This is a genomic window from Kitasatospora sp. NPDC051853 (assembly GCF_044452665.1).
GTDB lineage: Bacteria > Actinomycetota > Actinomycetes > Streptomycetales > Streptomycetaceae > Kitasatospora.
This window is the reverse complement of record NZ_JBITBY010000016.1, coordinates 54,751-110,551: the sequence shown is the minus strand read 5'-3', so window position 1 is coordinate 110,551 and position 55,801 is coordinate 54,751. Positions and strand designations below refer to the sequence as shown.

The 55,801-nt window shown below is 74.5% G+C and carries 52 protein-coding genes (2 of these 52 running past the window's edge); 27 read left to right on the top strand and 25 right to left on the bottom strand.

Going from position 1 to position 55,801, the window contains the following annotated elements:
* On the top strand, window positions 1-2,835 hold the 3' portion of the coding sequence (locus tag ACIA8O_RS35705) for an ATP-binding protein (RefSeq protein ID WP_396298202.1). 3 nt of this gene lie to the left of the window's left edge; only the last 2,835 of its 2,838 coding nucleotides appear in the window; its start codon lies off the left edge, out of view; it ends in the stop codon at window positions 2,833-2,835.
* Between the two features lie 7 nt (window positions 2,836-2,842).
* Here ACIA8O_RS35705 and ACIA8O_RS35700 read toward each other — a convergent pair whose 3' ends face one another.
* The 5 genes from ACIA8O_RS35700 to ACIA8O_RS35680 all read right to left on the bottom strand — a co-directional run bounded on the left by ACIA8O_RS35700 (window position 2,843) and on the right by ACIA8O_RS35680 (window position 6,736).
* Window positions 2,843-3,451 (bottom strand): NeuD/PglB/VioB family sugar acetyltransferase, encoded by a 609-nt coding sequence (locus ACIA8O_RS35700; RefSeq protein WP_396298201.1) that lies wholly within the window; start codon window positions 3,449-3,451, stop codon window positions 2,843-2,845.
* 127 nt (window positions 3,452-3,578) lie between these two features.
* Window positions 3,579-4,226 carry a sugar transferase gene (locus tag ACIA8O_RS35695; protein ID WP_396298200.1) on the bottom strand — a complete coding sequence of 216 codons (648 nt, stop codon included), beginning with the start codon at window positions 4,224-4,226 and terminating at the stop codon, window positions 3,579-3,581.
* Window positions 4,227-4,263: 37 nt separating this feature from the next.
* Window positions 4,264-5,436 carry a glycosyltransferase family 4 protein gene (locus ACIA8O_RS35690; RefSeq protein ID WP_396298199.1) on the bottom strand — a complete coding sequence of 391 codons (1,173 nt, stop codon included), beginning with the start codon at window positions 5,434-5,436 and terminating at the stop codon, window positions 4,264-4,266.
* Window positions 5,429-6,214 carry a polysaccharide deacetylase family protein gene (locus ACIA8O_RS35685; RefSeq protein ID WP_396298198.1) on the bottom strand — a complete coding sequence of 262 codons (786 nt, stop codon included), beginning with the start codon at window positions 6,212-6,214 and terminating at the stop codon, window positions 5,429-5,431. Before ACIA8O_RS35685 ends, ACIA8O_RS35690 begins: the two co-directional genes overlap by 8 nt.
* 261 nt (window positions 6,215-6,475) lie before the next feature.
* Entirely contained in the window at window positions 6,476-6,736 is a 261-nt protein-coding gene (locus ACIA8O_RS35680; RefSeq protein WP_396298197.1) for a hypothetical protein, read from the bottom strand.
* A 445-nt stretch (window positions 6,737-7,181) separates the two neighbouring features.
* Between ACIA8O_RS35680 and ACIA8O_RS35675 the strand changes: the two genes are divergently transcribed.
* Together ACIA8O_RS35675 and ACIA8O_RS35670 are read left to right on the top strand one after the other, a co-directional pair.
* Window positions 7,182-8,195, top strand: a complete 1,014-nt coding sequence (locus tag ACIA8O_RS35675) for a polysaccharide deacetylase family protein (protein ID WP_396298196.1) — start codon at window positions 7,182-7,184, stop codon at window positions 8,193-8,195.
* A gap of 218 nt (window positions 8,196-8,413) precedes the next feature.
* Complete coding sequence (locus ACIA8O_RS35670) at window positions 8,414-9,253, top strand: pentapeptide repeat-containing protein (protein ID WP_396298266.1); 840 nt, start codon at window positions 8,414-8,416, stop codon at window positions 9,251-9,253.
* Window positions 9,254-9,275: 22 nt separating this feature from the next.
* Here ACIA8O_RS35670 and aspS read toward each other — a convergent pair whose 3' ends face one another.
* A complete protein-coding gene (aspS, locus tag ACIA8O_RS35665) occupies window positions 9,276-10,604 on the bottom strand; it encodes an aspartate--tRNA(Asn) ligase (RefSeq protein WP_396298195.1) in 1,329 nt (442 codons plus the stop codon).
* A 330-nt stretch (window positions 10,605-10,934) separates the two neighbouring features.
* Window positions 10,935-11,708: a glutamate racemase gene (locus tag ACIA8O_RS35660; RefSeq protein WP_396298194.1), complete on the bottom strand. Its 774-nt coding sequence runs from the start codon at window positions 11,706-11,708 to the stop codon at window positions 10,935-10,937.
* A gap of 130 nt (window positions 11,709-11,838) precedes the next feature.
* Here ACIA8O_RS35660 and ACIA8O_RS35655 point away from each other — a divergent pair, with 130 nt between their 5' ends.
* The 4 genes from ACIA8O_RS35655 (at window position 11,839) to ACIA8O_RS35640 (ending at window position 15,675) form a co-directional block, all read left to right on the top strand.
* On the top strand, window positions 11,839-12,714 hold the full coding sequence (locus ACIA8O_RS35655) for an alpha/beta fold hydrolase (RefSeq protein ID WP_396298193.1): 876 nt from the start codon (window positions 11,839-11,841) through the stop codon (window positions 12,712-12,714).
* A gap of 399 nt (window positions 12,715-13,113) precedes the next feature.
* Window positions 13,114-14,289, top strand: coding sequence for a glycosyltransferase (locus ACIA8O_RS35650; RefSeq protein ID WP_396298192.1), 1,176 nt, complete (start codon window positions 13,114-13,116; stop codon window positions 14,287-14,289).
* 4 nt (window positions 14,290-14,293) lie between these two features.
* Window positions 14,294-15,040: an SAM-dependent methyltransferase gene (locus ACIA8O_RS35645; protein WP_396298191.1), complete on the top strand. Its 747-nt coding sequence runs from the start codon at window positions 14,294-14,296 to the stop codon at window positions 15,038-15,040.
* 50 nt (window positions 15,041-15,090) lie between these two features.
* On the top strand, window positions 15,091-15,675 hold the full coding sequence (locus ACIA8O_RS35640) for a DinB family protein (RefSeq protein WP_396298190.1): 585 nt from the start codon (window positions 15,091-15,093) through the stop codon (window positions 15,673-15,675).
* Between the two features lie 9 nt (window positions 15,676-15,684).
* On the opposite strand, the gene ACIA8O_RS35635 is transcribed toward ACIA8O_RS35640, so the two are convergent.
* The 6 genes from ACIA8O_RS35635 to ACIA8O_RS35610 all read right to left on the bottom strand — a co-directional run bounded on the left by ACIA8O_RS35635 (window position 15,685) and on the right by ACIA8O_RS35610 (window position 22,218).
* Window positions 15,685-16,575: an aminoglycoside phosphotransferase family protein gene (locus ACIA8O_RS35635; RefSeq protein ID WP_396298189.1), complete on the bottom strand. Its 891-nt coding sequence runs from the start codon at window positions 16,573-16,575 to the stop codon at window positions 15,685-15,687.
* A gap of 44 nt (window positions 16,576-16,619) precedes the next feature.
* The gene (locus ACIA8O_RS35630) at window positions 16,620-17,819 is read right to left on the bottom strand and encodes a glycosyltransferase family 4 protein (RefSeq protein WP_396298188.1); all 1,200 of its coding nucleotides are present in this window, start codon (window positions 17,817-17,819) and stop codon (window positions 16,620-16,622) included.
* Window positions 17,820-17,823: 4 nt separating this feature from the next.
* On the bottom strand, window positions 17,824-19,032 hold the full coding sequence (locus ACIA8O_RS35625) for an ABC transporter ATP-binding protein (protein ID WP_396298187.1): 1,209 nt from the start codon (window positions 19,030-19,032) through the stop codon (window positions 17,824-17,826).
* On the bottom strand, window positions 19,022-19,918 hold the full coding sequence (locus ACIA8O_RS35620) for an ABC transporter permease (RefSeq protein WP_396298186.1): 897 nt from the start codon (window positions 19,916-19,918) through the stop codon (window positions 19,022-19,024). Before ACIA8O_RS35620 ends, ACIA8O_RS35625 begins: the two co-directional genes overlap by 11 nt.
* A 169-nt stretch (window positions 19,919-20,087) precedes the next feature.
* On the bottom strand, window positions 20,088-20,735 hold the full coding sequence (locus tag ACIA8O_RS35615; RefSeq protein WP_396298185.1) for a thiol:disulfide interchange protein DsbA/DsbL: 648 nt from the start codon (window positions 20,733-20,735) through the stop codon (window positions 20,088-20,090).
* Window positions 20,736-21,153: 418 nt separating this feature from the next.
* Window positions 21,154-22,218 carry a glycosyltransferase family 4 protein gene (locus ACIA8O_RS35610; RefSeq protein ID WP_396298184.1) on the bottom strand — a complete coding sequence of 355 codons (1,065 nt, stop codon included), beginning with the start codon at window positions 22,216-22,218 and terminating at the stop codon, window positions 21,154-21,156.
* A gap of 315 nt (window positions 22,219-22,533) precedes the next feature.
* On the opposite strand from ACIA8O_RS35610, the gene ACIA8O_RS35605 reads away from it, so the two are divergent.
* From ACIA8O_RS35605 to ACIA8O_RS35555, 11 genes are all read left to right on the top strand, one after another.
* Window positions 22,534-23,646, top strand: a complete 1,113-nt coding sequence (locus ACIA8O_RS35605; RefSeq protein WP_396298183.1) for a glycosyltransferase family 4 protein — start codon at window positions 22,534-22,536, stop codon at window positions 23,644-23,646.
* 238 nt (window positions 23,647-23,884) lie between these two features.
* A complete protein-coding gene (locus tag ACIA8O_RS35600) occupies window positions 23,885-25,612 on the top strand; it encodes a tyrosine-protein kinase family protein (protein ID WP_396298182.1) in 1,728 nt (575 codons plus the stop codon).
* The gene (locus ACIA8O_RS35595; protein ID WP_396298181.1) at window positions 25,609-26,709 is read left to right on the top strand and encodes a glycosyltransferase; all 1,101 of its coding nucleotides are present in this window, start codon (window positions 25,609-25,611) and stop codon (window positions 26,707-26,709) included. Before ACIA8O_RS35600 ends, ACIA8O_RS35595 begins: the two co-directional genes overlap by 4 nt.
* 46 nt (window positions 26,710-26,755) lie before the next feature.
* Window positions 26,756-27,826: a GNAT family N-acetyltransferase gene (locus ACIA8O_RS35590; protein WP_396298180.1), complete on the top strand. Its 1,071-nt coding sequence runs from the start codon at window positions 26,756-26,758 to the stop codon at window positions 27,824-27,826.
* Window positions 27,826-29,322: a hypothetical protein gene (locus ACIA8O_RS35585; RefSeq protein WP_396298179.1), complete on the top strand. Its 1,497-nt coding sequence runs from the start codon at window positions 27,826-27,828 to the stop codon at window positions 29,320-29,322. Before ACIA8O_RS35590 ends, ACIA8O_RS35585 begins: the two co-directional genes overlap by 1 nt.
* Entirely contained in the window at window positions 29,309-30,508 is a 1,200-nt protein-coding gene (locus ACIA8O_RS35580; protein WP_396298178.1) for a DegT/DnrJ/EryC1/StrS family aminotransferase, read from the top strand. The genes ACIA8O_RS35585 and ACIA8O_RS35580 overlap by 14 nt, the downstream gene beginning before the upstream one ends.
* A 208-nt stretch (window positions 30,509-30,716) precedes the next feature.
* The gene (mscL, locus tag ACIA8O_RS35575) at window positions 30,717-31,160 is read left to right on the top strand and encodes a large conductance mechanosensitive channel protein MscL (protein ID WP_396298177.1); all 444 of its coding nucleotides are present in this window, start codon (window positions 30,717-30,719) and stop codon (window positions 31,158-31,160) included.
* Window positions 31,161-31,429: 269 nt separating this feature from the next.
* Window positions 31,430-32,041 carry a DUF6643 family protein gene (locus ACIA8O_RS35570; protein ID WP_396298176.1) on the top strand — a complete coding sequence of 204 codons (612 nt, stop codon included), beginning with the start codon at window positions 31,430-31,432 and terminating at the stop codon, window positions 32,039-32,041.
* A 298-nt stretch (window positions 32,042-32,339) separates the two neighbouring features.
* On the top strand, window positions 32,340-33,191 hold the full coding sequence (locus ACIA8O_RS35565; RefSeq protein ID WP_396298175.1) for an MOSC domain-containing protein: 852 nt from the start codon (window positions 32,340-32,342) through the stop codon (window positions 33,189-33,191).
* 131 nt (window positions 33,192-33,322) lie between these two features.
* Window positions 33,323-35,737 (top strand): right-handed parallel beta-helix repeat-containing protein, encoded by a 2,415-nt coding sequence (locus ACIA8O_RS35560; protein ID WP_396298174.1) that lies wholly within the window; start codon window positions 33,323-33,325, stop codon window positions 35,735-35,737.
* A gap of 37 nt (window positions 35,738-35,774) precedes the next feature.
* The gene (locus ACIA8O_RS35555) at window positions 35,775-36,572 is read left to right on the top strand and encodes a DeoR/GlpR family DNA-binding transcription regulator (protein WP_396298173.1); all 798 of its coding nucleotides are present in this window, start codon (window positions 35,775-35,777) and stop codon (window positions 36,570-36,572) included.
* A 7-nt stretch (window positions 36,573-36,579) separates the two neighbouring features.
* Here ACIA8O_RS35555 and ACIA8O_RS35550 read toward each other — a convergent pair whose 3' ends face one another.
* The 3 genes from ACIA8O_RS35550 to ACIA8O_RS35540 form a co-directional block, all read right to left on the bottom strand.
* Complete coding sequence (locus ACIA8O_RS35550) at window positions 36,580-37,575, bottom strand: GNAT family N-acetyltransferase (protein WP_396298172.1); 996 nt, start codon at window positions 37,573-37,575, stop codon at window positions 36,580-36,582.
* Between the two features lie 48 nt (window positions 37,576-37,623).
* Window positions 37,624-38,727 carry a PLP-dependent cysteine synthase family protein gene (locus ACIA8O_RS35545; protein WP_396298171.1) on the bottom strand — a complete coding sequence of 368 codons (1,104 nt, stop codon included), beginning with the start codon at window positions 38,725-38,727 and terminating at the stop codon, window positions 37,624-37,626.
* Between the two features lie 177 nt (window positions 38,728-38,904).
* Entirely contained in the window at window positions 38,905-42,105 is a 3,201-nt protein-coding gene (locus tag ACIA8O_RS35540; protein ID WP_396298170.1) for a M28 family peptidase, read from the bottom strand.
* Window positions 42,106-42,435: 330 nt separating this feature from the next.
* On the opposite strand from ACIA8O_RS35540, the gene ACIA8O_RS35535 reads away from it, so the two are divergent.
* Window positions 42,436-44,055, top strand: coding sequence for a helix-turn-helix domain-containing protein (locus ACIA8O_RS35535; RefSeq protein ID WP_396298169.1), 1,620 nt, complete (start codon window positions 42,436-42,438; stop codon window positions 44,053-44,055).
* Between the two features lie 7 nt (window positions 44,056-44,062).
* On the opposite strand, the gene ACIA8O_RS35530 is transcribed toward ACIA8O_RS35535, so the two are convergent.
* Window positions 44,063-44,335 carry a helix-turn-helix domain-containing protein gene (locus tag ACIA8O_RS35530; RefSeq protein ID WP_396298168.1) on the bottom strand — a complete coding sequence of 91 codons (273 nt, stop codon included), beginning with the start codon at window positions 44,333-44,335 and terminating at the stop codon, window positions 44,063-44,065.
* A gap of 58 nt (window positions 44,336-44,393) precedes the next feature.
* Here ACIA8O_RS35530 and map point away from each other — a divergent pair, with 58 nt between their 5' ends.
* A complete protein-coding gene (map, locus tag ACIA8O_RS35525; RefSeq protein WP_396298167.1) occupies window positions 44,394-45,161 on the top strand; it encodes a type I methionyl aminopeptidase in 768 nt (255 codons plus the stop codon).
* Window positions 45,162-45,193: 32 nt separating this feature from the next.
* Here map and ACIA8O_RS35520 read toward each other — a convergent pair whose 3' ends face one another.
* The 3 genes from ACIA8O_RS35520 to ACIA8O_RS35510 form a co-directional block, all read right to left on the bottom strand.
* A complete protein-coding gene (locus ACIA8O_RS35520; RefSeq protein WP_396298166.1) occupies window positions 45,194-45,889 on the bottom strand; it encodes a hypothetical protein in 696 nt (231 codons plus the stop codon).
* A gap of 40 nt (window positions 45,890-45,929) precedes the next feature.
* Window positions 45,930-46,853: an AEC family transporter gene (locus tag ACIA8O_RS35515; protein WP_396298165.1), complete on the bottom strand. Its 924-nt coding sequence runs from the start codon at window positions 46,851-46,853 to the stop codon at window positions 45,930-45,932.
* A 103-nt stretch (window positions 46,854-46,956) separates the two neighbouring features.
* Window positions 46,957-47,817, bottom strand: a complete 861-nt coding sequence (locus ACIA8O_RS35510; RefSeq protein WP_396298164.1) for a PhzF family phenazine biosynthesis protein — start codon at window positions 47,815-47,817, stop codon at window positions 46,957-46,959.
* Window positions 47,818-47,986: 169 nt separating this feature from the next.
* Between ACIA8O_RS35510 and ACIA8O_RS35505 the strand changes: the two genes are divergently transcribed.
* From ACIA8O_RS35505 to ACIA8O_RS35495, 3 genes are all read left to right on the top strand, one after another.
* Entirely contained in the window at window positions 47,987-48,313 is a 327-nt protein-coding gene (locus ACIA8O_RS35505) for a hypothetical protein (protein WP_396298163.1), read from the top strand.
* Window positions 48,314-48,479: 166 nt separating this feature from the next.
* Window positions 48,480-48,665, top strand: a complete 186-nt coding sequence (locus tag ACIA8O_RS35500) for a hypothetical protein (protein ID WP_396298162.1) — start codon at window positions 48,480-48,482, stop codon at window positions 48,663-48,665.
* Between the two features lie 102 nt (window positions 48,666-48,767).
* A complete protein-coding gene (locus ACIA8O_RS35495) occupies window positions 48,768-49,598 on the top strand; it encodes a hypothetical protein (protein WP_396298161.1) in 831 nt (276 codons plus the stop codon).
* Here ACIA8O_RS35495 and ACIA8O_RS35490 read toward each other — a convergent pair.
* Complete coding sequence (locus ACIA8O_RS35490; protein WP_396298160.1) at window positions 49,568-49,777, bottom strand: hypothetical protein; 210 nt, start codon at window positions 49,775-49,777, stop codon at window positions 49,568-49,570. The two genes, ACIA8O_RS35495 and ACIA8O_RS35490, sit on opposite strands and share 31 nt — an antisense overlap.
* Window positions 49,778-49,836: 59 nt before the next feature.
* Between ACIA8O_RS35490 and ACIA8O_RS35485 the strand changes: the two genes are divergently transcribed.
* From ACIA8O_RS35485 to ACIA8O_RS35470, 4 genes are all read left to right on the top strand, one after another.
* Window positions 49,837-50,331, top strand: coding sequence for a tetratricopeptide repeat protein (locus ACIA8O_RS35485; protein WP_396298159.1), 495 nt, complete (start codon window positions 49,837-49,839; stop codon window positions 50,329-50,331).
* 93 nt (window positions 50,332-50,424) lie between these two features.
* Window positions 50,425-51,204 (top strand): NPP1 family protein, encoded by a 780-nt coding sequence (locus ACIA8O_RS35480; RefSeq protein WP_396298158.1) that lies wholly within the window; start codon window positions 50,425-50,427, stop codon window positions 51,202-51,204.
* 72 nt (window positions 51,205-51,276) lie between these two features.
* Window positions 51,277-51,657 carry a VOC family protein gene (locus ACIA8O_RS35475; protein WP_396298157.1) on the top strand — a complete coding sequence of 127 codons (381 nt, stop codon included), beginning with the start codon at window positions 51,277-51,279 and terminating at the stop codon, window positions 51,655-51,657.
* A gap of 95 nt (window positions 51,658-51,752) precedes the next feature.
* Entirely contained in the window at window positions 51,753-52,478 is a 726-nt protein-coding gene (locus ACIA8O_RS35470) for an SDR family oxidoreductase (protein ID WP_396298156.1), read from the top strand.
* An 8-nt stretch (window positions 52,479-52,486) separates the two neighbouring features.
* Here ACIA8O_RS35470 and ACIA8O_RS35465 read toward each other — a convergent pair whose 3' ends face one another.
* The 4 genes from ACIA8O_RS35465 to ACIA8O_RS35450 form a co-directional block, all read right to left on the bottom strand.
* A complete protein-coding gene (locus tag ACIA8O_RS35465) occupies window positions 52,487-53,896 on the bottom strand; it encodes an aminotransferase class V-fold PLP-dependent enzyme (protein WP_396298155.1) in 1,410 nt (469 codons plus the stop codon).
* A 157-nt stretch (window positions 53,897-54,053) separates the two neighbouring features.
* Entirely contained in the window at window positions 54,054-54,950 is an 897-nt protein-coding gene (locus ACIA8O_RS35460) for a hypothetical protein (RefSeq protein ID WP_396298154.1), read from the bottom strand.
* A 32-nt stretch (window positions 54,951-54,982) separates the two neighbouring features.
* Window positions 54,983-55,495, bottom strand: coding sequence for a DUF2199 domain-containing protein (locus ACIA8O_RS35455; protein ID WP_396298153.1), 513 nt, complete (start codon window positions 55,493-55,495; stop codon window positions 54,983-54,985).
* Window positions 55,496-55,506: 11 nt separating this feature from the next.
* Window positions 55,507-55,801, bottom strand: partial view of an ROK family protein gene (locus ACIA8O_RS35450; RefSeq protein ID WP_396298265.1) — the end only. The gene runs 944 nt beyond the window's last position; the window shows 295 of its 1,239 coding nt (coding positions 945-1,239); its start codon lies off the right edge, out of view; it ends in the stop codon at window positions 55,507-55,509.

Sequence of the window (55,801 nt, the reverse complement as noted above, 5' to 3'; positions counted from 1 at the left end):
GACTCCCACCCGTCCCCGGAGGGCGTGCGGAACCTGATCGGCGGTCAGGCCTCGATCGGGACGGTGATCCAGTCCGGCACGATCGAGCAGGTCACCCTGGCGGCCCGGGCCGAGCCGCGGACCGCTCTGAACGGGCTGCCGCGGCGCGGGCGGGTGTTCGTCGGGCGGGAGGCGGAGCTCGGCCGGCTGATGGAGCTGCTCCGTCCGGAGCCGTCCATCCCGGCAGAGCCCGGGGCCGCGGTGGGCTCACCGGTCAGCCCTTCCGCCGGATCGGGTCCGGGTCCGGGGTCGGATGCGCTGGAGGAGCTCGCCGCCCGGCACGGGCTGTCGGCCTGGGCCCCGCCCGCCCCGGGGCCGGACGGCCGCCGGACCGAGTGGCGGATCACCCGGGCCGACGGCACCTTCGGTCCGGTCCCCGGGAACCTGCGGCTGCTCGCGCGCCGGAGCCCCTCCGGGCAGATGCTGCCGCTGCCCTACGCCTACCTGGAGGAGCCACGGCCCGTGGAGCCGGGGCCGGACCTGCCCGAGGCGGAACCGGGCCCGGCCACCGTGGTGGTGATCAGCGGTCCGGGCGGGGTGGGCACCACCGAACTCGCCCTGCAGGCCGCTCACCTGGCCCAGGAGCGGGGCGACTTTCCCGGCGGCGTGCTGCACGTCGACCTCCGGGGCCACCGGCCGGACGGCCGGGTGGAGCCCGGCACGGCGCTCGGCACGCTGTTGGAGGCGCTCGGCGTCCCCGAGGCCGAGCAGCCCGCCGGGCTGCCGGAGCGCGCGCAGCTCTACCGCTCGCTGCTGGCCGCGCGGGAGGGCGCGGTGCTGGTGGTGCTCGACGACGCGGCCGCCGTGCCCCAGGTGCTCCCGCTGCTGCCGGGCGATCCGCGGACCCGCGTCCTGGTCACCTCCCGGCACTCGCTCGGTCTGCCCGGCGCCGAGGTGGTCGAGCTGGCCGCCCTCGGCCGCACCGCCGCGCTGGAGGCGCTGCGGCTGCACGTCCGGACCTCCGGTCCGCGCGAGGGCCACCGGCAGCGGGGCCGCCGGGACGGCCGCTTCGGGCGGGAGCCGGAGGCGGCCGAGGCGCTCGCCGTCCAGTGCGGGCGGCTGCCGTTGGCCCTGCGGATGGTCGGGGCGCTGCTCGCGGAGGACCCGGAGCTGACGCTCGCCGAGCTGGCCGGGGAGCTGGCCGACCGGCGGACGGCGTTGGACGGCATCGCCGACCAGGAGCGGACCCTGCGGGCGGTCATCGACCTGTCGTACCGTCACCTGCCGGCCGACCAGGCCCGGCTGCTGCGGCTGATGGCGCTGGCGCCGTTCCCGCTCACCACCGACGCCGCCACCGCGCTGGGCGGCGGGTCCGAGCGGACCACCCGCCGCCTGCTGCGCGGCCTGGTCCGGGCCCATCTGGTGACCGGCAGCGGCGGCGGGCAGGGGCACTGGGAACTGCCCGAGCTGATCCGGCTGTTCCTGGAGGGGCTGCCCGCCGAGCCCGCCGAGCCCGCGGACGACGAACCCGCCGGGCCTGCGGACGGGGAGGCCGCCCAGGCCCGGATTCGGCTGCTGCTGTTGTACGAGGGCCGCACCCGGGCCGCCGTCGAGGACCTGTTCGCGACCGGTCCCCGGGGCGCCCGGTCGGTGGCGGTCCGGCAGGCCCAGGCGCTGAACTGGTTGGACCAGGTCCTCCCCGAGGCCGTCCTGCTGGCCGCCGACGAGGGCCCGGCGGACCTGCGGATGCTGCTCTGCCACCACCTGGAGCGGTACCTGGAGCGCCGTCACCTGCCGGACACCGGGCTGCTGGTGGCCGAGACCCTGGTGGCGCTGACCCTGGAGCTGGCGGGGACCGGGCCGAGGCCGGAGCTGGCGGAGCAGCTGCCCCGGATGGTCCGGGACGCGTACTGCTCGCTGGGCTCGGCCCTGCTGGCGGTCCGTCAGCCCCGGGCCGCGGCGGCCTGTTTCGAGGAGGCCGCGGAGCGGGCCCGCTCCGACGGGGACGTCCGGGACGAGGCGCTGGCGCTCTCCGGGGTGAGCCGGGCCCTGGCCGGTCAGGACCGCGGGGAGGAGGCGGTGACCGCACTGCGGCGGGCTCTCGCCCTGCTGGACGGCCCGCCGGAGTGGGCTCCGGAGCGGGACGCCCTCCGGCTGGCGCTCGGCCGGGCCCTGCTGCGGGAGGGCGACGCCGAGGGCGCGCTCGCCGAGTGGCGGCGGGTGGCGGAGCCCGGGGCCTCGGCCGAGGTGGACCGGGAAGTGGCGCGGGCGCTGCTCGCGCTCGACCGGGCGCCCGAGGCGGTCGCGCTGCTGCGCGGGGTGCTCCGGCTCGACACCGAGGCGGAGCAGGTGTTCCGGGCCACCTCGACCCGGCTCGCACTGGGCGAGGCCCTGCTGGCGGCCGGGGAGGCGGCCGAGGCCGTCTCGGTGCTGCGGGTCGTCGAACTGGCGGGTGCCATGAACGAGGACCACTGGCTGGTCGCCCGTTCCTGGCGGTGGCTGGCCGCGGCCCACCGGGAGCTCGGCGAACCGGACCGGGCCCGTGAACTCCTCCGGCACGCGGTCGCGCTGGCCCGGCGGACCGACGACGCCGAGCTGCTGGTGGAGATCGGCAACGCCCGGCAGGTCGCGGAGGAGCCGGCGGAGGCGGCGGAGGCCTGGCGGCTGGCGGTGGACTGCCTGGTGCGCGCGGGCGACCTGCCCGGGGCCCGCTCGGTGCTCGGCCAGGCGGCCGACGCGCTGGAGCGGCTGGACGGCCGCCCCGAGCTGCGGGAGCTGGTGTCGGAGCTGCGGGCCCGGGCGGCGGAGTTGGCCGAGCTGGAGCGCGGGCTCGCGGCGGAGGCCGGGGAGGCCTGACCGTCCGTCAGGCCCGGGGCGCCATCGGGCGGGCCGGGGAGCCGATCACGGTGGTGCGGTCCGGGACGTCCCGGGTGACCACGGCGGCGGCGCCGACGAAGGCCAGCCGGCCGAGCTTGCGGCCCTGGAGCACGACGGCGTTGCTGCCGACGGTGGCGCCCGGCTCGGCGTGCACGGAGCCGGAGACGTTGCCGCCCGGATAGACCGTCACCAGCTCGGTCAGCACGGTGTCGTGACCGACCGTCACGTTGTAGTGCACCTGGCTGTGCGGGCCGATCCGGACGTTGCTGGAGACGTACGCCCCGCCCATCACCAGGCAGCCCGGCCCGAGGGTGGTCTCCGGGCCGACGATCGCCCGCGGGTGCACCAGCGTGGCGGCCCGGCCGCCGAGGCCGTCCAGCACCGCGGCCAGCCGCTCCCGCACCCCGGGGTCGGCGATCCCGATCAGGTACGGCGCGCCGGCGGGCAGCTGACCGGGCGCCAGCACCGGCAGCCCGCGCACCGTACCGCCCTGCGCCCGGTCGTCCAGGAATCCGGCCACCGGCACTCCGGCGGCGAGGGCGGTGTCCAGCGCCTCGCGGCCGACGCCGCCGGCTCCGGCGATCCACAGGGTCATGAGGGTCCTCTCGGGGACGGGGCCGCCCGCGGCGGGGCGGTACGGGAGGGAAGCTACCGCCTGCGGCGGCGGAAAAGGAGCGTGCCCCGGTGCGCTGAGGGCACCGGGGCACGGGTGTGGCGGTGGGTCAGGAGGCTTCCTCGACCGGGATGCGCGGGGCGGTGGCCTGGCGGGGAAGGACGATGCGGGTCGTGGTGGTGACCGGGACGGGGAAGCCCGGGTTGACGCCGCCGGCGGCGGTGATGCCGGTGGGGCGCAGCAGCATGCGGGCGGTCATGGCGAGGATCCGGACGTCCAGCGCGAGGGAGCGCTCGGCGATGTACTCCAGGTCCAGCTCGATCCGCTCGGGCCAGGTGATGGAGTTGCGGCCCTTGACCTGGGCCCAGCCGGTGAGGCCGGGCCGGATGGCGAGACGGCCGCGCTGCCGCTCGGAGTAGTGGACGACCTGCTCGGGCAGGGTGGGCCGGGGCCCGATCACGCCCATGTCGCCGCGCACCACGTTCCACAGCTGCGGCAGCTCGTCGAGACTGGTCTTGCGGAGCAGGGCGCCGAGCCGGGTGATCCGGGGTGCGTCCGGCTCGTCGGGGTAGCGCATGTCGCGCATGGTGCGGAACTTGAGGATGCTGAACTCCCGGCCGGCCCGGCCGGTCCGGGTCTGGCGGAAGATCACCGGGCCGCCCATGGTGCAGCGGATCAGGATCGCGATCACCAGCCCCAGCGGGAGCGCGATGCTCCCGGCCAGCACGGTGACCACGAGGTCCCCCCCTCGTTTCATCTTCTTCTCCCCCAGCGGGTGTGGTGGTGAGGTGGCGTCAGCCGACCGGCCAGGCCAACCGCTTGGCTCTGGCCACCGCGGCGTAGGTCTCCAGCGAGACCCGCGCGACGGCGCGTTGGTCGAACGTGGCCAGGGCGCGGCGACGGGCGGCCGCGCCCAGCTGCTCACGCAGGTCCGGTTCGGTGAGGAGCCGGTCCAGCGCGGTGGTGAGGGCCCGGGCGTCGCCGGGCGGGGTGAGCAGCAGGTGCTCGCCGTGGGTGCCGATCTCGCGGCAGCCGCGGATGTCGCTCAGCACCATCGGCAAGCCGCTGGCGGCGGCCTCCATGGCGGAGCGGGAGAACCCCTCCCGGTAGGAGGGGAGTACGAAGACGTCGAGCGCGGCGTAGACCTGCGGCATGTCGGAGCGGCTGCCGAGGTACTCGACGCCCTTCTCCTCCTCGGCCAGCGCGTCCGGCTTGTCCGCGTCCTGCGGGCCGACCCAGACGAACCGGGCCTTCCCGGCCAGCGCGCGGGCCGCCTCGGCGTACTCGACGATGCCCTTCTCGGCCACCCGGCGGCCCACGCCGCCGACCAGCAGCTCGTCGTCCGCGACGCCGAGCGCGGCCCGGATCCGGGCCCGGGCCTCCGGGTCCTCGCCGAACCGGGAGAGGTCGACGCCGTTGCCCACCACCCGGGACCGGCGGGCCGGGACGGCGCGCGCCAGGGTCTCGCGGTCCTCGCCGTTCTGGTAGAGCTCGGCGTGCGAGAAGCGGGCCGCGAAGGCCTCGGCGCCGAGCACGAAGGCCCGCTTGGCGATCGGGTCGTGGGCCTGGGCCCAGAGGCCGTGGCAGGTGTTGACCACCACCGGGACCCCGGCCAGGCGGCCGAGGATCCGGCCCATCACGCCGGTCTTGGGGTTGTGGGTATGCAGCACGTCGGGCTCGATCCGGCGCAGCACCGCGAGCAGTTCGCGGGCGGCGGCCAGGTCGGCCTTCGGCTCCCAGGCGCGGGTCAGCGCGTGCAGCGGCTCGTGCCGGACGCCGATCGCGGTGAGCTGCTCGACGTAGGGGCCGGGGGCGCTGATGCCGTAGGTCTCGAAGCCGGCCTCCAGGTCCACCTTGAGCTCGGTGGCCAGCAGCAGCTGGAGGCTCATGTCGACGGTGGTGAGGTGGGCGACCCTCAGCGGGCGGCCGTGCGGGCCGCGCAGACGGGGTGACAGGGCGTCAGGCACGGGCGCCGACCGCCTTCGCGGTGGCCACGATCCGGGCGTAGGCCCGTTCGGGTATCAGCCGGCCGTAGAGCTTGGCCCGGTAGAAGTCGATCGGGTCGGTGCGGCGGACCGGCACCCGGCAGAACCGGGCCGGGTCGAAGCCGGGCAGGTTGCGGCCGACCTGGCCGGTGGCCGAGGTGCGGAAGCGGGCCCGCAGGGCGGCGTCCAGGTGCGGGACGGGCACGCCCCAGGTGTAGGCGAAGTGCTTCGGCCGGACGCCGAGGCGCTCCTCGATGTCGTCGTTGCACCCGTCCAGCTCGGCGGTGGAGAGCAGCTCGGGCCGGACGTGGGTGCGGGTGTGGTTGGCCACCGTGCACAGGCCGGAGGCGGTCAGCTCGCGCAGCTGGTCCCAGCTCAGCCCGGGCGCCCCGGTGTCCTTGGCGGTGGCGCCCTCCCACTTCATCGGGCCGCCGACCTGGCCGCTGGCCAGGTAGATGGTGAAGGGCAGCCCGCGCTCCTTCAGCAGCGGCCAGGCGTTCTCGTACACGTCGGCGAAGCCGTCGTCGAAGGTGATCACCGTGCTGGGGGTGCGGCGGCCGGCGGCGAGCCGGTCGGCGGCCTCGTCCAGCCCGACCACCCGGCCGGGCGGCAGCTCGGCCAGCAGGTCCACCTGGGCGGTGAAGTCGGCCGTTGTGACGTCGAGTTCGTCGCTGGAGCCGCCACCCACCCGGTGGTAGATCAGCACCGTGGCGCCCTCGCCGGGGACGGCCCCGGCCGCCCGGGCCAACTGCTGTTTCACCCTGCCCCGGATGCCTCCGGGCGCAGCCTTGCCCACCATCGTTCCCCCCTCGGCGCCACCCTCCCCGGCGGCGCAAGTGGCCTTGCGCCCGGCAGCGGTCGGCGGCCGGGCGAGCCCAGACTAGGGGGATGCGTGGGGCTGGTGCCGGGAACTTGTGAAAGAAAAGCGTAGATAGGCCGAAAATCGGCCGGTCCGATCAGAAGGCGGCACGGGCCGGCGCCGGAGGTGTCACGGTGTGGTGCCCGGGTGTCGCGTGTGGTGTCAGAGCGCGGTGTGACCGTGCGGGCACAGCCGGGCGACGGCGACCCGGGCCAGCAGCAGCACGCCGGTGGCCAGGCAGCCCGCCACCGCCATCACCCAGGCGGCGGGGCCGTCGCTCTCCGGGACCAGCACGGCGGTGACGATGCCCATGGCGATGCAGGCCGCGCCGACGGCGGTCAGCGCGAACTGGTGACGGTGCAGGGCGGCACCGCCGAACAGCCGGGCCACCGTGCCGCCATGATCACGTTCCGTCTCGCTCATGGCACCCAAGGTATACCCGTGGGACCGCGGACGGGAGCCGACGGAAGTCCCGGAACACGCTCCCGGCGCACTCCCGCACGCCCCCGGGAGCCCTCCGCGCGCTGCCGCGAAAACTTGCCGAAGGCCGTACAACCATCGGTGCCCGTCGGCCGTCTCCACTACATTGAACGATCCAGTAGAGCAGCACGCCGGGCAGTCCGGCACCCGGCGGGGCGCGCGTACGAGCAGCGTCCGAGACGTCACCGCCGGTTGCAGGTCCGTCCGGACAGCGATGCAGGCCGTCCGTGGCTCGGGTCGGGAGTCCCCACCACGGCCGGCCGGGCCGAGGGCGGCGCCGCCGCACCACGGCAGCCGGGGCACGCTCAGGGCGCCCCGGTGGTACCGCCACGCCGCACCGGCGACCGAGGGGGGCCCAGTGCCGCAGTCCGACACCACCGTCACCACCATGACCAGCCGTCCCATCGACCGCACACCGTCCGTGAGCGTCCCCGCCGTTCCCGCCACCACCACCGGCACCGACGGCCCCGAGGGCCCGGCCGACCGCGACCGCGGCGGCTGGCTGCGTTTCTCGCCCGCCCAACCGCTCTTCCGCGCCCGGGCCGCCCAGCGGCTCGCCGTGCTCGCCTACCACGGGGTCACCGACCCCGGCTCCTTCGGCGCCCAGCTCGACCGGCTGCGCCGGCTGGCCACCCCGGTCTCGCTCCAGGACGTCGAGCGCTCCATCGCCGAGGGGCGCCCGCTGCCGCCCCGCTCGGTGCTCATCACCTTCGACGACGCCGACCGCACCGTGCTCACCCACGCCCTGCCCGAGCTGAAGGCCCGTCGGATCCCCGCCGCCGCCTTCGTGATCGCCGAGCTGATCGGCACCGAGCGCCCGTTCTGGTGGCACGAGGCCGCCTTCCTGGCCCGCAACGGCGGCCAGGCCCGCTCCCTGCGCAGCCTGGCCCGGCCCGACCAGCTGCTCGCCCGGCTGAAGACCCTGCCCGACCCCGACCGGCGGCGCAGCCTGGCCGAGCTGCGGGTCAGCGCGCACCGGCGGCCGCCGGGGCAGCAGCAGCTCTCCCCCGCGGACCTGCGCGAGCTGAGGGACGGTCAGGTGGCGATCGGCAACCACACCCTGGGGCACCCCTGCCTCAGCCAGTGCGACGACGCCACCGTGGACGCCGAGATCACCGGCGCCCACCGGGCCCTCAGCGGTTGGCTCGGCGAGGCGCCCACCGCCTTCGCCTACCCCAACGGCGGCTACGACCCGCGCGCCGACACCCTGCTCCGCCAGCTCGGCTACCGCCTCGGTTTCCTCTCCGACCACCGCCTGGGGCCCCGGCTCCCCGAGCACCCGCTCCGGATCAGCCGCCTCCAGGTCGACTGCACCACCAGCGCCCGGCGCTTCGACACCATCCTCTCGGGGCTGGAGCCGGCGGTGCAGCGCCTCCGCGGCAGACCTGCGGTCGCCGAGTAACGGTAGGAGCTGCGCCTTCGGGGCGTACGTGGTTGCCCCGGGGGGCGCGAGGAACTGCGCGAGTCGGAAGGCAGCTCACCTGCAACTGAGGGCACGTCAGCCAGTTGCAGGTGCTGCCGTTCCCCCGCGCGCAGTTCCTCGCGCCCCCGGGGCAACCACGTACGTTCCCCGCGCCCCCAGAGGCATCCTCTCGGACCTGGGAGAATGGGGCGGTTGTCCTGTCCTCATTTCTTGCTGGGAGCACGTCCGTGGTGGCCGAGGGTCTTGAGCTGGTGTCCGACTGTGCGAGCTGTTTCGGGCTGTGCTGCGTGGCCCTGCCGTTCGCGAAGTCGGCGGACTTCGCGGTGAACAAGAGCGCCGGGACGCCGTGCCGGAACCTCCAGGAGGACTTCCGGTGCGGCATCCACACCAAGCTGCGCGGGTCGGGGTTCACCGGCTGCACCGTCTTCGACTGCCTCGGGGCGGGCCAGAAGGTCTCCCAGCTGACCTACGGCGGCCGCAGCTGGCGGGAGGACCCGTCGAGCGCCGCCGAGATGTTCGAGGTCTTCCCGGTGGTGCGGCAGCTGCACGAGCTGCTGCGGTACCTGACCGAGGCCGCCGCCCTCCCCCGGCTGGGCTCCGTCCGGGCCGAGCTGGAGGCGGAGCTGGCGGAGGTCGGCCGGCTGACCCGGGGGACGCCGGCCGAGGTGCTGGCGGTGGACGTGCCGACGGTCCGTCAGCGGGTGAGCGAGAAGCTGCTGCGCGCCAGTGAGCTGTACCGGGCCGCCGTACCCGGCAAGAAGCGCAACCACCGGGGGGCCGACCTGATCGGGGCCCGCCTGGCCGGGGCCGGGCTCCGGGGGGCCAACCTCCGCGGCGCGTACCTGATCGCGGCGGACCTGCGGAAGGCGGACCTGCGCGAGGCGGACCTGATCGGCGCCGACCTGCGGGACGCCAACCTGGCCGGGGCGGACCTGACGGGTGCACTCTTCCTGCTCCAGGCCCAGCTGAACGCGGCCCGGGGCGACGCCGCCACCACCCTGCCGGCCGGCCTGGAGCGCCCGGCCCACTGGGGCTGAGCGCTCCGGGCCGGGCGGCGGCTCAGGGGGTCAGCCGGTTCGGCCCGCGGAAGAGGAAGACCGCCTCGCGGATCGACTCCAGCCCCAGCATCACCATCAGCAGCCGGGCCAGCCCGGCGCCGAAGCCGCCGTGCGGCGGGCAGCCGAAGCGGAAGACGTCCAGGTACTCCCGCATGGGGCCGGTCTCCATCCCCTTCTCCGCCGCCTGCGCCAGCAGCACCTCGGAGCGGTGCTCGCGCTGGGCGCCGGTGGTGACCTCCAGCCCCTTCCAGAGCAGGTCGAAGCTGAGGGTGAGGTCGGGCCGCCCCTCGGGGCGCCGGTGGTAGAAGGGCCGGATCGCCGCCGGGTAGTGGGTGACGAAGAGGAACTCGTGGCCGAAGCGCTCGCGCGCGTACGCGGCGATCCGCCGCTCGCCGTCCGGGTCGAGGTCCTGCTTCTGGCCCTCCGGGTCCCAACCGCCGGCCCGCAGCACCTCCTGGGCCTCGGCCATGGTCAGCCGGGGGAACGGGACCTGAGGGACCACCACCTCCACGCCGAACACCTCCCGCACGGCCTCCCCGTGGGCCTCGGCGACCCGGCCGACCGCGTGGGCCAGCATCGCCTCCTCGAAGGCCATCACGTCCTCGACGCCGTCGGTCCAGGCCAGCTCGACGTCCAGGCCGGTGAACTCGGTGGCGTGCCGGGAGGTGTACGAGGGCTCGGCCCGGAAGACCGGGCCGATCTCCAGCACCCGGTCGATCCCGGCGGCCACCGCCATCTGCTTGTAGAACTGCGGCGACTGGGCCAGGTACGCGGAGCGGTCGAAGTACCCGAGGCGGAACACCTCGGCGCCGGACTCGGAGGCCGCGCCCATCAGCTTGGGGGTGTGCATCTCGGTGCAGCCCTCGGCCACCGCGTACTCGCGCACGGCCTGTTCGAAGGTGGTCTGCACGGCGAACAGCAGCTGGGCGGCGGCCCGGCGGCGGACGTCCAGGAAGCGCCAGTCGAGCCGCTGCTCGGGGCCGGTCCGGTCGTCCACGGGCAGCGGGGTCTCGGCCCGGTTGAGGACCTCGACGCGTTCGGGGACGATCTCCAGGCCGCCCAGCTTCACCTGGGGCGCCGTCACCACCCGGCCGGTGATCCGCACGGCGGACTCGGGGGTGAGGGAGTCGAGCAGGGCCTCCAGCTCGCCGCCGTCGCGGCGGTGGGTGACCTGGACCTGGCCGGTGTGGTCGCGCAGCACCAGGAACTGCATGGCGCGCTGGAGCCGGAGGGCGTGCACCCAGCCGGCGACCGTGACCCGGCCTTCGAGGCGGGTGGGGAGGTCCGTACAGAGGGTCCGGCCCGTGGTGGGGCTCGTGGGGTGGATCATCGCAGCCTCCGTGGCTGTCGTCATGATCCCTTGGGAGTGCGGGCGAGAAGGGTGCTCGCGGTACCACCGCACTTTCACCGCCCCGCGCGGGGGCGGCCTCGGATCGCCCGGTGACGGGGGCGGGCCGGCGGGGCATGGGGCCCTGACGGGCCGTTCCTCCCCGCACTCGGGAGGGTCTTCACCTCGGACGCGAGTCCGCCTTCACAGCTTCCGGCGGCTCTCTCTGCTCGCGTGGGGTCCTCGGCTACTCGTCTCCTTCGACGCGTTGCGACGAGGATAGGCACCGCCCCCGGCCCGTGCAAGGGAGTTCCCGAGGCATCTGACGCCAGGTCAGAGCGCCTGGGCCACCGCCGCCAGCAGCCGGCCCTCCGGGTAGGTCAGGGCGGCGGGCGGGAGGGCGGCGGTGCGGCCGGTGTGCAGCACCGTCAGGGTGCCGGAGCCCTCGGGGGTGCCGGCCGCGACCCGGCGCAGCGCCTGGGCGGCGACCGCGTCGGCCGAACCGTGGAAGAGCGGCTGCGAGCCGGCGGCGGCCACCGCGTCCCGGATCTGACCCTCCACCAGCTCGTAGTGGGTGCAGCCGAGCACCAGCACCTCCGTCCCCGCCGGGGTGCGGGAGGCCGCGTCGGCCACGGCGGCGGCGATGTCCGCCGCGTCGGCCCGCTCGACCGCGTCGGCCAGGCCGGGGCAGGCCACCTCGGCGATCTCGGCCGAGCCGCCGAACTCCCGGATCAGACCGCGCTGGTAGGGGCTGCCGGTGGTCGCGGGGGTGGCCCAGATCGCCACCCGGCCGCCCCGCGCGGCGGCCGGCTTGATCGCCGGGACGGTGCCGATCACCGGCAGCCGGGGCTCCAGCTCGGCGCGGATCACCTCCAGCGCGTGCACCGAGGCGGTGTTGCAGGCGACCACCAGGGCGTCCGGCTCCAGCTCGGCGGCGGCCCGCGCGCAGGCCAGCGCGTGCTCGCTGAGGTCCTCGGGCGTCCGGGGGCCCCAGGGCATCCCGTCCGGGTCGGAGGAGAGCACCAGGTCGGCGTCGGGGCGCAGCCGCCGCAGGGCCGCAGCCGCGGCGAGCAGGCCGATTCCGGAGTCCATCAGTGCGATCTTCACAGCTCACGACTCTACTGGACCGGCCGGGCCGTTCACCGGCCCTCCGCGGGCCTTCCCGGGCGCTCCGGGGCCCTTCCACGGTGCGGAACGGTGCTGGTGCGGTCCGGGCCGGTGTGTGAGGGTGCCTGCCATGCCTACGTTCAGCTCGTACGACGGGACCACGCTCCACTACGAACTGCTCGGCGGGGGGCCGCCCTTGCTGGTGCTCCCCGGCGGGCCCGGGACGGACCTGCGCTACCTGGGCGGGCTCGGCGGGCTGACGGACCGTCGGCGGCTGGTCCTGCTGGACCCCCGGGCCACCGGCCGCTCGGCGGTACCGGCCGACCGGGGCACGGTGGCCTTCACCGAGCAGGCCCGGGACGTCGAGGCGCTGCGCGTGCACCTGGGCCTGGAGCGGGTCGACCTGCTGGGGCACTCGGCCGGCTGCCTGATCGCCCAGGAGTACGCGGCCGCCCGTCCGGAGCGGGTGCGGCGGCTGGTGCTGGTCACCCCGGTGGGGCGGGCCGCCCGGGAGCCGGACGAGCGGGAGTTGGAGCGGCTGCGGGACGCGCGGGCGGGCGAGGCCTGGTACCCGGACGCGGCGGAGGCGTACCGGCTGATCGCCGAGGGCGGGCACACCGGTACCGAGGCGGCCGAGCTGGGGCGGCGGACCCACCCCTTCTCCTGGCACCACTGGGACGACTCCCGGCAGGCCGAGCACCGCCCCGAGCACGGCTCCCCGCACGCCTGGCTGCGCGCCGCCTACTACGCGGGCGCGGCCACCCCGGCGGACGAGCGGCAGCGGCTCGCCCGCCTGGCGGCGGTGCGGGTGCCGGTCCTGGTGGTGGCCGGCGCCTCGGACGGTCTGATCGGTACGGCACCGGCCCGCCTCGCCGCCGCCCTCTACCCGGACGCCCGGCTGGAACTGATGGACCGTTCGGGACACCGGCCGTGGGTGGAGGAGCCGGAGCGGTTCACGGAGCTGGTCTCGGACTTCCTCGCCCAGGGCCTGCCGCAGCAGACTTGAACACGTTCAATTCATCTACCAGGCTAGCCGGGCGACGACGGTACGGACCGTCGCGGACCCGGGGGTGGGACTGATGGCCGGCGTGTTCCTGATCGTGGCGGTGCTGTGTGCGGGGGCGTACTTCCTGGCGCCCGCCTACCTGGCGGGGCTGCTCGCGGTGGTGCTGACCCGTCGGGTGCCCTGGTACCTGCGGGTCCTGGCGATGCTGCTCCTTCCGGCCCTCAGCGCACTCCTCTGCCGCCCCCCTGGTCCACGCCCTCGGGGTTCCCCGCACGATGATCGCCACCGTGATCGCCGGTCTGCTGGTCTCCCTGGCCACCCTCCAGTGGGAGGACCGGCGCCGCGGCAGGGCGGTGCGGTGACGGGACCCGGGCGGGGCGCGGTGGCAGACTGGCGAGGGTGACGGTGCTGCTGTGGGTGTCGGTGGTGTCCCTGGCCGCCTGGGTGTGGCTGACGGTCGGTCAGGGGTTCTTCTGGCGGACCGACCAGCGGCTGCCCCCGCGGGTCGAGCCCGGGCACTGGCCCTCGGTGGTGGTGCTGGTGCCGGCCCGGGACGAGGCCGAGGTGCTGCCGGCCTCGCTGCCGAGCGTGCTGGCGCAGCGGTACCCCGGCGCGGCCCGGGTGGTGCTGATCGACGATCACAGTACGGACGGCACGGGCGAACTGGCCCGGCGGCTCGGGGCGGCGGGCGGCCTGCCGCTGACCGTCACCACCCCTCCCCCGCTGCCGCCCGGCTGGACGGGCAAGCTCTGGGCCCTGCGGCACGGCGTCGAGCAGGCCGACGGGGCCGAGTACCTGCTGCTGACGGACGCGGACATCGCGCACGGGCCCGGTTCGCTGGCCGCGCTGGTGGCCGCCGCCGAGGGCCACGGGCTGGACCTGGTCTCGCAGATGGCCAGGCTGCGGGTGGTGACCGGGTGGGAGCGGCTGGTGGTGCCGGCCTTCGTGTACTTCTTCGCCCAGCTGTACCCGTTCCGGTGGAGCAACCGGCCCGGCTCGCGGACCGCCGCCGCCGCGGGCGGCTGCTCGCTGGTGCGGCGGGAGGCGCTGGAGCGGGCGGGCGGCATCGCGGCGATCCGGGGGGCGGTGATCGACGACGTCTCGCTGGCCCGGGCCGTGAAACGCGGCGGGGGCCGGACCTGGCTGGGGCTGGCCGAGGAGGTGGACAGCGTCCGCCCGTACCCCGGGCTGGGGCAGCTGTGGCGGATGGTGTCGCGCAGCGCCTACGCCCAACTGCGGCACTCGGTCTGGCTGTTGGCCGGGACGGTGCTGGGGCTGGCACTGGTGTACCTGGTGCCGCCGGTGGCGCTGCTGGCCGGGCCGGCGAGCGGCGCGTGGGCGGCGGCCGGGTGCGGCGGTCTGGCCTGGGCGTTGATGGCGGGGACGTACCTGCCGATGGTCCGGTACTACGGGCAGCCGGTGTGGGCGGCGCTGCTGCTGCCGTTCACGGCGCTGCTCTACCTGCTGATGACGGTGGACTCGGCGGTGCAGCACTGGCGGGGCCGGGGCGCGGCGTGGAAGGGCCGCACCTACGGCAAACCCCTGGCGGCGGACGAGCAGGCACGGACAGACTGAGCCGATGGACCCTCGACTGCGCTTCCGCATCACCCACTCCCACCACCCGATCGCCGCACCGCTCTCCGACGAGGCCGTCGAACGCCTGCTGGCCCGGGCGCTCCGGGGCCGGGCCGGCCGGCTGCTGGACCTGGGCTGCGGCGAAGGCGCCTGGCTGCTGCGGGCCCTGACGGCCGATCAGGGGCTGCGGGCGGTCGGCGTCGACCTGGACGACGCCGCGCTCGGCCGGGCCCGGGAGCGGGCCGAGGCGCTCGGGGTGTCCCGGCGGATCGGGCTGCACCACCGGGACGTGCGCGAGCACGAGGCGGAGCAGCCGTTCGACGTGGTGCTGAGCGTCGGCACGGAGCACGCCTTCGGCGGGGTCGTGCCGACCCTGGAAGCCGTCCGGGGGATGCTGCGACCGGGAGGGGTCGCGGTGCTCGGCGTCTGCTTCTGGGAGCGCAAGCCCGGGGCCGCCGCCCTGAAGGCACTCGGCGTCCCCGAGAAGGAGTACACCGACCTGCCCGGCCTGGTCACCCGGATCACCGAGGCCGGCTGGGCCCCGGTCGACGCCCACGTCTCCTCGCTCGCCGAGTGGGACGCCTACGAGTGGTCCTGGACCGGCTCCCTGACGGAGTGGGCCCTCGAGCACCCTGACCACCCCGACGCGGCGGAGGCCCTGACCACCGCGACCGAGCACCGCGACGGCTGGCTGAACGGCTACCGGGGGACCCTGGGCTTCGTGACGCTGCTGCTGCGCGCCACCGGGTGAGGGCATCCGGCCCTTGAGGGCGGGGGCGGCCCGTGGCAGGCTCGTGGCGCATGATCGACGAATTCGCCAAGGAGACCCTGCACGGCCGGCTGCGGCGCGACCGCGAGGCGCTGCTCTGGAAGCTCGACGGCCTGGACGAGTACGACGCCCGCCGCCCCCTGACGGCGACCGGGACCAACCTCCTCGGCCTGGTCAAGCACGTGGCCACCGTCGAGGCCCGGTACTTCGGCGAGGTCTTCGGCCGGCCTTCGCCGGAGCCGCTGCCCCGGTGGCAGGACTCCGACGGCAGCGACCAGTGGGCCGCCGAGGGCGAGACCAAGGACGGGATCGTCGCGTTCTACCGGCGCACGTGGGAGCACTCGGACGCGACGATCACCGGGCTTCCCGTCGACGCCCCCGGCCACGTGCCGTGGTGGCCGGAGCCCCACTCCGCCGTCAACCTGTTCGCCGTCCTGGTCCACGTCCTCGGCGAGACCGTCCGGCACGCCGGGCACGCCGACATCCTGCGCGAGGGCCTCGACGGCCGGACCGGGCTTCGCCCCGAACACGAGAAGGGGATCGACGAGCAGGCCCGTGCCGCCCACCGCGCGACGATCGAGCGGGCCGCCAGGGCAGCCGCGTCGGTCAGCCCGTAGGGACCCGGGTCAGGTGAACAGCTCGCGCACGGTCCGCCGGGCGATCGCCGCCAGGGTGGGGTTGGTGGTGCGGTAGTGGTCCCGGGCGGGGAGGGCGAAGGCCAGGGCCCAGCCGCGGGCGCGCAGCCAGGTGGCCCGGTCGGGGGCGGCGGCCTCGCGGAAGAGGGGGCGGGTGCCGGCGTCGAGGACGGCCCAGGCCGGGAGGAGGTCGCAGGCGGGGTCGCCGACGCCGCCGCAGCCGAAGTCGATGACGGCGGTGAGGCGGCCCTGACGGGCCAACAGGTTGCCGGGGAGCAGGTCGCCGTGGGTCCAGACCGGCGGGCCGGGCCAGGCGGGGGCGGCGAGGGCCTGCTCCCAGACCGCGAGCACGGCGGCGGGGTCGGCATCGGGGTCGGGCGGGCCGTCCGGGGAGCGGATCGCCGCGCGGACGGCCTCGTCGTGCGTGCCCAGCGGCCCGGCCCGGTAGCCGGCCGGGCCGCCGGGCAGGGGGACGGAGCGGAGGGCGGCGACGAAGGCGCCCAGGTCGCGGGCGACGGCGGCGAGGTCGGCGACGGGGTGGTCGATGAGGCTGGTGCCGGGGAGCCAGTGCTGGACGGACCAGGGGTGGGGGAAGTCCGGGGCGGGGGCGCCGTGGGCGACGGGGGCGGGGACGGTCAGGGGGAGGTGCGGGGCGAGGAGGGGGAGCCAGTGCTGCTCCTTGGCCACGTCCGGCACCGCGCCGGGGATGCGGGGCAGGCGGACCACCAGCTCCTCGCCGAGCCGGTACATCGCGTTGTCGGTGCCCGCGGAGCGCACGGGGGTGATCGCGAGCCCGGCCCAGTGCGGGAACTGATCGTCGATCAGCTTCCGCACCAGGCCGGGGCCGGTGTCGAACTCGTCCGCGTGCATGCGTGTGGTCATGGGCCCGTCCCAGCCGTACGGAACGGCCCCGGTCCAGCGCATCGTCAGCGGCCGAGCATCCGCAGCGCCGTGGGCTTGCTGTACTCGAACCTGGTCATCTGCTCCAGGTCGCGGAACCAGCTGGACGGCCCGGGCGGGGCCGCCAGGACCTCCCGGTAGAGCTCCTCGAAGGCGTTGGTGATGCTCTCCAGGGAGAACCGGCCGACCACCCACTCGCGGCCCCAACTCCCGAGCGAGGCACGGAGGGAGGGGTCGTCGAGCAGTGGCCGGAGCTGGGCGGCCAGCGCCTCGGGGCGGCGGGTGCCGTCGCCGAAGCCGTACATGCAGCGGGAGGCGTGCGGCTCGACCAGCGGGCCGGGCTCGTGCAGGGCGGTGTAGCCGTCCGCGCCGTGCACCACCACGGGCTTGCCGAAGGCGAGGCCGCGCAGGGCGGAGCCGCCCATCCCGAGGACCACGTCGGCGGCCTGGTAGGCCGGCCTGGGGTCGGCCAGCTGCCCCGGCACCAGCACCGCCCGGCGGCCCAGGTCGCCGTTGACCTCGTCGGCCACCGCGCGCATCCGGTCCAGGCTGGGGCCGGCGCCGACCACGACCAGCCGGACCCGGGGGTCGGCCAGCTCGCGGACGGCGCGGGCGGTGAGCAGCGCGCCCTCGTCCTTCTCCAGGTCGGGCACCATCCGGGTGACGATGGAGAGCAGCAACTCGTCGTCGGAGATGCCGTGTTCCTTGCGGAACTCCTGGCCGTCCACCACGCCGGGGGCGTCGGTGACGGTGTTGACGGGGGGTTCGATCAGCCGGACGTCGCGGTGGCCGAAGGCCCGCCCCTCCCCCATCATCGCGCCGAGGCCGAGCACCAGGGGCTGGTGCCTGGGCAGGCCGCGCAGCATCCGGATGCCGTAGAAGGTGGTGATCACCGGGAGCCGGCCGAGGCGGCCGGGCCCGAAGAAGGAGTTGCGGGCGGCCCGCACCTCCCAGGCGTGCACCAGCTGGCTGCCCCGCTCCTCGGCGACCCGGGTGAGCCGCTGCCGGACCACCCGGTGCGGGGTGTCCGGGCCGCCCTCGACGACCAGTTCGAGGTCGTGCGAGGCGGCCAGCTCGACGAGTGGTGCGGGGCCGTCGATGCCCTGGGCGAACAGCACCGGGTGGTGCCCGCGGTCGCGCATGGTGCGGGCGATGTCCACGGCGTTCAACTGGGCGCCACCCAGCGCCAGGTTGTTGAGGTGGACCAGGACCCGGAGACCGGTCACCGGCTCACTCCTCCCAACGGTGCGGGACGAAGACCGGCGCGGCCAGCACCACGGCGCGCGGCGGGGTGTCGAGCATCGGTCCGAAGACGTCGAACTGGCCCACGGAGTGCCAGCTCATCAGGGTGCCGCCGTCGGTCTTGCCGATGCTGTACACGCCCGCCCAGAGAGTGTAACGGCCGCGCGGGAGGGGCAGGTTGGGGATCACGCAGGCGACGTGGTGGTCCTCGCCGTTCAGCCGGATCTCGTGGCTGATCTGGAAGATCGGGCTGGAGGTGCCCTCGCTGACGCCGAGGTGCAGGGTGGCGTCGCCGCGGTAGTCGCCGCCGAGGGTGAGCTCGACGGTCATCGGCTCGTCGGTGGTGAGGTTCTCCCGGCCCTCGCCGACCAGGGAGTGCTTGAGCAGCTGGAGCGGCTCGCCGACCCGGGCGGTGGCCTCGGACTGGGCCTCGATCGAGTCCCGGTACCCGGCCAGCGCGTCCTTGATCCCGGCGTCCACCCGGACGGTGCCCTGCTCCAGCCAGATGCCCCGGCGGCAGATCGACTCCACCGCGGGGAGGTCGTGCGAGACGAAGACGATCGTGGTGCCCTGCTCGGCCACCTCGCGCATCCGGTCCAGGCAGCGCTGCTGGAAGACCGCGTCGCCGACCGCCAGCACCTCGTCCACCAGCAGCACGTGCGGCTCCAGGTACGCGGCGACCGCGAAGCCCAGGCGCATCTGCATGCCGGAGGAGTAGTACTTCACCTGACGGTCGATCGCCCCGCCGAGCCGGGCGAACTCCACGATGTCGTCGAAGCGTCCGGCCACCTCGCGGCGCTTGAGGCCGAGCAGCGCACCGAACAGGTAGATGTTCTCCCGGCCCGTCAGGTCGGGGTGGATGCCGGCCCGGATCTCGATCAGCGCGCCGATCCGGCCCCGCACGTCGATCACGCCGCCGTACGGGTACATGACCCTGGTCAGCATCTTGAGCAGGGTGGACTTGCCCGAGCCGTTGGAGCCGATCAGGCCGACCGCCTCGCCGGGCTCGATGTGCAGGTTGATGTCCCGCAGCGCCCAGCGCCAGTCCTCGCCCCGGCCGCCGCGCAGCTTCCGGGTGACCTGCTCGACCTTGTCGCGCAGCAGCATCCGCTGCTGGTCGGCCTTGAACCGCTTCCACACGTGCTCGGTGCGGACGGTGCCCAGCGGGAGGTTCTTGGTCATCAGCTCACGCGACATCGGCGATCCCCGTCTCCAGCTTCTTGAACACCAGGTAGCCGCCGCAGAGCACGACCAGCGCGCTGACCGAGGCGATCCCGGTGAGGGTCAGGTCGGGGGCCTGGCCGTGCAGCAGTGCCCGGCGGTAGCCCTCGATCACCGCGCCGAGCGGGTTGAAGGCCACGTAGACCTCCTGGAGCTTCTGCGGGATCTGCGAGAGCGGGTACGCGACCGGGGTCGCGAAGACGCCCATCTGCGTGATGATCGGCAGCAGGTGCCGGACGTCGCGCAGGTAGACCACCGCGACCGAGAGCACCAGGGCCACGCCGTAGGTGAAGGCCAGCTGGATCAGCAGCAGCGGGAACACCCAGAAGAAGGTGGCGGCGGGCGCGGTCCAGAAGGCCAGGAAGAGCAGGCCGAGCACGCCGATGCCGATCAGCATGTCGACGCTGGCGACCAGCATGGTGGCCAGCGGGAAGACCTCGCGCGGGCAGTAGACCTTGTTGAGCAGGCTGAGGTTGTTGGCCAGGCTCAGCGCGCCCTGGTTCATGGTGTTGCTGAAGAACTGCCAGACGATCAGGCCGACGTAGGCGAACAGCGGGTAGGCCACCCCGCCGGTGTCGATCTTGACCGCCCGCTGGAAGACCAGCGTGAAGATGGCGCACAGCGCCAGCGGCGTGAGCACCGCCCAGGCGAAGCCGAGCACCGCCTGCTTGTACCGGGCGCGCAGGTCGCGCTCGGCCAGGGCACGCACCAACTCGCGTGCCCCCAGCAGCTCCCGGGCCACCTGGGCCGGTCGGAGCCGCCGCTTGAAGACCAGCTCGGGCGGGGGACCCTCGGCCCCCGGCCGCCGGGCCTCAGTCTGGTTTTCGCGCTGATCGAGGACCTGCGCGCGTTGTCCCCCCACGGAACCCCGCCTTCTCCGGTGCCGAGTGATACCGGCCGCCGCCAGGGGAGTTCCCCGGTCCGGTTCGGCCGCAGCGCACACTCTGGCACAGAGTGTGCGAGCCAGGGGGCGGATCCGTGAAGAAGAGCCGGGACGGTGACCGTCCCGGCTCCCGAGGGGCTTCTTCCGGTCAGTCGACCAGCTGGTCCAGGGCCTCGGGCATGCCCTCGACGCCGCCGTTCAGGCTGGGCTTCACCCGGGCTCCGTTGACGAAGACGGTGGGGAGTTCGTCGACCTTGTACTTGGCCATCAGGCCGGAGGCGTCCTCGGTGAGTCGGCTCACCTCGGCGGAGCGGTAGGCGGTGCGGAACGCCGCGGTGTCCAGGCCGACCGTACCGGCCCAGGCGGTGGCGGTGTCCTCGGTGGTGACGTCCAGCTCCTCCACGTTCACCGCCTTGAAGGCGGCGATCTGGAACTCGTCCACCTTCCCGAGCTTCTCCAGGGTGTAGTACAGCCGGGCGTGGCCCTTCTGGACCCGCTCCTCCGGCGACCCGGCCCAGACCGCCGGCACCCGGCGCAGCGTCACGTCCGAGGCGTGCTTGGCCGACCAGCGCTCCAGCGGGAGTTCGAGCTGCCGCGAGTGGTAGCAGTCGTACCAGAAGAACTCGACCGCCTCCTGCTTGACGGCCCGGATCGGGCCCGGGTGGTCGATCCGGCCGACGTGCCCGCCCTCGTGCGGCACCTCGGGGGCGGCGGTGGCCTGACCGGCCGTGACGGGGGCGGCGAGCAGTCCGGCGGCGACGGTGGCCAGGACGGCGGTGCGGATGAGCTGCTTCACGTGGGCCGATGCTTCCAGCCCCCGCCGGGCGCGGCGAGCCGACGGGCCGTCCGGGCGGATTCTTCGCCCGGACGGCGCAACGGGCGTTGACGGTGCGTCAGCCCCGCTGCTCCGGGCCGGAGTCCCGGGCCTGCGGGCGGGCGGCGGCCTGCTCGAAGAAGCGCAGCAGCTCGACCGGGAAGGGCAGCACCAGGGTGGAGTTCTTCTCGGCCGGAGAGCGGGTCGTCCGGCGAACCTTGCCGGGCGCGGCACTAGCAGGGCCACCAGGCCCCAGCCCGCCAGGACTGCCATGACGTCCTCCCCGTGTGCGGCCGCCGCGGTGGCGGAACCGCCGGGTCAGTATGCGCGCGGGCCCCGGGCGCGGGCAGGGGTGCGGCGGCGGTCTTGACGGGGTTTTGGCCCCCGCCCCGACGGGGCGTCAGCGGCGGCGCGCCACCTGGTGGACGAGCTGCTGCCAGGCGTCCGTCACCACGTCCAGGTCGAAGCGGCCCAAGGCGTGCGCGCGGGCGGCCGAGCCGAGTGCGGCGCGGTCGCCGCCGAGCACCCGTCCCAGCGCCTCGGCCAGCGCCGCCGGGTCGCCCGGGCGGGCCAGCGCGCCGGTGGTGCCGTCCAGGACCACGTCGCCGACCCAGCCCACGTCCGTGGCCGCGATGGGCAGTTCGGCCAGTGCCGCCTCGATCAGCACCCCGGGGACGCCCTCGCTGTCGCTGCTCAGCAGCAGCGCGTCCGCGGCCCGGTAGAGCGGGGCCGGGTCGGCGAGGCGGCCGAGGAAGTGGGCCCGCGGGTGGGGCCGGTAGGTGCCCTTGAGCGGGCCGTCGCCCGCGACGGCCAGGTGGACGTCGGGGAAGCGGTCGAGGGCGGCGAGGGCGACGTCGAGGCGCTTCTCCGGGGCCAGGGCCCCGATCCACGCGACCAGCGGGCCGTCGGCGGGCAGGCCGAGCTCCTTGCGGGCGGCCGCCCGTTCGGCCGGGTCGGCGGCCGGGCGGTAGCGGTCGGCGGCCCGGCCGTTGGGGATGGTGCGGACCCGCTGCGCGGGCAGCCGGAAACGCTCGACCAGGACGTCCCGCGCGCCGTCCGAGATCGCCGAGACGGCGGCGGCCCGGTGCAGGAACGCACCCACCCGCAGGCGGCGCGCGGGGCTGGCCGTCCAGTGGCGCGGGTCGCCGATGTTGACGTAGACGAACGGGGTCGGGGAGCCGAACAGGCCCACGGCGCAGGCCTGGAGCGTGCTGGAGCCGTGGGCGATCACCACGTCGCTGGTGCGGGCCGCCTCGCGCAGCGCCCGCAGCGTGCTCGGGTGGTAGCGGGACGGACCCAGCGGCGGGGCGTCGTGCGGCGCGGGGGCGTCGACGTGCGGTTGCAGCGAACGCAGCGTGGACGGCACCCCCCTGCGCAGCAACTCCCCGTGCAGGTCCCGCGCCAGGTTCTGGGCCCCCCGGCCCCGCGGGTCAGTGACCAGATGCAACACCCTCGGCTCAGCCATGGCGCCCAACCTGGCACATGCCGCAGGCTTCGCACCGGCGATTGGTAATACCGGGGGCGCGGGGAACTGCGCGAATCGGAAGGCGGACCAGCGTGAGATCGGGGCACGCGAGCCAGTGGCACGTACTGCCGTTCCCCCGCGCGCAGTTCCCCGCGCCCCTGCGGGGCGCAGCCATGTGCCCCCGTGTGCCTCGGCTCCCAGCGTGTTCACAGTATGGGGATTCGGTGGCGGTGGGTGGTCCTGGGCTGGGATGCTGACCGCCTGTCAGTGTTTGGGTGGGGGGCCACTGTGCATGTGCTCTATGTGATCGACAGCGTGAGCAGGATCGGCGGAGCCGAGCAGGGCCTGGTCGCGATGGCGCCGCAACTGGTGCGGGCCGGGGTGAAGCTGGACGTGGCGTACCTGCGGCCGTCGCCGGGCGGGTTCCAGCGGGAGTTGACCGATGTGGGGGCGGGGGTGTTCGGGGTGCACGCCTCGGGCCGGGCCGGCGAGTTCGCCGCGCTGCGCCGCCTGCTCCGCGAGCGCCGCCCCGAGCTGGTGCACACCACGCTCTACGAGTCGGACGTGCTCGGCCGGGCCGCGGCGCTGTCCACCCGTACGCCGGTGGTCTCCAGTCTGGTGAACTCCTCGTACGGGCCGGAGCACCTGCACGCCCGGGGCTTGAGCCCGTGGAAGGTGCGGGCCGCGCAGGCGGTGGACGCCGCGACCGCGCAGGGCACCCGCCGGTTCCACGCGCTGACCCGGCACGTGGCCGAGGTGATGGCCCGTCGGCTGATGGTGAATCCGGAGCGGATCGACGTGGTGCCGCGCGGGCGGGACACCGAGCTGCTGGGTTCGGTGACCCAGGAGCGGCGGGACGCGGTGCGGGCCGGGCTGGAGCTGCCGGACCACACGCCGGTGGTGCTGGCGGCGGCGCGGCAGCAGTACCAGAAGGGTCTTGACGTGCTGTTGGAGGCCTGGCCGGCGGTGCGGGCCGGGCTGCCGGAGGCGGTGCTGCTGCTGGCCGGGAGTGCGGGGTCGGAGACCCCGCGGCTGCGGGAGCTGGCCGAGGTGGCGGGCAACGTGCGCTTCCTGGGGCCGCGGTCGGACGTGTTCGACCTGATGGCGGCGGCGGACGCGTTCGCGGTGCCGTCCCGTTGGGAGGGCCTGGGCAGCGCGGCGATGGAGGCGATGGGCGTCGGGGTGCCGCTGGTCTGCGCGGACGTGGCGGCGCTGCGCGAGACGGTGGGGTCGGAGGACTACGCCCTGCTGGTGCCGCCGGAGCGGCCGGCCGAGCTGGCGGCGGCGCTGCTGGAGACGCTGGAGGACCGCTCCGCGGCGCAGTTGCGGGCGAAGGCGGCCCGGGCCCGGTTCCTGACCAGGTTCACGCTCACTCAGGTCTCCGGGCAGATGGTCGAGTTCTACGAGAGAGCGCTCGCCAAGGGGTGAGGAACGGGCGATTCTCGGCCCCCGGACGAGATCGCGCATCAGATTGGCCAAAGTGCTTGCGCCGCACGTCAGGTGCCGCAAGCATCGTGCCCGGGGAGACGGGTCCGCGCTGGGGGGCGGGACCCGCGCCGCTGCGCGCCACCAGGCGAGCGGCCAGCAGACCGTGCGGAGCCGACCCGTACCCGACCCGGGCCGGTCGGCGCGGCGCATGCACCACGAACGCGAGGGGATCCAACCGGTGGAACCGGCCAACCACTTCACCGTACTGCGACGTTACTGGCGACTGCTGGTCGGCTGTACGGTGGCCGCCTTGATCATCGGGCTGCTGCTCACCCCGACGGGCGACACCGTCGACAACGGGAAATGGCAGTGCAAGGTCGCCATCACCCCGGTGGCCGGGGCCGGCGAGGCGGTCCGGGCGGATCAGGTGCTCTCGTACGCCGCCGGTTCGGACGTGTCGGCGGCCGCCGCGAAGAAGCTCGGCACCACCGACGTGGCGGGCCTGGTGGCCCGCCGGAAGGTGGCCGCGGCCTCCCCGACCATGCTCGAGTTCACCGTCACCGGGCCGACCAGCAAGAGCTGCGTGGACACCGCGGCGGCCTTCGCCGAGGCGACCATCACCGGGTACAGCCAGGAGACCGCGAAGAGCGCGGGCGAGTCGATCAAGCGGCTGGAGGCGCAGCGCGCCACCCAGCAGGACCTGGTCAACAAGCTCCAGCAGGAGTTCTACAGCGCCAAGCCGGCCGACCAGCCCAAGCTGGACCCGCAGCTGACGGCCGCTCGGAACTCGCTGACCAAGACCCTGACCGCGATCAGCGACCTGCAGGCGGTCAGTCAGACCGACGCCGTGCAGCAGTGGGGCTCGATCGACGCCAAGGAGCTCGGCGGAAACCTGCTGACCTCGCCGAGCCGGGGCCTGCGGCTGGCCCTCGCGGTGGTGCTCGGCATGGCCCTCGGCGTGGTGGCCGCGCTGATGCTCAGCCGGATGGACACCCGCCTGCGCACCCGCAACGGCGCGGAGGAGGCGTTCAACCTCCCGGTGATCGGCGAGATCCCGTACCTGTCCACCCGGCTGCGGCGGCTGCGCGACCCGCTGGTGGTGGCCCGGCCGTCCGACCCGGGGGCCGAGGCGTTCCGTTCGCTGCGCTCGACCCTGCTGCTGACCGGCCCGCCGGCGCTGGCGGCCCAGCTGGCCGACGGCAACCTCGACCCGGCCGAGCTGACCAACCGTCGGCTGGCCCAGCCCGCCCCGGTGATCCTGGTGATGTCCGGCCGCAGCGGCGACGGGCGCACCACCACGGTGGCCAACCTGGCGGCCGCGCTGGCCGAGACCGGCCGCGAGGTGCTGGTGCTGGACTGCGACTTCCGGCACCCCAAGGCGCACGAGCACTTCGGGGTCGGCGACGGCCCCGGCATGGCCGAGCTGCTGAGCGGGGAGCAGATCGCCGAGCTGGACGACCTGATCCGGCGGACCAACGTGGACGGCGTGCGGCTGATCACCGGCGGCAACACCACGGCCTACCCGGCCGCGCTGGTGCTGCGGGCCGGCGAGGTGCTGCGCCGGGCCCGGCGGCACGCGGACGTGGTGCTGATCGACAGCTCCCCGCTGCTGCACGCCAACGACGCCTACGACCTGGTGCAGCACGCCGACGCGGTGCTGGTGACCGTCAAGGCGGGCAACGTGACGCCCGAACAGGCGGACCGGGTCAGCGAGTTGCTCTCCCGCACCGGCGTGCCGGTGGCCGGTGTGGCGCTGCTCGGCACGATCGGCCCCTCCGGCCGCCGCAAGCGCGACGGGCTCACCGCCCCGACCGCCCCCGGTGCCGGTCCTGCCTCGCAGCCGACCGCGGTGCCGCCGCAGGAGCAGCGCCCCGAGGGCCCGCGCCACCGGTCCTCGCCGTCCTGGGCCCGGCGCGGCCCGGAGCCCGTGAACGAGAAGGCCTGGCGGGAGGGTGAGGAGCGGTGACCGACCAGGGGGGGAAGGTCCGGGTGCTCTGGCTCGCCAAGGGCCTGGGCCGCGGCGGGGCCGAGCAACTGCTGGTCAACTGCGCCCGGCACGCGGACCGTTCGCGGTACGAGGTCGAGGTGGCCTACGTGCTGCCGTGGAAGGACGCCCTGGTGCCCGCGCTGGAGGCGGCCGGGGTGACGGTGCACCTGCTCGGGCCGGGGCGGCGCTGGCCGCTGCGGCTGCGGGCGCTGCTGCGGGCCCGCCGGTACGACCTGGTGCACTCGCACATGCCGATCCCGGCGGCGGCCGCCCGGCTGCTCACCCTGGGCTCGCGGCGGCCGGTGCTGGTGCACACCGAGCACAACGTCTGGGAGCGGTACCGGCGGGAGACCCGCTGGGCCAACTCCCTGACGTACAAGCGCAACCGCGCGGTGGTGGCGGTCTCGCACGCGGTGGCGGCGAGCATCCCGGCCTCCCGGCGGCGGCCCGGTGACTTCGTCACCGTGGTGCACCACGGGCCCGACCTGGGCGGCGCGGCCGGCGGGCCGGCGGCCCGGCGGGCGGCCCGGGCCGAACTGGGGCTGCCGGAGGGGGCGTTCGTCCTCGGCACGGTGGCCAACATGACGCCGAAGAAGGACCAGGCCACCCTGCTGGCCGCGTTCGAGCGGCTGCGGCAGGAGCGGCCGGAGGCCCGGCTGGTGCTGATCGGCTCCGGGCCGTTGGAGGCGCAGCTGAGGGCGGCGGCGGGCGAGGGCGTGGTCTTCGCCGGGTCCCGGCCGGACGTGCCGGAGCTGCTGCCGGCCTTCGACGCGTTCACCCTGAGCTCCCGTCAGGAGGGGCTGCCGGTGGCGCTGATGGAGGCGATGACCAGCGGGCTGCCCTCGGTGGTGACCAGGGTGGGCGGGATGCCCGAGGTGGTGGACGACGGCGTCGAGGGCTTCCTGGTGGAGCCGGGCGACCCGGCGGCGCTGGCGGCGGCCTTCGGGAAGCTGGCGGCCGACCGGGGGCTGTGCGAGCGGATGGGCGGGGCGGCCCGCGGGCGCTCGGAGTCCTTCGACGTGGCGGGCGCGCAGCGGGCCGTCGAGCGGGTGTACGAGCAGGTGCTGCGGAGCTGACCCTCGCTCCCCCGCCCTGACCCTCCGAGAGGAAGACCGAACCATCGTGAGCGCGAGCCCCGAGCAACCACGGGACGACGCCTTTGAGTTGAGCTACCGTCCGCTGGACGGGGCGGACACCCCCGCGGTGCTGGAGCTGCTGACCGCCTCGCTGGCGGGCGGCCCGACCGGGACCCGCAGCGCCGACTTCTTCGAGTGGAAGCACCACCGCAACCCCTTCGGCACCAGTCCCGGTCTGGTGGCCGTGACGCCCGAGGGGCGGATCGTCGGGGTGCGGCTGTTCCTGCGCTGGGAGTGGCGGGCGGTGGACCGGGTGGTCCGGGCGGTGCGCCCGGTGGACACCGCCACCCACCCGGACTTCCAGGGCCGCGGGATCTTCCGGCGGCTCACCACCCAGCTGCTGGAGCAGGTCTCCTCGGAGGCCGAGCTGGTCTTCAACACGCCCAACGGCAACAGCCTGCCCGGGTACCTGCGGATGGGCTGGCAGGAGCTCGGCCAGGTGCCGGTCTCGCTGCGGATCGCCCGGCCGCTCTCCTTCGCCCGGGGCGCCCGGGCGGCGCTGGCCCGCCGGGCGGCGGCCACCGGCCCGGTGGTCTGCCCGCTGCCGACGGCGGCCGGCTGGTTCGGCTCCGGCGGGTCCGACGGCACGCCGGCCGGCCTGGACGAGCTGCTGCGCGAGCGGGCGGAGGCGGACGCCTCGGACGGCCGCCTCGCGGTGGCCCGCACCGAGCCGTACCTGCGCTGGCGCTACGGCGACGCGCCGGGCCTGGACTACCGGGTGATGACCTGTCACCGCGGCGGCGAGCTGGCCGGGGTGGCCTTCGGCCGCCCGCGGCGGCGGGGCCCGCTGGTGGAGTTCACCCTCGCCGACGTGATCGTCCGGCCGGGCGACCGGCGGGCCGCCGCCGAGCTGCTGCGGGCCGCCGCCCGCTCCGGCGGCGACCACGTGGCCACCCACCTGGCGGCCGGCACCGAGGCGGCCGCGGCCGCGCTGCGCTCCGGCTACCTGCGGGCGCCGCGCACCGGCATGCGGCTGGCCGCCCGCACCCCGGCCGGGGCGGTGCCGCCGGAGCTCGGCGCCTGGCGGTTCAACCTCGGTGACCTGGAGGTCTTCTGATGCTCCGGCAGGCCCTGCGGTCGCCTGCGCTGCCCTGGCCGACCCTGGTGGCCGGCGGTCTGGTCTGCACCTACGTCACGGTCTTCGTGCTGGCCATGGTGCACACCAGCTACGACACCTGGGGGGCGCTGCTGGTGCTGCCCGCCCTGATGGCGATCGGCACCCCGATCCTGGCCCGGGTGGCGGCGAACAACCCGGAGCCCCGGGTGTTCCGGCTGCTGATGCTGGCCATGGCGCTCAAGCTGCTCTGCGCGTTCCCCCGCTACCTGATGGCCTTCGTGCTCTACGGCGGCGCGGCGGACGCCAAGATGTACCACCAGAAGGGCAGTGAGCTCGCCTACTTCCTGGACACCGTGGACTTCTCCGGCGGCATCCACTACGACCTGGGCATGAAGGTGGCCGGCACCGGCTTCATCATCATCGTCACCGGGGTGGTCTACGCGATCACCGGCCCGTCCCTGGTCGGCGGCTTCCTGGTCTTCTCCTGGCTGGGCTTCTGGGGCCTGCTGCTGTTCTGGCGGGCGCTGCAGATCGCCTTCCCGGAGGCGGACACCCGGCGCTACGCCAAGCTGGTCTTCTTCCTGCCCTCACTGCTGTTCTGGCCGTCCAGCATCGGCAAGGACGCCTGGATGATGTTCTGCCTGGGCCTGACCACCTACGGGGTGGCGAAGCTGCTGAGCCGTCAGTTCGGCGCCTTCGTCTTCATCGGGCTGGGCTCGCTGGGCACCGCGATGGTCCGCCCGCACGTCACCGTGCTGGCCGGCGCCGGCCTCACCGTGGCGTACGTGCTGCGCAAGCGGCCCAAGGAGGTCAGCGCGCTGGGCCCGCTGCGGATGGTGGTGACCGTGGCGGTGCTGGGCGCCATGGTGATGCTGATGCTCCAACAGGTGAACACCTTCTTCGGCACCACCGGCCAGGGCGGCGACGCCGTCAACCAGGTGCTCTCGGAGACCTCCAGGCGCACCTCGCAGGGCAACTCGATGATCAACGCGCCGGCGCCCGAGGACGCGGCCCCGGCCTTCAGCCTCAATCCGGCCGGACTGCCGATGGCCGTGGTGAGCGTGCTGTTCCGCCCGTTCCCGTTCGAGGCCTCCAACATCCAGAGCCTGTTCCAGTCGGTGGAGTGCTTCGCCCTGCTGGTGATGTTCATCCGCGGCTGGCCCAGGATGCGCCAGCTGCCCCGGCTGTTCCTGAAACGCTCGTACATCGCGTACGCGCTGGTCTACACCCTGCTGTTCTGCTGGGCCTTCTCCACCATCAACAACCTGGGCATCCTCTCCCGCGAGCGGGTCCAGGTGCTGCCGCTGGTGCTGGTGCTGCTCGCCGTCCCCAAACCGGAGAACGACCGGCCGGTGCTGCGGCGCCGGTCCCGGGCGCCGGTCTGGCGGGTGCAGCCCGGCCAGTGGGGCACCGTCCCCGTCGCCGCCCCGGCCCGTTCCGACGCCGCGTCACCACCTCGACCCTGGGGGGATCGAACCGACCATGACCACCACTGACACCGCTGCGCCCGCGTTCCTCGGCGGCACTCCCGCCTTCCCCGACGGCCTGCCGCTGACCCGCGTCCAGGTGCCGGACCGCGAGGGCCTGCTGGCCCGGCTCGGCTCGGTGCTGGACAGCGGCATGCTGACCAACGGCCGCACCGTGGCCGAGCTGGAGGAGCGGGCCGCCGAACTCCTGGAGGTGCCGCACGTGGTGGCGGTCTCCAACTGCACCGCCGGCCTGATGCTGGTGCTGCAGGCCGCCGGGGTGGGCGGCGGCCGCCCGGTGCTGATGCCGGGCTTCACCTTCTCGGCCACCGCGCACGCCGCGCACTGGGCGGGCGGCACCCCGCTGTTCGCCGAGGCCCGCGAGCAGGACATCACCCTGGACCCGGCGGACGCCGAGGCCCGGCTGAAGGCGGCCGAGAACCCGGCCGCCCTGATGGCCACCCACGTCTACGGCACCCCCTGCCAGACCGAGGAGATCCAGCGGGTCGCCGACGCGGCCGGCATCCCGGTGGTCTACGACGCCGCGCACGGCTTCGGCTCCAAGCGCAAGGGCGTCCCGGTGGGCAACTTCGGCCTGGCCGAGGTGTTCTCGATGAGCCCGACCAAGGTCGCGGTGGCCGGCGAGGGCGGCCTGGTGGCCACCCGGGACGCGGCGCTGGCCAGGACCCTGCGCACCGGCCGGGACTACGGCAACCCCGGGGACTACAACACGCTCTTCCCCGGCCTGAACGCCCGGATGAGCGAGCTGCACGCGGCCGTCGGCCTGACCTGGGTCGCCGGGCTGCCCGAGCGGGTGGCCCACCGCGGCGCGCTGGTGGCCGAGTTCGCCCGCGCCACGGCCGGGCTGCCGGGCCTGCGGCTGGCACTGCCGGAGGAGGGCGACGTCTCCACGTTCAAGGACCTCACCATGATCCTGGACGCCGAGGCCTTCGGCCTGACCGCCCTCCAGTTGGCCGCCGCGCTCAAGGCCGAGGGCATCGACACCCGGCGCTACTTCCACCCGCCGGTGCAGCGCCAGCAGTCCTACGCCCACCTCGGCCAGGCGGACGCGCTGCCGGTCACCGACCGGCTGGCCGACTCGGTGCTGACCGTCCCGCTCTGGACCCACATGGACGCCGCCACCGTCCGCCGCACCGCCGAGGCGGTGGCCCGGATCCAGCCGTATGCGGAGCGCCTGCGCGACGCCGGGATCTGACCCCGCCGCACCCCGCACACCCTCCCGCCCGGGGCCCCACGGCCCCGGGCGGGACGCGTTTACGGGCCCCGCACACCCGTGCCCCGGTTACGCGGATCAGGTGAACTGGCTTGGACCACACGGGGGTTGAAGGGTCACAATGGCCAATCGGGCCCGCCGTGCACGGCGCGTGCGCCCCCTCTCCCCCTTCAACGATTTGGAGTTCCCGGTGTTCAAGGGATTCCGCAGCTTCCTGCTGCGCGGAAACGTGGTGGACCTCGCGGTCGGCATCGTGGTCGGCGCGGCCTTCACCGCCGTGGTCACCGGCTTCGTCACCGCCTTCCTCACCCCGCTGATCGGCGTCGCCACCGGCGCGGTCGGCGACTACAGCAAGCGCTCCTTCGAGGTCGGCGGCACCAGCTTCCCGTACGGCGCCTTTCTGAACGCCCTGATCAGCTTCGTGCTGATCGCCGCGGTGATCTACTTCGCGGTGGTGCTGCCGGTCGGCAAGCTCCAGCAGCGCTTCGAGCCGGTCAAGGACGTGCCGGTCCCCAAGGCCGACTGCCCGGACTGCCTGAGCTCCGTCCCGGCCGCCGCGGTCCGCTGCGCGCACTGCACCTCCGAGCTGGCCGGCCGGCCCGGCTTCCCGGTCCAGGCGCTCTCCACCCGCTGACGAACCATCCGGCACCGGCCCCTGGGGGGCTCGTGCCACCCGACGCGCGCCCCCCGGTTCACCGAGGGGCGCGCGCTGTCGATCGGCCACGGTCCGTTCGTCCCCCGTTCGACGCCCCGTCAGGCCCCGAGGGTGGCCGGAAAGCGGCGTCGAAATGTCCGATCATAACACTTTCGAGTGAGTTGTTCCGGAGAAGAGTGCGTAAACACTGCAACTCCTACGCCTCTCACTCTCCTCAGCAGGCACATTGTGGGCTTACGGTATGCCCCATGACCTCGCCCCGCTCCTACGACGGAGTCGGCTACCCCTCTCCGTCCTTCAGCTCCGGCACGCCCATCTACGACAGCCTGGTCGCAGAGCGCGGTGTCCCGCAGATCGCCCCCATCAACGTGCCGGCCGCCCTGCCGCCGGCCTCGTCGAGCTACGGCTACGGCACCAACTACGGCTCCACGTACGGGAGTACGGGCTTCGACAGCCCGGGCGGCAACCTCCCCGCGCTGCCCCCGGCCCGGCTCGCCCTGGGCCCCGGCCCGAGCAGCAGCGGCCCGGCCACCCAGTACATCCCGGCCCAGCCGACCCCTGCGGTCTACACCTCTCCGCAGCCCCAGTTGCCCGGTTACGGCCAGACCGGCCAGCTGCCGCAGCAGCGCCCGGCCGGCGGTCCGAGCCCGGCCTTCCAGCAGTACCAGCAGCAGGGCTACGCGGCGGCGCCCAACCTGGCCGGCCAGGGGGCGTACGCGGGCGCGCAGCAGGGCTTCGCCGGGGCCGCCGCGGTCCCGCAGCAGGGCTTCCCGGACCAGAGCTTCGGCGGCAACCAGTTCCGCCCGATGGCCCAGCAGACCCAGTACCCCCAGCCCGGCTACCAGGCGAACGCCTACTGACCTTGCCGCGACACCACTGCCCGTGATCTGGGGGGATCCGGGCGGAGCAGGGCACAACGGTCGTCCCGAGGGGCCGCACGGACCACACCGGTCCAGGCGGCCCCTCGGCGTACGCGGGCCGCACGAGGGAGCGCCCCGCAGGGGCGCGAGGAACTGCGCGCTGGGGAACGGCAGCACCTGCAACTGGCTCACCTGCCCCGATCCGGCTCTGGTCCGCCTTCCGCTTCGCGCAGTTCCTCGCGCCCCCGGTGTAACCACCTGCATTCGAGGCGCCGCCGGGCTCTGGCAGGATGGGCGCATGCCTCAGCTGACGGGTCTGCACATCTATCCGATCAAGTCCACCTACCGGCTCAGCCCGGAGAGCGCCCAGGTCGAGCCCTGGGGTCTGACCGGGGACCGGCGGTGGATGCTGGTGGACGAGGGCGGCAAGGCCGTGACCCAGCGGGACGAGCCGACGCTCGGTCAGTTCCGCGCGCTGCCGTCCCCCGACGGCTCGCTGAGCGTGACCGCCCCGGACGGCGGGCGGATCGAGATCGCCGCCCCCGCCGGCGAACCGTCCGTCAAGGCCGAGGTGTTCGGCACCTTCTTCACCACCGCACTGGCCGCCGAGGAGGCCAACGCCTGGTTCGCCGGGTACTTCCCCGGTGTGCGGCTGGTGCACCTGGACGACCCGCTGGCCCGGCCGGTGAAGCCGGAGTACGCGGGGCCGGGCGACACCGTGACGATGGCCGACGGCTTCCCGCTGCTGCTCACCACCACCGGCTCGCTGGACGGGCTGAACGCCCGGATCGCCGAGGACCACCCGGAGGACGAGCGCAAGGCGGCCCCGGTGCCGATGGAGCGCTTCCGCCCCAACCTGGTGGTGGACGTGGCCGAGCCCTGGGACGAGGACGAGTGGCTGCGGGTGCGGATCGGCGAGGTGACCTTCCGGGTGGCCAAGCCCTGCGGCCGCTGCGTGGTGACCACCACCGACCAGGAGACCGGCGAGCGCCGGGGCCCCGAGCCGCTGCGGGCGCTCGGCCGCCACCACCAGCTGGACCAGAAGCTGGTCTTCGGCCAGAACCTGATCCCGGAGCGGCCGGAGGGCTTCACCGGCCTGGTCGGCACCCTGCGCCTGGGCGACGAGTTCACCGTCCTGGAGCGTCGCTGACCGCCCGGTCCACCGGCCCGGAACCCGTGCCGCGCCCGGTCGTTGTACCGGTCGTGGCGGTGCGGCGTCTCCCGTTGCGGCAAGCTCCGATACAGACAGCCCGTTGACAGAGGTGGGGATGGCGGATCGTCATGGCTGAGCACAGGGTCCGGGTCACCCAGGACAGCGCCTCGCGCTGGCGGCGCCGGGCCGGCGAGTACCAGACGCTGGCCGAGGCGGTGGCCGCCGCCGAGCCGGGCGACACGCTGACCGTCCGGGCCGGGACGTTCCGGGAGAACGTCGTGCTGGACAAGCCCCTCACCCTGCGCCCGGCGGACGGGCCGGGCACCGTGCGGCTGGACCCGCCCTCCGGGGTGCCCCTCACCCTGACCGCCGACGCCGTGGTGCAGGGCCTGGTGATCGAGGGCTCGGAGCGCTCCGCCCCCGCCGTGCTGGTCCACGGGCCGGGCGTGGCCGCCGAGTTGGCCGGCTGCCGGGTGGAGGCCACGGCGGACTCCGGGGTGGAGCTGACCGACGGGGCCGCCCTGACCCTGCGCGGCTGCACCGTGCTCAACCCGGCCGGGCTGGGCGTGCGGCTGCGCGCCGGGGCCGCGCTGGTGGCCGAGTCCACCGAGCTGGCCGGCTCGGCCCAGGTCGGCCTGGCGGTGCTGGACGGCTCCACCGCCCGGCTGGACGGCTGCCGGGTGCACCACGCCGGCGGGGCCGGGGTGCTGCTCACCGGGGCGGGCAGCACCGTGGAGCTGACGGGCTGTGAGATCTACGAGATCAAGGGCAGTGGGGTGCTGGCCGAGAAGCAGGCGGTGGGCCGGTTCGCCGACTCCACCGTGCACCGGGTCTCCGACAACGGCCTGACCCTGGACAGCGGCGCCGAGCTGACCCTGACCGGCTGCCGCCTGTACGAGCTGGCCGAGAACGGGGCCGATCTGCGCGGCCGGGCCCGGCTGGCCCTGGAGCACACCACCGTCCGGGAGTTCGGCCGCGGCGCACTGGCGGTCTGGGACCCGGGCACCGAGGTCACCGCGCTCTCCTGCGAGCTGCACTCCAGCACCGGCGACTACCCGGCGGTCTGGGTCAGCGACGGTGCCCGGGCGGTGCTCACCGACTGCTCGGTGCACGACGTGCCCGGCGCCCTCTCGGTGCTGGACCGGGACTCGCTGGTGACGGCCAAGGACTGCTCGTTCAGCGCGGTGCGCAGCTCGGCCGTCTCGGTCAGCGGCGGCGCCACGGTGCAGCTGGCGGACTGCCGGGTGCAGCAGGCGGCCACCGGGCTCTGGTTCCGCGACCACGGCAGCGGCGGACGGCTGACGGGCTGTGAGATCTCCGAGGTGGGCACCGGGGTGATCGTCACCACCGGCGCCGATCCGGAGCTGTACGAGTGCACGGTGCGGGGCAGCGCGGAGGCCGCCGTCTACGTCTCGGCCCAGGGCCGGGGCAGCTTCACCGACTGCCGGGTCACCCAGGGGCAGGGCTTCGGCTTCCACGTGATCGACGGTTGCCGCACGGTGCTGACCCGGTGCCGGGCGGAGCAGAACGCGCGGGCCGGGTTCGAGTTCTCCGAGCCGGGGCCGGTGACGGAGAACTGCGTCTCGGACGACGTCGCCCCGGCGAACACCCCGGCGCCCGCCCCGTCCGCCGCCGCTCCCGCCGCACCGGCCGTACCGGCCCCGCGGGTGGTCCGGCTGACCACCGCCGCCGCCCCGGTGACGGCCTCGATCGCGCCGATCCCGGACTGCCGTCCGGCCGACGAGGCGCTGGCCGAGCTGGACTCGCTGATCGGCCTGGCCACCGTGAAGCAGGAGGTGCGCACCCTGATCGACCTGATCTCGGTCGGCCGCCGCCGCCAGCAGGCCGGGCTGAAGGCGCCCTCGCTCCGGCGGCACCTGGTCTTCACCGGCTCCCCCGGGACCGGCAAGACCACGGTGGCCCGGCTGTACGGGGAGATCCTGGCCTCGCTCGGGGTGCTCCAGCAGGGCCACCTGGTGGAGGTGGCCCGGGTGGACCTGGTCGGCGAGCACATCGGCTCCACCGCGATCCGCACCCAGGCGGCCTTCGACCGGGCCCGGGGCGGGGTGCTGTTCATCGACGAGGCCTACGCGCTGGCCCCCGAGGACGGTGCCCGGGACTTCGGGCGGGAGGCGATCGACACCCTGGTGAAGCTGATGGAGGACCACCGGGACGAGGTGGTGGTGATCGTGGCCGGCTACACCACCGAGATGGAGCGCTTCCTCTCGGCCAACCCCGGGGTCTCCTCGCGCTTCTCCCGGACCGTCACCTTCCCCGACTACTCGGCCGGGGAGCTGCTGGAGATCGCCCGGGCGCAGTCGGTGGAGCACGAGTACGCGCTGACCGAGGCGGCCGAGCGGGCCCTGCTGGACCACTTCTCCCGGCTGGACCGGGGGCCGGGATTCGGCAACGGCCGGACGGCGCGTCAGGTGTTCGAGACCATGGTGGAGCGGCACGCGATGCGGGTCGCCCAGCTGGCCGATCCGACCACGGAGGAACTCCAGCTGCTCGTCCCCGAGGACCTACCCGGTGTGACGATCTGACAGGATGGCGCCACGGACCGACCCGGAGGGCTGACAGATGGCCGACACCAGCAACCTGCTGGCCGAGCAGCGCCGCGCGCTCATCCTCGACGAGGTGCGGCGGCGCGGCGGGGTACGGGTGAACGAGCTGACCCAGCGGCTCGGGGTCTCCGACATGACGATCCGTCGGGACCTGGACGCGCTGGCCCGGGCCGGGGCGGTGGAGAAGGTGCACGGCGGGGCGGTGGCGGCGGGCGCGGCGCTGGCGCACGAGCCCGGCTTCGAGGCCAAGTCCGCGCTGGAGCCCTCCGCCAAGGAGCAGATCGCCCGGGCCGCGGCCGCCCTGGTCACCCCCGGCAGCGCGGTCGCGCTCTCCGGCGGCACCACCACCTACGCGCTGGCCCAGCAGCTGGTGGAGGTGGAGCACCTGACGGTGGTCACCAACTCGGTGCCGGTCTCCGAGGTCTTCGAGCGGGCCCGCCGGGCGGGCACCGGGGCGGGCACCACCGTGGTGCTCACCGGCGGGGTCCGCACCCCCTCCGACGCCCTGGTCGGCCCGGTCGCCGACCGGGCCGTCCGCGAACTCCGCTTCGACCTGCTCTTCCTCGGCGCCCACGGCCTGGACGCGGAGGCCGGCCTGACCACCCCGAACCTCGCCGAGGCCGAGACCAACCGCGCCCTGATCGCCTCCGCCCGCCGCACCGTCGTGGTCGCCGACCACACCAAGTGGGGCGTGGTCGGCCTCTCCGCGATCGCCCCCCTGTCGGCGGTCGACACCTGGGTCACCGACGCGGCCCTCCCCCCGGCGGAGGCGGCCCTGGCCCGCGAGTCCATCCGCGAGCTGGTGCTGTCCTGAGCCCCCGTCAGAAGACGCTCTTGTTGCCCGTCTCCGTCCGGTAGACCGTCATGCCCCGGGCCAGGTAGTTGCCCAGGGCGTTCGGGTGGTCATCGGTGCAGGTGTCCAGGACGACCCGGGTCGTCGCCTCCTCCGTGGCCCAGGCGGTGCGCAGGGCCAGCGTCAGCGCGGCGGCGCCGAGACCCCGGCCGACGTGCTCCGGCAGCAGCCCGAAGGCACCGATCTCGACCGAGCCGTCCGGGTGGGGCTCGGTCTCCAGGATGCCCACCGTCTCGTCCTGACGGGTGATCATCCAGAACCGCCGGCCCGGCCGCTCCGCCAGCGACTCCCGCCACTGCTCCTCGGTGCGCCGCGCGCTGCTCCAGCCGTACGGCCCGCCGACCCGCTCCCGGGCCTCCCGGTTCTCCGCCGAGCCGCCCTCGACCTCCCGCACGCCGAGCCCGGCCACCTCCGCACCGGGCCGCAGCGCGTCCGGCGAGGCCAGCTCCAGGTAGGTCACGATCTTGGCGCCGTCGGCGAGTCCGATCTCGAACAGCGGCCCCTCCTCGTCCTCCCGGACCAGCCGGAAGCCGGCCTTGCGCAGCACGTTCTGCGAGGCGTGGTTGCCCGGGTCGGTGTCCGCGCGCAGGGTGACCACCCCGTGGGCCCGGCAGTGCTCGACGATCGCCCGCACCGCCTCGGTGGCGTAGCCCAGACCGCGGGCCCGCTCGGCCAGGCCGTAGCCGATCATCACCGAGCCGGCCGCGTCCGGGGTGCCGTGGAAGCCGATGCCGCCGACGGCGGCGCCGTCCTCGCGGCGGCGGATCTCGTAGTTGCCGAACGGGTGCGGGGTGGTGCCGTCCTGACAGCGGTTCAGGAAGTTGCGGGTGGCGCGCTGCTCACCGGGGCCGGGGTAGCCGTCCACCCAGTGGTCGCCGTCGCCGGGCTCGCCCGCCTCGACCCGGGCGGCGGACTCCGGGGTGAAGGCGTGCAGGACGAGGCGCTCGGTCAGAAGGTCGTTCATACCGCCCTGCCTATCAGCGCGGGCCGCGCCCCCACCACCGGTTTTCCGTCAGCCCAGCGGGCCCCGGTCCTCGAGGAAGAGCTCCAGCTGCTCCTGGTACGGGGCGATGTCGATGGCCTGGCCGTACAGCCAGTCGTCGGAGTAGTACTTGTCCAGGTAGCGGTCGCCCGGGTCGCAGATCAGCGTGACGACGCTGCCGTGCTGCCCGGCGGCGCGCATCTCGGCGACGATCCGCAGGGCGCTCCACAGCCCGGTGCCGGTGGAGGCGCCGGCCTTCTTGCCGAGCACCCGCTCCAGCACCCGGATCGCGGCGACCGAGGCGGCGTCCGGGACCTTCATCATCCGGTCGACGGCGCCGGGGACGAAGCTGGGCTCCATCCGGGGGCGGCCGATGCCCTCGATCCGGGAGCCGGTGTCGCAGGTGGCGTCCGGGTCGTGGTCCACCCAGCCCTGGAAGAAGCAGGAGTTCTCCGGGTCGGCCACGCAGATCCGGGTGTCGGCCTGGGTGTAGTGGACGTAGCGGGCCAGGGTGGCGGAGGTGCCGCCGGTGCCGGCGGTGGCGACGATCCAGGCGGGCTCGGGGTGGGGCTCCAGGCGGAGCTGGGCGAAGATCGACTCGGCGATGTTGTTGTTGCCGCGCCAGTCGGTGGCCCGCTCGGCGTAGGTGAACTGGTCCATGTAGTGGCCGCCGGTCTCGGCGGCCAGCGTGGCGGCCGCCTCGTAGACCTCGCAGGCGCTGTCCACCAGGTGGCACTCGCCGCCCTGGAACTCGATCAGGTCGATCTTGGCCTGGCTGGTGCTCTTGGCCATCACCGCGATGAACGGCACCCCGATCAGCCCGGCGAAGTACGCCTCGGAGACGGCGGTGGAGCCGCTGGAGGCCTCGATCACCGGGCGGCCCGGGCGGATCCAGCCGTTGCAGAGCGCGTAGAGGAAGAGCGAGCGGGCCAGCCGGTGCTTGAGGCTGCCGGTCGGGTGGGTGGACTCGTCCTTGAGGTAGAGGTCGATGCCCCAGTCGGCCGGGAGCGGGAAGCGCAGCAGGTGGGTGTCGGCCGAGCGGTTGGCGTCGGCCTGCACCTTGCGGACGGCCTCCTTCAGCCAGGCCCGGTACTCCGGGTCGGTGCGGTCCACGTCCAGGGTCTCGACGGCCATCGCGCTGCTCTCCTCGGTACGACAATTCCCTTGCCTGACACCGAGTGTAACAAGTAATCACAATAAGTGATCTTATGAGTAGGTCCAGCTTCCGCTTCTCATACCCGGAGGCGGACGCGGCTGTGCCGCGACCCGTCCCCCTCGACGGACCGCGGCACAGCCTGTGTTTTCAGATGGTCAGACGCGACCCCACAGGGCGGGGACGTTCGGCGGCTCCCAGCCGACCTGGGCGGTGTGGCCCTGGATGCAGCGGTAGCTGACGCCGTTGTAGGTCACCACGTCACCCGCGGCGTAGGTGGTGCCCGCGGCCCAGGTGCCGGTGGAGGGGCCCCCGCCGACGGTCAGGCTGTAGGTGGCGGTCCGGCTCACCGAGCCGATGCCGGTGACCGTGATGGTGTAGGTGCCGGCCGCGGTGGAGGAGCCCACCGAGACCGTCATGGTGGAGGAGGAGCCGGTCTGCACCGAGGACGGGCTGAACGAGACCGTGGTGCCGGCCGGGGCGCCCGAGGCGGAGAGGTTGACCGTCTGGGCGGTGCCGGTGACGGCGACCGAGGCGGTCAGCGAGTTGCCCGGGGTGGTGTTGCCGTTGTTCGGGGAGACCGCGAGGGAGAGCTCCGGGTCCGGGTTGGTGGTGCCGCCGACCGAGGTCTTCCAGATGGTGTAGGCGACGCCGTCCGCCGAGCGGTCCAGCACGGTGGCGCTGACGTTGGCGGTGGTGTCACAGGCGGAGTGGTAGCAGGAGTCGTAGGCACGGCCGGCCTGGCCGCCCCACTTGGTGGCCTGCGAGGAGGTCTTGGTGGCGCTGGCACCGGCCGCGTAGCCCGAGGTCGGGATGCCGGCCTGCTGGAAGGAGTAGTCGTCCGAGCGGCCCTGGCCCTCGACGTTCTCCTCCGGCTGGAGGTTCAGCGAGTCCCAGTAGGCCTTCATCGGGGCCGAGGTGGCCGAGGAGATGTTGTTGATGAAGTAGCCGCCGTTGGTGGAGCCCACCATGTCGAAGTTGTAGTAGCCCTTGATGGCGCTGCGGGCGGCGGAGCCGAGCTGGTTGACGTAGTGCTTGGAGCCCTGGAGGCCCTGCTCCTCGCCGGCCCACCAGGCGAACCGGACGTGGCGGGTGAGGTTCTGCGGGTTGGCCTGGGCGAGCGCCAGCGCGTTCTCCAGCAGGACCGCCGAGCCGGAGCCGTTGTCGTTGATGCCGGGGCCGGCCGCGACGCTGTCCAGGTGCGCGCCGAGCATGGTGACCTGGTCGGCGGGGCCGCCCGGCCAGTCGGCGATCAGGTTGTTGGAGACGTAGGTGCAGGTGGTGCAGGACTGCTCGGAGACGGTGTAGCCGGCCGCCTGCAGCTTGGCCTTCACGTACGCCACCGAGGCGGTGTAACCCGCGCTGCCCGCACGGCGGTTGCCGCCGTTCTGGGAGGCGATGGTGTTCAGCTGCGACAGGTGCGCCTGCACGTTGGCCACCGAGATGTCCGGGGCCTGCGGGTCGGGGTTGCCCCCGCCGTTGACGGTCAGGTTGTACTGCGCGGTGTGGGTGGCCGAGCCGGTGCCGGTCACCGTGATCTGGCCGCTGACGGCCGAGTTGGAGGCGCTGACCGTCATGGTCGAGGACGAACCCGCCTGCACGGAGGACGGGTTGAAGGAGACCGTGACGCCGGCCGGGGCCGAGGCGGTCAGGTTGACCGTCTGCGCGCTGCCGGAGACGACCGAGGTGCTCACCGTGGCGGTGACCGAGGAGCCCTTGTTGACCGTGCCACCGGACGGGCTGACGGCGACCGAGAAGTCGTTGTTGCCCGACGGGGTGCAGGTGGCCTCACCGGACTGGGTCGGCACGCTGATCGCGTCCCAGGCGGCCTTGGTCTTGTTGAAGGTGTTGCAGCTCGGGTCCAGGGACTTCGCCGCGGACAAGGTGGCGACCCGGTACTTCTTGTGGGTCATGCCGCTGGTCTTCAGCAGCATGCCGCCGTAGAAGACCTTGCCGGCCTGCTGGATGCCGATGCCGGTCAGCGAAGTGTTGTTGCAGGTCGGGCTGTTGGGCTTGCCGCCACCGGGGGCGGTGCCCTCGGCCAGCAGGTAGAACCAGTGGTTCAGCGGGCCGGCCGCCGCGTGCTCCTCGGTGTTGGGGATGGAGGAGGAGTAGCAGTTCGGGTTGTTGCTGACCTGCGAGGGGTTGTACATGTTCCGGATCGGGCCGGAGCCGACCAGGTTGATCATCTCGCCGACCAGGTAGTCGGGGGCGTCGTACGGGGCGCTCTGGTTGGCGTACGCCTCGGTGAGGGCGCCCATGATGTCACCGGTCGCCTCGCCCAGGCCGGCCTCGTTGCTGGCCGCGCCACCGGGGGTGAACTGGTCGATGCCGTGGCCGAACTCGTGGCCGACCACGTCGATCGAGGCGATCCACTCGTTGGCGTTGTTGCGGCCGATCGAGATGGAGGAGCCGTTCCAGTAGGCGTTGACCTCGTTGAGGCCGACCTTGACCGGCCAGCTGCCGCCGGTGCCGTTGTGCCCGTTGCGACCCAGCCAGTCGCGGAGCATGTTCCACTCCTTCTGCGCCGCGAAGAACACGTCGGCGCAGCCGGTCTCCTTGCTGGTGGAGGCTCCGGTGCCCCAGGTGTCGCTGGACTTGCTGAACACCTGGTTGGTCGAGTAGTCGGAACAGGTCAGCCCGGGCCGGTTCGGGTCGCGCAGCGAGTAGCTGCCACCGGAGTTGGTGGTGTCGATGGAGACCGGCGGCGGGCCGTTCCACTTGCTGTTCGCGGTGCCGCCCTTGACGTCGTCGTAGGAGTCGATGACCGCACCGGAGCGGGCGTCCACGAACACGTGCAGCCGGCTCGGGGCGCTCTGGGTACGGCCGTTGAGCACCGTCTCCCAGGCGAGCGAGGACGTGCCGTCCTTGACCCGGACCACCAGGCGGCTGGACTCGACGCCCTCCACGCTGGCCAGCTTGGCCCGCGAGGTGGCCTCGGCGGTGGCCGCGGTGACGGTGGCCTTGGTGGACGGGACGCCGATCGCACCGGACTTGGCGTTCTGGCTGCCCCGGACCTTGCCCTGGGAGTCGGCCAGCACGACCGCGTCGCCGCCGACCACCGGCAGGCCCTTGTAGGTGCGCTCGTAGGCGACGGAGTAGAGGCCGTCGACCCAGGGGGTGACCGTCTGGCGCTGGTAGGTCTCGTCCGGCCCCTTGGCCAGGGCGTCCAGGCCCGCGGTGGCGGCCTGGTCGGCGGCGGCGACGGCGGTGTTCAGTGCGACCAGTGCGGCCTGCGCGGACTGCGCTCCCGACGGTACCGGCTGGGGTGCGGCACCGGCCTGCCCGGCCGCGGTGGCGGCGAGCATCCCGGCCAGGACGGTCAGGGTGGTGCCCGCCGTCAGCAACTTTCTTTTCATCGAGACTCCTCGAACGTGGGGGTGCTCGACCACGGACGACATGCCAAAGGCACGCCGGGGAGGCCACGTTGGGGCATGGCCGTGGGGCGTCCGTGCTCGGGTGCCGGAACACTCACACGTCGTCAGGACGCGGTCAACGGTTGCGGACGGCGCCCGGTGCGGTTGGCAAACTCTGTCAAGCTGCGGGTTCCGGTCAGAGGTCTCGACCACCCACGGGGCCCAGAGGTCGAGACCACATCCGTGAAGAGGTTGAGACCATCCGATGTACGCGGCGGGCCGCGGAGGAGTACCGTCCTCGATACGCGCACGGACCCGGGGGGAGAACTGCCAGTGCACCGCAGCCGCGCCGCCGCAAGGCTCCTTGACGATCCGTCAGAGCCCCCCTGCCCCACCACCGCGCCCCACGACGCCCCGGCCGCGGTCTCCGCCGCGGGTGCCTGGCAGGCCTTCGGCGCCCTGCTGCGCAACCGGCGCCGCCGGGCCGGGCTGACCCAGGCCCAGCTGGCCGCCGCGATCGGCTACGACCACACCGCCATCAGCCGGCTGGAGCACGGCACCCGCCGGGCGAACGCCCGCCTGGTCCAGCAGATCGACGAACTCCTGCACGCCGAGGGCGAGTTGACGGCCGCCTTCGGCAAGGCCGAGTCGAGCGAACAGCCCGGGCCCGGCCTGCCCCCCGGGCTGGTCCGCCCACCCCTCCCCCGCGAGGCACTCGGCGCCCCGCCCCTCCTCCGCGGCCCCGACCGCAGCGCCCCCCAGGGACGCGGACCCAACCGCGGCACCCAGGGGCGCGAGGAACTGCGCGCGGCGGAAGGCCACGCCCCGTCCGCCGGGTACGAATCCCCGGCTGCGGGTGGACACCCGCACCCGACCGCCAGCCTCACCTTCCCCACCGGCCCCGCCCCGGCCCGCCTCCCCGACTACGGCCTGCTCTGCCCCCTGCACGGCGCAGCCGGCTGCACCGTCCCCCCGGAGCCCCGACTCTCCGCCCTGCACGCCGAGTTCTGCGCCGACCCGGCCGGCCGCACCGGCCTCGACCCGGACACCGCCCACGCCCTGGCCGGCCTGCTCGCCGCCCACCTCAAGGCCGGCGAACGGGCCGCCCGCCCCGAGGTGGCCGCCGCCGTGGAGCGCACCCTGCGCGCGGTGCTCGACCGCCTGGCCGTCACCCCGGCCGGGCGCCGCCGCCCGCTGGTCCGCCTGGCCGCCGAGTACGCGCACGCCGCCGGGGCGATGCGGATGCAGCACGGCCGCTACGCCACCGCGATGGCCTGCTTCGACCGGGCGCTCACCTGGTCCGAACTGGCCGACGACCCGGCCACCCAGGTCGCCGCACTGAGCGACATGAGCACCCTGGCCCGCCTGGACGGCGACGCCGCCACCGCCCTCGGCTACGCCCGGGAGATCACCCGGGCCGCCCCGGGGCGGCACTGGGCCGCCGCGATGGGCCAGGTCGGCCAGGCCCGCGCGTACGCCCTGGCCGGCGACGTCCGGGCCACCGTCCGGCACATCGGCCGGGCCCGGCTGCACCTGGACCACATCGGCGCCCACGACGAGACGGACGCGCCCTGGCTCTCCATCGCCTCCATGCAGCTGCGGGTGGAGTCCGGCGCGGCCGCCGCCCTGCGCGACGTGGCGGCCGCCGTCCAGGACCCGCTGCTGGCACTGCGCGCGGTGGACGCCGCCCAGCACGCCCTCGACCTGCTGGGCACCGCCCAACTCCCGTCCACCCGGCTGCTGTTCACCGTCCGGATCGCCGACTGCCACTACTGCGCGCACGACCCGCAGACCGCCGTCTCGCTGCTCGCCCCGGCCCTGGAGGCGGCCGCCCCGGAGCGGCCGGCCCTGCCCGCCCTGGTCGGCCACGAGCTGCGCGGCCTCCGCGACCGGATCGCCGACCGCCCCGAACTGGCCGACACCGCCCGCCGCCTGGCCGACCTGGCGGGCTGACCGGTCCTCAGGCGGAGCGGGCCTCGCCCTCCTCCACCGGCTCCGCGCAGGCTCCGGCCAACACGTCCAGCGAGACGCCCAGCGCGTGCGCCAGCGCCGCCACCGTGAAGAACGCCGGGGTCGGCGCCCGGCCGGTCTCGATCTTGCGCAGCGTCTCCGCCGACACCCCGGCCGCCGCCGCGACCTCGACCATGCTGCGCTCACCGCGGGCCTCCCGGAGCAGGGCTCCGAACCGCTCGCCGCGGGCCCGCTCCTGCGGACTCAGGGGGACTCTCACCATGACCGTGATACTAATACCGGTATAAGTATTGGGACAACCCGGGGGAGAGGTACGCCCGATGGTCGAAATCAAGACCGACACCGCACTGGAACTGATGCGCGAGGCGGGCCGGGTGGTGGCCAACGCCCTGGCCGCCGTCCGGGCCGCTGCCGCACCCGGCGTCAGCCTGCTCGAACTCGACGAGGCGGCCCGCGCCGTGCTCGACGAGGCCGGCGCCCGCTCGCCCTTCCTCGGCTACCGCCCGGCCTTCGCCCCGGTCCCGTTCCCGGCCGTGATCTGCGCCTCCGTCAACGACGCCGTGGCGCACGGCATCCCGACCGCCTACCGGCTCCGGGACGGCGACCTGGTCTCGATCGACTGCGGCGCCGAACTCGACGGCTGGAACGGCGACGCCGCCGTCAGCTTCACCGTCGGCACCCCGCGCCCGGCCGACCTCGCCCTGATCGAGACCACCCGCCGCGCCCTGGAGGCCGGCATCGCCGCCGCCACCGTCGGCCACCGCCTCGGCGACGTCTCCCACGCCATCGGCACCGTCGCCCGCCGCGGCGGCTACGGCATGCCGGCCGACTTCGGCGGCCACGGCATCGGCCGCCGCATGCACGAGGATCCCCACCTGCCCAACCGCGGCCGCCCCGGCCGGGGCCTCCCGCTGCGCCACGGACTCGTCCTCGCCATCGAGCCCATGCTGATGGCCGGCGGCCGCGACGCCCACCGCACCGACCCCGACGGCTGGACCCTGCGCACCACCGACGGCTCCCGCGCCGCCCACGTCGAACACACCGTCGCCGTCACCGAGGACGGCCCCCGCATCCTCACCCTGCCCTGAGGGTGCGTCAGCCCCTCCTGACCGGCCGGCCGCTACCGCACGGCACGGCACTCGAACACGTCGCGGACGGGGCAGAAGGCGAACGGCTGGTGCCGGCCCCCCGAGAACTCGCCCGTGAACCGGGCCACGGCGAAGGTGACGACCCGTCCGCCGCCCAGCTGCACCGTCCGCGACCGCGCCGGCCAGTACCTGCCGGTCTCGTCGCCCTTCAGCGCGACCCCGCCGTCGACCCCGAGGAACGCCGTGAGGTAGGCGCCCCCGTTCTCCTGGAAGGAGAAGAGGTGCGGATGCCCTGCGGCCAGTTCGCGGATCGGCGCGAACAGCGAGGTCTCCTGCAGCCTGCCGTTCCGGCGGCGGACCAGCGCCGCCGCGCAGACGTACACGTCGTCGGCCAGCCAGACCGCGTACGCGTACCCGTGGCCGTCCGAGTCGAGCACCACCATGTTCGACAGCGAGGGGCGCGGGCACCCGGAGGGGCCGCCGTCCTCCAGCGCGTCGAGGATCCAGAGGTCCTCCTGCCCCGCGTGCTCGCGCAGCACCACGTGGTTGCGCGTCGGCGAGGGGGAGGGGGTCGGCGAGGGCGGCCAGACGACAGGACGCCGGGTGGCGGACGGCAGGCCCGGCCCGTCCGGCGCCTCCGCTGCCGTGAACCCGCAACCGCTCGCCGCCAGCAGTGCCAGCACCCCGAGCCCCGTCACCGCGCGACGCACCGCACGCCTCGTGTCCATCGTGTCCCCCCAGACCGTCTCCGACAGTTGGGAGATCTTGTCACAGCACCCAGGCGACCACCGAGAGGGTGGCCATCGAGACCAGGGTGGACCAGAGGACCGCGTCGCGGGCCAGGACCTTGCCGATGCCGTACTCGCGGGCGTAGGTGTAGGCGTTCTGCGCGGTCGGGAGGGCGGAGAACAGGGCCACGGTGCGGAGCTGGCCGGCCGGGAGGTGGAGCAGCCAGTGGCCGACGGCGTAGGCGGCCAGCGGTTGGAGGACGGTCTTCAGGGTGACCAGGACGCCGAGCTCCGCGGGCGGGGTGCGGCCCTCGGCCGGGGGGCGGCCGTGCAGCGAGAGGCCGAGCGCGACCAGGGCGGTCGGGACGCCCGCGCCGCCCAACAGCTCGCAGCTGCGGGCGAGTTCGGCGGGCAGCCGCCAGTGCAGGGCGGAGACCGCCGCACCGAGGCCGGCCGCCAGCAGGATGGGGTTGCGCAGCGGGAGGGCGAGCAGGCCCGCGAGCCGCCGCCCGGGCCGCACACCCGCTCCGCTCTCGCCGTCCAGGACCGTCAGCACCACCGGCGTCACCACCAGCACCTGGAGCAGCACCACCGGGGCGACGAAGGTGGCGTCGCCCAGCACCTGCATCGCCACCGGGATGCCGAGGTTGGCGGAGTTGACGTACCCGGCGGCCATCCCGCCCACCGTCCGCTCGCCCCGGCCCCGGCCGAAGAGCAGTGCCGCCAGCAGGGCGCCGATCCCCATGGCCAGGGCCGTCCCGGCGGCGAAGGCCAGCACCGAGGTGTTGGCGAAGCGCTCCAGCGGGGTGCGGGCGATCATCGTGAACAGGGCGGCCGGCATGGCGACGTGGAACACGAACCGCCCGAGCACCGCCTCCGCGTGCGGCCCCAGCAGCCCCCGCCGGGCGACCAGGTAGCCGGCCCCGGTGAGGGCCCAGATCGGGACGAACGCGGAGAACAGCACGGGACCTCGCTGGTCGGGGTGGCCGGGACCGGTGGGCTGCGGTGGTGCTCCCGCAGTCAAACAGACCCCTGCCCGCCCCCGACCGGCGGGGCCCCGCCGAGGGCTACTCGGCGTCCGGAATCCGGACCGCCGCCCCGGTGACCCGGATGCGCCGGTCCTCCGTGCCGAAGCCGACCCGGAGCAGGGCCGGGCGGCCGAGGTCGTACCCCTGGTGGAGCGTCAGCTCCGCGTCCGGGGCGGCCTCGCCCAGCTCCCGCAGGTAGGCGCCGAAGGCGGCGGCCGCGGCACCGGTGGCCGGGTCCTCGACCACGCCGCCGACCGGGAACGGGTCCCGGACGTGGAAGACGGTCTTGGACTCGCGCCAGACCAGCTGGAGGGTGACCAGCTCACGCTCCGTCATGTACCGGGCCAGGCCGTCGAAGTCGTAGTCCAGCGCGGCCAGCCGCTCCCGGCTGCCCGCCGCGAGCACCAGGTGCCGGGCCCCGGCGTAGGCGATCCTCGGCGGCAGCGCCCCGTCCAGGTCACCGCGCGCCCAGCCGAGCAGGGCGAGCGCCTCGTCGACCTCTTCGTCCGCCACCGGCAGCACGTGCGGCTCGACGCTGGTGAGCGTCGCCACCAGCCCGTCCGGCCCGGCGGTCACCGAGACCGGCACCTCACCGGCGCCGGTGTGCAGCAGCAGCTCGCCGGGGCCGATCCGCTCGGCCAGCGCGACCGCCGTCGCCACGGTGGCGTGGCCGCAGAACGGGACCTCCATCAGCGGGCTGAAGTACCGGACCCGGTACTCCCGTTCGCCCTCGGCGGGGAGCAGGAAGGCGGTCTCCGAGTAGCCGAGCTCGGCGGCGATGCCCAACTGGGCGGCGTCGTCCAGCCCGGTGGCGTCGAGCACCACGCCGGCCGGGTTCCCCCCGGCGGGGTCGGTGGTGAAGGCGCTGTAGCGGAGCACCTCAGGTGCGGTATCTGTCATGCCCGTGCGAACGCCCGGCGTCAGCCCGCTGTTCCCGCCGGGGCGGGGTGGTAATCACAACTGTAGGGCCGCCCGGGGGACATGATGCCTGACCGGCCCTCCGCGGGGAATCGTTCGCACACCGCCGCTCCCGTCCCGGACGCGGCCCCCCGCTTGCCCTAGGAGAACCATGCTGTTCCGCCGGACCACCGTCGCCGCCTTCAGTGCCCTCGCGCTCCTGGTCGCCGTCCCCAACTCGGCACAGGCCGCCAACGGGGACTTCCTCTTCAAGGTCGGCCCCGGAGTCGCGAGCGGCATCGCCGACCCCGCCAGCGGCACCTGCATCGACCTGCCCGGTGCCACCGAGGACAAGCCCGCCTTCGCCCCGCACAACCTCACCACCTCCACCGCCACCGTCTTCCTGGACTTCGGCTGCGACGGCGACGTCTACTACGTGATGGACCCCGGAAAGAAGCTCGGCAACCGCCTCAAGCTCCGCTCGGTCGTCTTCTCGTAACCGGCGGACGACCGGCCCCGGGCAGGATGTGCCCGGGGCCGGTCACCCCCGCGTAACCGGACCGCCCCCGCCCGGCACCCGCCCGAGATCCACCCGCAAACCGCCCGTCATGACGGCAGGTCAGGCTGGAGCCACTCCACACGGACACCCCGGAAGGGACCCCGCCATGAGCGACCTCACCCTGCTCGCCGCCGCCCTCACCGACCTGTACGTCGGCGGCCCCGACCGTGACACCGGCTCCGGTGCCCCGGCCCGCGTCCCCGGCCACGAGGCGGACCGACTGGCCGCCCTCCCCCGCGCCGAGCGCCGCTTCCGCCTCACCCCGCGCCGCCCGGTCTTCCGCCGGGCCTGACCGTCCGCCCCCGCCCTGCGGTGTTCCGCGGGCGCACCATCGCTGGCAGGATCACCCCGGGGGCGTGCGAGAGCCGCGCGGCCGCCGACCCGGGGGGCCGCGATGACCACCGACACCGACACGCCGGCCGACCGGCTGCGCGCCGAACTCCTGGCCGTCGCCTCCCCGCTGGCCGTCGGCCGCCCTCCGTCGGTGGTGCGCGAGTGGACCGACACCCAGGAGCTGCACGACGAGCCCGTCGGCCACCGGTACTTCGCCCTGCTCGCGGTCGAACGCGGCGCGGGCACCGAGCACTTCGACGAGGTGACGGCAGCCTTCGCCGCGGCGGGCTGGCACGCCCACCGCTGGACCGGCCACACCGAGGGCACCGCCCGGGCCAGTGCCAAGCGGGACGGCTTCGAGGTGACGGCCCATCAGGGCCGCGGCACGGGAGTGCTCACCCTCTCCGGCCACACCCCGGTGGTCTTCGTCCCCGGCCGGGAGGGGCTGCGCCGGCCGCTGCACACCCTGAGCACCGGCACCGGTGTGCTCTGCACCGACTGCCAGGGCTGGGGCATCTGCCTGATCTGCGAGGGAACCGGCCGCCACCACACCCCGGGGCGGACGGGCTACGGCCGCTGCCAGTGCTGGGGCGGCCAGGCCGGCCCCGGCCGCTGCGTCGACTGCGCGGGCCAGGGCCGCACCGCTCCCCCCGTCCCGCCGCCCTGGCGGCGCCAGGAGCCCGCACCCGCGGAGCCCACGCCTCCCGCCGAGGCGGTCCCCGCCTCGGCCCTCGACGCCCTGACCACGGCGGCCGGACGGCCCTGCACCTGCGGCAGCCTCTCCTGCCACTGGCAACTCGCCCGCACCCGGACGGAGTTGCGCGTCTCCGCCCCCTGCCAGTCCTGTGCCCGCCCGCGCAGCTACTCCTTCCCGCTGCCCACGCCCCGCTGACGGCGCCCCTGCCGCACCTCCAACACCAGCCACAGGACGGCCACCAGCAACACTCCCCCGGCCAGCACGGTCCACCCGACCGCCCCGCCGTCCCCCTGTACCCGAACCGCGGTGATCAGGAGCAGCCCCCCGCACACCACCCCGACAACCGCCACCACCATGTTCGCCCGGTAGATCATCCGACCATCATCGGCCACCGCTCCGCCCCGCCGTCACCCGGCCCTGCCACACTCCGTCCGTGGACCACCTCATCACCCTCGATGCCACCGGCCGCATGGTCCCCGCCGACCGCCCGGCCCTGGAGCGCGCGGTCGCCGCCCTCCTCACCACCGCGCCCACCGACCCCCGGGAGCTGCGCCGGGCAGGCGTCGGCCTCCTCGCCCTCGGCCGGCTCCCGGACGCCACGGCCCTGTTGGCACAGGCCCTCACCCGGGCGGAGGGCCCGACCCGGATCGCCGTCCGGATCAACCTCGGCGACGCCCACCGTTACGCGGGCGCCCTCGACAAGGCCGAGCCCCACTACCGCGAAGCCCTCCGCCTGGCCCGGGCCGAGCACCCCGGCCTGGCGCACTTCTGCCTCCAGCACCTCGGCAAGCACCGCACCGACCAGGGCCGCCTCGCCGAGGCCCGCACCCTGCTCACCGAAGCCCTGACGCTCCGCCAGGTCCTGGGCGACGCGGACCTGGTGGCCTCCACCGAAGCGGCCCTGCACCGGGCGGCCGGGCCGGGCTGAGATTCGCCGGCCCGACCGCCGGACTTCACCCGGAGAGCGCTCCACGGCCCTAAGCTCCTCATCCGGCAGTGTCCACGACAAGAGGAGCACCGCATGGCCCACCGCACCGCCCGGCGCACCGGCACCCTGCTCGGCGCCGCCGCCCTCCTGCTCGCCGTCCCGGCCGCCACCGCGCAGGCCGAATCCCTCCCCAACCTCCCGCAGCGGGCCGGTGGTTACGAGGCGTCCTTCTCCCCCGCGTACGACTACGACACCGACGGCTGCTACGCCGTCGCGGCCATCGCCCCGGACGGCACGCTCAACCCCGGCCTGAAGACCAGCGGTGCGGTGAACGGGAGTTGCCACGACCAGTCCGACCTGGACCGCTCGCAGACCTACGCCCGCTCGAAGTGCAACAACGGCTGGTGCGCGATCGTGTACGCCAGCTACTTCGAGAAGGACCAGACGGTGAGCGGCTGCTGCGGCCACCGCCACGACTGGGAGCACGTCATCTCCTGGGTGAACCAGGCCTCCAACCAGGTCGAGTACCTGACGGTGACCCAGCACAGCGGCCAGTCCACCTACCCGCGCTCCCAGGTGCGCTTCGACGGCACCCACCCCAAGGTGGTCTACCACAAGGACGGCCTGCCGGCCCTGACGCACCTGTTCCGCCTCGCCAACGCCAACGACGAGCCCCCGGAGAACCACTACCACTCCTGGCGCCAGCCCCCGATCGTGGACTGGAACGGCTGGCCCAGCACCGAACTGCGCGACCGCCTGAACAACGCCGACTTCGGCGCCGCCACCATCAAGACCACCGACAAGGACGACCGCTTCCGCAACCTGCTGAACGCCTCCAGGCCCGCCGGCATCCCCTTCGACCCCTGGTCCTGAGGCCCGGCCCTGTGGTTAAGATCCACTGACGGGGCGTCAGTGAGGAAGCCCCACCACGAGACGGGGGTTGTCATGCGCGTGAAGGGTTTCGACCACCTGGTGCTGAACGTCGGGGACGTCGAGCGCTCGCTCGCGTTCTACACCGGGACGCTCGGGCTGGAGGGCGTGCGGGTCGAGGAGTGGCGGGCCGGGAAGGTGTCCTTCCCCTCCGTCCGGGTCTCCGAGGGCACGATCATCGACCTGTTCGCCCGCCCCCGTGAGGCCTCCAACGTGGACCACTTCTGCCTGGTGGTCGACCCGCTGGACTGGCAGGAGGTGATCGACTCCGGCGCCCTGGAGGTCGTCGACGGCCCGGACGGCCGCTTCGGCGCCCGGGGTGACGCCCAGTCGGTCTACCTCAAGGACCCGGACGGCAACACCGTCGAGCTGCGCTGGTACCCGCAGGACGTCTAGAACGACCCGGACGCGGCACAGCCGTGGCGGCCCGGTACGGGCGGTGGTCTGCTGGATCCCGGCAGACCACCGCCCCGTCCGAGAGGGACCCCACCGTGACCTCCGCTCCCCTGATCGTGATCACCGGCGCCAGCTCCGGCATCGGCGCGGCCACCGCCCGCCGGATGTCCGCCCTGGGCCACCCCCTGCTCCTGCTGGCCCGCCGGCTGGACCGGCTGGAGGCGCTCGGCCTGCCGCGCACGCTCTGCCGCAAGGTGGACGTCACGGACCGTCAGGCCGTGGCCGCCGCCGTCCGCGAGGCCGAGGAGGCGTACGGCCCGGCCGACGCGATCGTCAACAACGCCGGGGCGATGCTGCTCGGCCGGATCGCCGACCAGGACCCGGACGAGTGGGAGCGGATGATCGACCTCAACGTGAAGGGCGTGCTGTACGGCATCCACGCCGTGCTCCCCGGCATGGTGGCCCGCGGGCGCGGCACCATCGTCAACATCAGCTCGGTGGCCGGCCGCAAGACCTTCCCGAACCACACCGCCTACGTGGGCACCAAGTTCGCCGTGCACGCCATGTCGGAGAACCTGCGCGAGGAGCTGGCCCCGACCGGGGTCCGGGTGGTGGTGATCGCCCCCGGGGCGGTCGAGACCGAGCTGCTCTCGCACACCACCGACGAGCGGATCAAGCGGGACTACCGGGCCTGGAAGGAGTCGGCCGGCGGCGCGCTCGACCCGGAGGCGGTGGCCCAGGCGGTCGCGTACGCGTACGGACAGCCGCCGCAGGTGACGGTGCGGGAGATCGTGCTCGCCGCCACCGGCCAGGAGGGCTGAGGGGCGCCTCAGCACCCCGTGCGCGGGTCGGTCGGGTCCTCGGGCTGACGCTCCACCAGCTCCTGGCAGACCGTCAGCAGCCGGTCGACGTCCGCCGCGCCGGTGGCGGCCCCGACCGAGGCCCGGACGGCGCCCTGGGCCCGGACCGGCAGCAGCCGCAGGTAGTCGTCCACGTCGGCCGGGGCGGCACCCGCCAGCGCGGCGCGGACCAGCTCCGGCGTCAGGTCGTTGTACTGCTCGGCCACCCCGGGGTTGCAGAAGCACCCGGTGCGGATGCTCACCCCGGCGGCCGAGGCGGCCCGCTGGCAGAGCCGCTCGTCCATCTCGGTGCCGTCGGAGCGCAGTAGGTTGAAGGCGACGGTGGGGCCCCGGGCCTCGGTGTCGGCGGGCCCGAACAGCCGGGCGGCCGGGGTGCCGTCGGGGTGCCGGAGGGCGGCCAGGCCGTCGAGCAGCCGGGTGGTCAGGCGGCCGGTGTGCCCGCCCAGCGCCGGGTAGCCGAGGGCGGTGTGCCAGTGGGCGGCCGCGGTCACGTCGGGGAGGGAGAGGAAGGCCAGCGTGCCGTCCTCCAGGCCCTCGGGCGCCGGCGCGGGCAGGTGCCAGTCGGTGTGCGAGGAGGAGGCGAGCACCGTGCCACCGGCGAACCACGGCCGCCGCAGCTCCTCCAGCGACTCCCGACGGGCGATCAGACAGCCGACGCCGCTCGGGTAGCCGGTGATCTTGTACCAGGAGAGCGCCACGTAGTCGGCGGGCACCACGGCCAGGTCGAGCGGGCCGGTCGGTAGGTACGCCGCCGCGTCCAGCAGCACCCGCCAGCCCCGGGCCCGGACCACCGGCACCCACTCCAGCGGGTGCCGCACCCCGGTCGCGTTCGACTGCGCCGGGAAGGCGAACAGCCCGGGCCCGCCGGCCCGCTCTGCCTCCGCGAGGCCGTCCAGCAGGTCGGCGGTGCTGGTCCGCAGCTGCGGGCCGGGGGCCACCACGGTGACCGGCGCCCCGGCCGGGCGGGCGTAACGGCGGATGCCCAGGACCGAATTGTGGTCGTCGCCGAGCATCAGCAGCCCGCGCTCCGGGCCGAACGGGTAGGCCTCCGCGACCAGCCGCAGCGCCCCGCTCGCGTTCGGCGTGAAGACCACCACGTACTCCTCGGCCGGGGCCCCGCAGAACTCCAGCACCGCCCGCCGGGCCTCCTCCGCCAGCCGGGTGGACAGCCCGGAGGCGGGGCTGGCGGAGTGCGGGTTCCCGTACACCGCCGAGGCCAGCCGCTCGGCGTGGCCGCGCACCAGCGAGAGCGGCGGCAGCGCGGCGCCGGTGTAGTCGAGGTACGCCTGCCCCGAGGCGTCCAGGTAGGGGAACTCCTCCGCGCGCAGCGCGGCGAAGTCCCTCGCACCCCCGGTCGTACCCCCGTCGGAGCCGGCCATGGCCACTCCCTGCCGCGTCCCCGCCCCGGAGTGCCACCATCGGCCGGACCTCCGGGTCACCTGGCTGGTGTGCTGCCATCCTCCGGCCATTGCCGGGCCCCTGCCACTCCAGCGGCCCCGTCACCTCAACCCCCTTGGCCACCAGGGGACTTCAGGTTCAGCCGTAGCAGCCGTGCGCCAGCCGCCAGCGCATCGTCCCGGTGCCGTCGGCCTCGATGTGGGCGCTCAGGCGCGAGCGCACCGGTTCGGGCAGCACCCGCCCGTGCGCCCGGGTCCACGCCAGGCCAGCGAACAGCTCGGAGGCACCGTCCAGTTGGGCCGCCGACGGCGGCTCGTCCCCCGCGAGCGCGGCCAGTACGAGGGCGGGCTCCTCGTCCAGCAGCCGGCTGATGACCACCTGGTCGTACCAGGTCGACCCGCCGGTGCTCTCCCTGGTCTTCACCCCGGCCCACGCCAGCAGGAGCGGAATCCGCACGGCGGCCTCCGGGTACAGCTCCAGGGCCAGGGCGACGAACCGCCGCTCGGCCTCGTCCAGCGCGTCCGACCAGGCCTCGTCGTCCCGTCCCGGCGGGGCCGCCACCTCGGCGGCCACCTCGGCCAGCCCGGCCGGGGCGGCACCGATCCACCGCCTCCGGCGCCGCTCCTCCCGCTCCTCCTCGGCCGCCAGCCACTCCTGCGCCTCACGGGAGCCCGTCAGACCCCGCCCCGCCAGCCACTCGGTGAGGGCCGGCCCGTCCACCAGGTCGGCGTCGCTGTCGCCGAGGCCGCGCAGCCCGGCCTGGTGGTGCAGGCTCCAGTCGGCGATCCGCTCGCCGTCACGGCCGTACACCCGGACGGCCGGCCACCCGAGGCAGCGGCACAGGTCGCCCGTCCCGCCGTCGACCACGGCGAGCAGCCCGGCGAGCTCGGCGATGTCGTCACCCGTCACCACGGTCCGCGGCCGCCCGGGCTCGTCCTCCTCCCCGGGCGGTGCCTCGATGATCACCACCTGCCCGGCCCGGTCCAGCACCTCCCGCAGCCGTGCGTTGGTCGGTGCCTGCGTCGTCCGGTCCATGGTCTCCCCCTCGCTCGATCGGAGCGGGGAGCCTACCGGGCCTCGGCGGGCGGGCCCATCAGGATCTCGGCGAACTCGCGGACCCGGGCCATGGTGATGCCCTCGCGCTGCTCGACGGCCAGCGGGTGGTCGGTGGGCTCCAGCTCGATCAGGGGGCGGGTGCCGACCGGCTGGGTGTGGACGTGGGTCTTGAGCAGCAGGGTGGACTCGGTGTAGGGGAGCTCGGTGCAGAGCCAGCCGAAGTAGGGCGGCTCCTCGGCCCGGTCCGGGTCGTCCCAGCGGTCGTGCATCCGCTCGAAGCTCGCGCGGCTCAGGGAGACCCAGACGCCCCAGTCGAACTCCTCCTCGGTGTCGGTGACCGGCAGTCGGACCACGCCGCGCACGTAGAAGTGCTCGTCCTTGATCACGCACACCTCCTCGGTGAGGAAGCTGTCCCGCCGCAGCCCGTACCGCCGCTTCCAGCCGGGCGGGTCGGTGGGGGCGTACGCCATCGGCGGGCCGTCGTGGTGCTCGCCGCAGCAGGCGCACTCGTGTTCGTGGGACATGAGCGGTGAGCTTACGCACCGCCCGTCGGCAGCACCGATTGGGGGTCCTGCAGGTACGGGGCCCAGGCCAGCTCGGCGGCGCCGACCAGCCCGGCGTGGGTGACCTCGGCCGGGACAATGGGGACGCGGCCGCTGCGGCCCCAGAGGCAGCGCTCGGCGACCACCGAGGCGAGGCGCTCGGGGGCGGCGGCGAGCAGGTCGAGGTGGAGGCCGCTGAGCACGATCCGGTCGGGGTTGAGGATGTTGACCAGCCCGGCCAGGCCCTGGCCGAGACGGTCGACCACGTGGTGGACGGCGTCCAGGGCC

Bases quoted from the DNA above. Each gene is read 5' to 3' on its own strand.
- ACIA8O_RS35465 (WP_396298155.1), bottom strand. From the start codon at position 53,896: ATGGCCGGCTCCGACGGGGGTACGACCGGGGGTGCGAGGGACTTCGCC.
- ACIA8O_RS35505 (WP_396298163.1), top strand. From the start codon at position 47,987: ATGCTGTTCCGCCGGACCACCGTCGCCGCCTTCAGTGCCCTCGCGCTC.
- ACIA8O_RS35565 (WP_396298175.1), top strand. From the start codon at position 32,340: ATGCCTCAGCTGACGGGTCTGCACATCTATCCGATCAAGTCCACCTAC.
- ACIA8O_RS35560 (WP_396298174.1), top strand. From the start codon at position 33,323: ATGGCTGAGCACAGGGTCCGGGTCACCCAGGACAGCGCCTCGCGCTGG.
- ACIA8O_RS35495 (WP_396298161.1), top strand. From the start codon at position 48,768: ATGACCACCGACACCGACACGCCGGCCGACCGGCTGCGCGCCGAACTC.
- ACIA8O_RS35645 (WP_396298191.1), top strand. From the start codon at position 14,294: ATGGACCCTCGACTGCGCTTCCGCATCACCCACTCCCACCACCCGATC.
- ACIA8O_RS35675 (WP_396298196.1), top strand. From the start codon at position 7,182: ATGACCAGCCGTCCCATCGACCGCACACCGTCCGTGAGCGTCCCCGCC.
- ACIA8O_RS35655 (WP_396298193.1), top strand. From the start codon at position 11,839: ATGCCTACGTTCAGCTCGTACGACGGGACCACGCTCCACTACGAACTG.
- ACIA8O_RS35500 (WP_396298162.1), top strand. From the start codon at position 48,480: ATGAGCGACCTCACCCTGCTCGCCGCCGCCCTCACCGACCTGTACGTC.
- ACIA8O_RS35640 (WP_396298190.1), top strand. From the start codon at position 15,091: ATGATCGACGAATTCGCCAAGGAGACCCTGCACGGCCGGCTGCGGCGC.
- ACIA8O_RS35585 (WP_396298179.1), top strand. From the start codon at position 27,826: ATGCTCCGGCAGGCCCTGCGGTCGCCTGCGCTGCCCTGGCCGACCCTG.
- ACIA8O_RS35520 (WP_396298166.1), bottom strand. From the start codon at position 45,889: ATGGACACGAGGCGTGCGGTGCGTCGCGCGGTGACGGGGCTCGGGGTG.
- ACIA8O_RS35475 (WP_396298157.1), top strand. From the start codon at position 51,277: ATGCGCGTGAAGGGTTTCGACCACCTGGTGCTGAACGTCGGGGACGTC.
- ACIA8O_RS35635 (WP_396298189.1), bottom strand. From the start codon at position 16,575: ATGACCACACGCATGCACGCGGACGAGTTCGACACCGGCCCCGGCCTG.
- ACIA8O_RS35610 (WP_396298184.1), bottom strand. From the start codon at position 22,218: ATGGCTGAGCCGAGGGTGTTGCATCTGGTCACTGACCCGCGGGGCCGG.
- ACIA8O_RS35680 (WP_396298197.1), bottom strand. From the start codon at position 6,736: ATGAGCGAGACGGAACGTGATCATGGCGGCACGGTGGCCCGGCTGTTC.
- ACIA8O_RS35545 (WP_396298171.1), bottom strand. From the start codon at position 38,727: ATGGCCGTCGAGACCCTGGACGTGGACCGCACCGACCCGGAGTACCGG.
- ACIA8O_RS35625 (WP_396298187.1), bottom strand. From the start codon at position 19,032: ATGTCGCGTGAGCTGATGACCAAGAACCTCCCGCTGGGCACCGTCCGC.
- ACIA8O_RS35510 (WP_396298164.1), bottom strand. From the start codon at position 47,817: ATGACAGATACCGCACCTGAGGTGCTCCGCTACAGCGCCTTCACCACC.
- map (WP_396298167.1), top strand. From the start codon at position 44,394: ATGGTCGAAATCAAGACCGACACCGCACTGGAACTGATGCGCGAGGCG.
- ACIA8O_RS35540 (WP_396298170.1), bottom strand. From the start codon at position 42,105: ATGAAAAGAAAGTTGCTGACGGCGGGCACCACCCTGACCGTCCTGGCC.
- ACIA8O_RS35555 (WP_396298173.1), top strand. From the start codon at position 35,775: ATGGCCGACACCAGCAACCTGCTGGCCGAGCAGCGCCGCGCGCTCATC.
- ACIA8O_RS35570 (WP_396298176.1), top strand. From the start codon at position 31,430: ATGACCTCGCCCCGCTCCTACGACGGAGTCGGCTACCCCTCTCCGTCC.
- ACIA8O_RS35490 (WP_396298160.1), bottom strand. From the start codon at position 49,777: ATGATCTACCGGGCGAACATGGTGGTGGCGGTTGTCGGGGTGGTGTGC.
- ACIA8O_RS35700 (WP_396298201.1), bottom strand. From the start codon at position 3,451: ATGACCCTGTGGATCGCCGGAGCCGGCGGCGTCGGCCGCGAGGCGCTG.
- aspS (WP_396298195.1), bottom strand. From the start codon at position 10,604: ATGATCCACCCCACGAGCCCCACCACGGGCCGGACCCTCTGTACGGAC.
- ACIA8O_RS35695 (WP_396298200.1), bottom strand. From the start codon at position 4,226: ATGAAACGAGGGGGGGACCTCGTGGTCACCGTGCTGGCCGGGAGCATC.
- ACIA8O_RS35455 (WP_396298153.1), bottom strand. From the start codon at position 55,495: ATGTCCCACGAACACGAGTGCGCCTGCTGCGGCGAGCACCACGACGGC.
- ACIA8O_RS35550 (WP_396298172.1), bottom strand. From the start codon at position 37,575: ATGAACGACCTTCTGACCGAGCGCCTCGTCCTGCACGCCTTCACCCCG.
- ACIA8O_RS35580 (WP_396298178.1), top strand. From the start codon at position 29,309: ATGACCACCACTGACACCGCTGCGCCCGCGTTCCTCGGCGGCACTCCC.
- ACIA8O_RS35530 (WP_396298168.1), bottom strand. From the start codon at position 44,335: ATGGTGAGAGTCCCCCTGAGTCCGCAGGAGCGGGCCCGCGGCGAGCGG.
- ACIA8O_RS35460 (WP_396298154.1), bottom strand. From the start codon at position 54,950: ATGGACCGGACGACGCAGGCACCGACCAACGCACGGCTGCGGGAGGTG.
- ACIA8O_RS35480 (WP_396298158.1), top strand. From the start codon at position 50,425: ATGGCCCACCGCACCGCCCGGCGCACCGGCACCCTGCTCGGCGCCGCC.